Consider the following 57,671-nt stretch of genomic DNA (forward strand, 5'->3'; position numbering starts at 1 on the left):
GAATTTTTGCAGTCCCCAAAAAGGCACTTTTCGCGCTGGTTTTGAGGCAAATGGGACAAAAAAACACGTTTTTTGAAAAACGAACCGGAGAGGTTGTTGAAAACAAAGGAAAATTGCCAAAAAACGAACCGGAAACGAACCTAAAACGAAGCGGAGAAGTTGTTGAAAACACGTAGCTGTGGAAAAAACAAACCGGAACGAACCTAAAAACAAAGCTACCGATCTCATTGAAAACATTAGAGAGTCAAAAAAACGAGCCTGACGCAAACCGGCGCACACATCTGCTAATTTTTAGCGCGGTTTCTCTGCGCGGCGCCGGGCGCTCTCCCGCACGCCCTCGATCAAGCGGCTGACTTCATCGCTGGTGGTGTAACAGGCGCAACCAGCACGAACGACACCCTGGCCGGCGCAGCCCAAACCTTCCACCGCCGTGGCGGCATAAAAGTTTCCATGCGAGACAAAGACGCCACGTTTCGCCAGATGTGCGGAAACGTCGGCGGAGGGAACGCCTTGGACGATGAACGACACGGTGGGCGTCCGGCGTTCCGCGGGTGTAGGTGCGAACGGCTTAACGCCGGGGATGTCCGAGAGGCCGTCCCACATTTGCGCCACCAGCGCGTGACCTCGTGCCTCGAGCCCGGCAAGCGCTGCATTCAGCTTCGCTCGTCTGGACGGTCCCGTTGCCAACGAGGCAAGGAAATCCACGGCAGCGGCGGCGCCTGCAATGCCTTCGTGGTTCTGGGTGCCAGTTTCGGCCCTTTCCGGGGCTGTGTCAGGCGCCGGCAGGAGCTTGGGGAAGTCGATTGATTGCAGGAGGTCCTCTCGACCGTAGAGAGCGCCCATGTGCGGACCGTAGAATTTGTAAGCCGAACAGGAAAGAAAATCGCAGCCCCATGCCTTCACGTCGGTAGGAACATGCGGAGTTGAATGCACGCCATCGGCGAAAAGAATCGCGCCGACGCTGTGCGCGATTTCAGCAGCGCGGCGAACGTCATTGATGGTGCCCAGAGCGTTTGAAGCCACTCCGATGGCCAGCACCTTAGTCCGCCGGTTCACCTTGGCTTCCAGGTCCCGCCAGTCGAGCTGGCCGGTCTCTCGCAGCATCTTCACCGAGCGGACCGTTACGCCGCGCTCCTTTGTCAGGGCCTGCCAGGGGTCGATGTTTGCATGGTGGTCCAGCTCGGTCACCACAATTTCATCGCCGGGACCGTAGGCGCGGCCAAGCGCGCGGGAAAAGTGAAACGTCAAGGTGGTCATGTTTGGGCCAAAAACAATTTCCGAGGGGCTGGCATTCAGCAGGTCTGCCATTGCCGCCCGTCCCTTGCGGATGATGGCATCGGTTTCATTGCTGGTGGCGTAGCCCCAGTGGGTGTTGGAGTTGTGATGATAGAGATAGTTGCTGATGGCCTCGACCACGGGGCGGGGGACCTGCGTACCCCCGGGCCCGTCAAAGTAGGCGACGGGGCAGCCGCGTTCGCGGCGCTCGAGCGCGGGAAATTGGGCGCGAATGCTTTCGACGGTTCCAATGTCGGTCTGGTTGGCTGCAGTGCTCATAGTGGCTCCATAGGGTCCGTGCGCAGGAGTGATTTGTCGAGCGCCACATTGCAGCGCCAAGGCTGCGGGGCGAGGCCCGTCAGCCGCTGCCAATCTCACACCTCCGGTTAAATTGTACCGGTCCGCGCCCGAGATCATCGCGCACCAGAAAGTAACGGGCTGAGGCTGCTGTTTTCGATCATGCCGCGCAATCGAGCTTCCTGCGTATTGGTAAGGTTTTCGCGCGGCGCCAGACACGGTCCGCAGTCGAAGCCTTGCCACTTGAGCATGGTCTTCACGGCCGAGAGCATGGGGAATTCGAGCGTGGTCCGGATGAGTTCATTCACCTGGTCCTGGGCGCGGCGGGCTTCGTCCCACTTGCCGCCGAGCGCGCTCTGGTAGATCTGGAGAAAGAGTTCAGGAACGAGATTATAGAATGTTCCGATTCCTCCGCCGGCGCCCATCAGCAGTCCGGCTGCAAACACTTCATCACGGCCGTTGAAAATCACTTTGCCGGACTGGCTGATCTGGTGCAGCTTGTAGAGATCGAAGTCCGTGAACTTCAATCCAATTACGTTGGGAATCTGGCAGAGGTCGAGAAGGTGATCGAGAGTTACTGTCAGCCGGCTTGCTTCCGGATAGTAGTAGACCAGAAGCGGCAGTCTGCTGGCTTGCGCCAATTGCTCGTAGTAGCCGCGCAGTTCGTCGAAGCTGTAGTTTCCGGCCGGGGGCAGACTGCTCACCGCGCCGGCGCCGATGTGCTCCGCCTGACGCGCGAGTTCACTGGCGTCCGCGAGGCGCGCTGCGCCAACATGCACGATAACGGTCCGGCCGCCTGGCGTGCACCGCACAGCCGCTTCCGCCACTTGCCGTCGCATGCTGACGGGCTGCAGGCCGCCTTCGCCGGTCTGGCCGCACACGTAGACGCCGTGGACTCCGGCCTCATACAGCCGCGCCAGAAGCCGTTCAAAGGTTTCAACTGCAAATTCTCCGTTTGCGTTAAACGGAGTGACAACCGCGGGAAAAACTCCGCGGAAACGATGCTTCCACTCTTCACCGGGCGGCATGATGATTTAGTCTTCCAGAGGTCAGGGGTAGTTGATTCATGCTAATTCAGTTGAAATGGTCGGCGCCGTGCGCAAGCCACGTCAGGTTGAAACGTGCAAACTCAATCTCCTCATTGGCGTTTGCTGCGCCCCTTTCGTACAGCAGGCCGATCGTCCCATCGTGCAACACCGCGAGTGATGAATACGCGGAAGGCCCTGCGTAAATCATCCGGGCCACCGGCCACGTTTTCCCTTCGTCGTAGCTCAGGCGGACGGTCATGCGATCGCGCCGGGCGGTATCGGCCGGGTTTGAAAAGAGCAGGCGGTTTCTGCCCGCTTCAGTAGCAAGCGTGTACCGAATCATGCTGGCCTGGCAAATGGGCTCAATCAATGCCAGGTCAAGCCGTACGGGAGACCACGTGAGTCCGCCGTCGTGGCTCAGCGCAATGGCCCGATGCTGCTTGCCCGCATAACTGCGCATGTTCAGCAGCAGGGAGCCATCAGCCAACTGGACCACAGCCGACTCGTTGGTTTCGGGCCCCGCGCTGCCGCCGATCTTCCAGGTTTCGCCATGATCGTCGCTGTAAATCACGTGCGAGTAGAGAGCGCCCGTTCCCGCCAGCTTGTGATCGCAGGGAACCACCAGTCGCCCGTTCTCAAGCTGAATGCCGTTGCCGGGACCCGTGGCATACCAGGTCCAGTTGGATTTCTTCGTCGAGGAGGTGATATCTTGCAGGGCGGCCCAATGCACTCCGTCGTCGCTGCTGTGCGTAATCCACACGGTGCGCGCCCCTTTGGGCGGGCGCTCGTCGATCTCTTTCTCCGTCACGCCCGCGGGGCTCGCCGTCAGCAGCAGCCAGATGACGCCGGTAGTGCGGTCCCTGACCGGCGTGGGATTTCCAACCGTGAAGCCCGGAAAGCGCGCCACCACCTGCGCCTGCATCCAGGCCTTCCCGCCGTACACGCTCCGCCTGAGCACGACAGCGGTGGGCGCGGAATCGCTGGCAGACCCAGAACGTGCCTCGCAGAAAGCCAGAAGAGTACCTTTGCTGGTGACGAGCAACGCAGGAATGCGATGGGCAGCGTAGCCGCCGTCGTTCGCGTGGTAGACGGCAGTCTGCTGGATGAACCGGCGCGCGGCGTCAGCGCGGCCCGGCGTGAACAACCAGGCCGCGGAAACTAAAACCGCGATCGCAATGTTTTGCACAATTGATCGCTGATCGAGACTCGTTCGTTTCCATTTACGGAAGGACGTTCGAGTTCGCAAACCCAAATGCATACAATACCTGCGGAGTCAGGTTCCGTAATACACACACGCTCTGCGCCAGCATGGCAAAAATTCAAGCATCGCATTTTACCACTGCCGGCGCTCAGAATCTGAATCCTGCGGTCGAGGCCGTGCCGGCATGCGGGTGAAAACCGCCCATCGAGGGCCAACGACAAACTTCCGCCCCTTCGTTACGGCGGTCGCGGTGGGCGGCTCTCGTGAGCAAAAAACGCTCCAGCAGAAGTTCGAAAAGCTCCGCCGATTTGCAGGATCCGCGCGCGGCGGATAAAAGTTTTTAGGGCAGCCGACGCCGCTGGCGGTCCAAGGGTCCTGTCGTCCAGACGGAATATTCCTGTTACTCCGGCGCGGTCACGGCGAGCCCGATAGTGAGCGGCTGAGGAGCGTCAGTCGCCCGGTTGTTGTGAAGGCGGGCGTCTGCGGCCGCCGGGTTGATCGGGAGATGAAAGAGTGGGCGCAACCCTGGCATTTCAGAGGCGCTTGGATTGCCGGAGCCGCCTTTCTTACCCCCGCTGAGCCCTACCAGCACCAGACCAGCGACCACCAGGCAAGTAGCAGCACACTTGGAAATAAGCTGCCATTTGTGGAAGTCCTCCTTTAACCACTGTGGCCTGAACTTGGTCAAGAGCAGTGCGCCGAAGAAAATGATCACGTACCGCACGCCAGAGATCGCGTCAACGATAGCGGGATGGGTCAGGCTGACGGCATAATAGATCAGAAGTGATCCCACCCCTGAGATGATCCGGTTCACAAAATACCAGAACCGGCTGCGCGGTCGGCTGTCTCCAGATTCTCTGAAGATTTGTTTCCGCCAGGAAGGCGGAACCAATAATGAGACGGAACCGGCAAACGTGCCCAGAGTGAACCAGACGTACCCGCTGACGAAGTTCGAGTGATTGTAGACTATCTTCTCCAATACATTGACCAGACCCAACGTCCCGGCCGCAAGCGCGACGGGTATCAGCATTTTCTTCAGCGGGTGTTTTTCAGACGCGAACATCATGAACCCACCGGCGCTCATTAAAATGAACCCAAAGAGTTGCCAGCCCGTCATCTGGCTGCTCAACAACGCCAGGGCGATGAGAGCGGTTGCGACAGGCGAAAAGCCTCCGACGATGGCCAGTGCCTCAGAAGCTTCGCCCCGCTTCAGCGCGACGTAGTAAAAGAACACACCGATCAGGTGCAAAATTCCGGCGGTGAATGCGATCCCAATGATCGCAAGCGGAGGAGACTTGTATCCGAATGGAATGAGGGCAAGGCCGAAGACGCTCAAGGACCCCAGCCAGAAGACGTAACTAAAAAGGTTCTTGGTGCCGCGCTTCTTCAGAAGCACCTTGTCCCAGAGTAGAGACACGCCGATCAGAGCGTGCGCCAAAACGGCGATCAAGGCACCGTTTTTAAGCAAATGCAGCAAGAAGTTCTCTCAAGAGGAAAACAGCGTGGTTCCGACTCAAAACCGGCGCTGAGTCAGCTACGGCGCAACGGCATTCGTTGGTTCCTCGAGACGTAGAGGAACATCAGTTGCTACCTTTCTTCCCGGCCTTTTTCTTGTGACTTGCGCTTCTTGTATCGCTCCTTCTTGCGGCGCCACACATAATAACCTGCTCCAACAACGACCGCCATAAGGGCCATGACACCCTTTCGAGGTATTCCAACAATCTGTCAGGGGTGTTCGCAAACAGAAACCCCGCCATGGACATCATAACCCGTGTCGCTACACCGAGAGGGTTGTGAAGGGCAAAGCTTCTCCATTCCCAGCATGCCGGCCCGCGGACCCGCCAACGTGCGCAAGCCGAAAATGTACCGGGCCCGAAAAACGCCGGCCCCACCAGGGCGCACCACTTGTGGGTCGATCCTGCTCGAATGCTACGAGGGGGGACTCCGTGCGCGATTGCCAGTGCGGCGGCGATCGGGGCGGCACATTCGAGACGGTTACTCCGTACGATGAGTTTGTCGTCTTCGTGACGGCGGAAAACTCACCCCAGCCCGCTGCTCCCAGCGGCGAAAAGGTCCTGACAGCAAATGTGTCGAGTTGAATGTGAGTCGATCGAGGACGGTACGCCAACGAGCCGTCTTCGGATGGAATCTTACCGGCCGGGCAAAATGGTACGCCTGGAGGGATTCGAACCCCCGACCTGTTGCTCCGGAGGCAACCGCTCTATCCATCTGAGCTACAGGCGCACTTAAACAGAGTGTAATGTCTTGGCCAGAAGCGGTCAAGGCTTGCGAGGTCTGCTTCGTCAGTCAGCATTGAAGCTTGAACCGCTTAAACCGCTGGCAGACCGTTGCGGATCCAGACAATACGCCACCAGCGTTTCCGGCCAGAAGGTCACGCGAACTTTCTCAATGCGACCCGTCGGAAATAGTTTTCGCAGTCCGCTTGCCGAAAGAAGTCCGAGCTCCTGCGTTTGACCTTTGGGGATGTGGCTGCCTAGCAGGCTGTTGTAGCCGCGCTGCAGGCCTTCCGGCATGAACTGGATGAACGGCAGATGGTAGTGGCTCTCAAACGGATACCAATAGTTTGGCGTTGTGATAAACCAGCTCCTGCCCACCCGCATCACTTCCTGTGCGAACTGCTCTTGCCGGCCCGGTCCCAGGATGTGCTCGACGACGGCATTTGAAAATACGATGTCGAAACTCTTGTCGGGAAAGGGCAGGGAACACCCGTCAAATACCACGTAGGTGGACAGGGGGTAGGCCTGGCGCGCGCTTCTCACTTCGCCAAGGTCGTAGCCGCCGGCAACGATCCGCGACGGGTAGGGATAAACGTCCTCAAAAGTGTATCGGAGGAAAACCTTGCCGCTTGCGCCAATGTCCAGCACGCGCTCTTCCGGACGCGGTTGGAACAGGGTTTCGAAGAGCTGGAACTTCTTCGTCCTGGACTTGTGGCTGAAACTCCTCAGGACCGATTTGAAGTAGGAACTTTCCATGTGCGAATATGCCCGCAGTTTTCGTCGCGCGGGATGGCCTGAAGCGAATCAATCGCGATCAACTATCTTGCAGCAAATTCCGCCACAGCGCAGTATTTTGTTAGGATCCTCCCGCGCTGACAGGCAGGGGAAAATCGCTGGGGAACTTCTTGTCTTGCGGTGATTGGTCCGAAAGCCCTAAAATCACTGGAGCCACAAACTTGCCGGAACGGCCTGCTGGCAATCCTCAAGCAAGTTTGCATTACGGTCTCGACACGGAGAGGTGTCCGAGTGGCTGAAGGAGCACGCTTGGAAAGCGTGTTCACGAGCAATCGTGACGTGGGTTCGAATCCCACCCTCTCCGCCACGTACCGTACGGTACGCGGCTCAACCAAGCGATTGGCGCTGATCGACAAGGAGCCTTCCAGAGTCAGATCCAAATTCAGCCGGCTTTGGGACACAATTATGGGCAGGCGTCTGGGGCGTTTGCCGCGACATATGTCTTCCTTGCCGGAAATTATTGGGAATTGAGATCAATCGGAACGCAGAGGTAGCGCAACCGGCCCTAGGCCTCGAATTTGGATACTTCCGACGACATCAGCGGGCCTTCCCCCAGGCGCTCAAAGACACGCTGCACCATCCTATCGCAGCGAGCACCCATGAAAGGAAACGCATCCGCACGCGCCGCGCCTGCGCGATTATAAAGCTCCCGGCGCAGGAGCACGCGGGCGCGATGCAGTCGGACCTTCACGTTCTCTTCGGTGAGGTTGAGGGCGCTGGCGGTTTCCGCGGTGCTCATTTCCTCGACGTCCCGCAGCATGAGCACCGTGCGGTAGGCTTCAGGCAGAGAGAGGACCGCCGCCTCGAGGAGCCTGCTCATCTCCGCCGTGGAAGCTTGCTGCTCGGGGCTCGCCAAGCGGCTTGTCAATTCGCGACTAGCCTCGCCTTTCAGCATAACCATCTCCTCCAAACCTTCCAACTGTCTTCGCCTCCCGGCCCGGGCTAATGCCTCGTGCACCGCAATTCGGGTCAGCCAGGTTGAAAACGCCGAACGGCCCGCGAACTGGTTCAGGTGCTGATAGGCGCGGACGTATGCGTCCTGCGTAACGTCTTCCGCTTCCGCCTCGTCGCGCAAAATTGCAAGTGCCACCCGAAATAGCCTTTGGTTGTAGCGCCGCATGATGATTTCAAAAAGCGCTGTTTCGCCCTGGAGGACGCGCGCCACAACTTCTTCGTCAGGCCACTTCTCAGCTTTGGCCCTTTCAACTGCTTCTGCCGCCTGCATAATTAGCTCCTCATATCATAGAGCGGCGGGATGGCATTTGGTTACAAAAACAAAGTGCTTTTGGGCTCCACGGAAGAAAAATTCTCCCACGCTGTAACCTCTTGCCGATCGCTCACTCATTACGGTTGGAGGCAAATGATGCGAAAAGGTGCAAAACAGCTAGATCTGGCGTGGCTGGCATTGAGGATCGGGCTGGGGCTTTGTCCGATCATCGCCGGCATCGATAAATATTTCAATCGGCTCGCGGATTGGAGCATGTATCTGAGCCCGCTGGCGACGAAGGTGATACCGGTAACGCCGTCCACATTCATGCACGTTGTAGGCGCGGTCGAAATCGTGGCCGGCTTCCTCGTTCTTAGCCGGTGGACGAAACTCGGCGCCTACCTGGTGATGTTCTGGTTGCTTGGAATTGCTGTGAACCTTCTCACCACCGGCATGTTCTACGATATTGCGGTCCGCGATGTCGAGCTTGCCCTGAGCGCTTTTGTGCTGGCGCAGATGACGAGCGCCCGGGAAGCGGGCGTCTGGGCAGGGACGGCTGCGGCACACGCCCGGCCCGCAGGGAACACGACGAATGTTTGAATAACAAAAACAGGAGGAAAAAAGTGAAGCAGAAAATGTTTGTGATGTTGTTTTTGTCGGTCTTTGCGATTTCCGCAGCGGCATGGGCCGAGCGGTTCAACAACGTGCCTCTGGTGGATGCGAATTGTGCCGTTAAAGTGAAGGCAAACCCTGACGCTCACACTCGCGCCTGTGAACTTCAATGCCAGAAAGCCGGGCTCGGAATCATCACAGCGGACGGGAAGTTTCTGAAATTCGATGCGAAGGGCAATGCCGAAGCTATTCAGCTCCTGAGCAAATCGACTAAAGCCGACCACCTTCGCGTCAACGTCACGGGCAAAGCTGCGGACGGAACTCTCGCGGTCCAGTCGATCAGCATGAAGTAAGGGCAGCTCCTCGCGGGCCGGCGGCAATTCCAGTCTTTGGGTCGGAGGCCGCCGGTTTATTCCATCGGAAACGGTGATCTGCGAGTCGTGACGGGTCCGGATGGTGCGGGTTCATCGGGCGAACGGGGGCCGAAAGTGGCCGGTCTTCATCCATCAGGAGTCGCCCGGACTCGAGCAGGTCAACGTCCCGAACCCAAGGATCTATTCCATGCTGGTCCTTAAACAGTCGACGCGACAGGCTGCTGTAATTCGGGCATTCGAAAGAGTTCCTGCAAAGCGAGCAGTTGTTGAGATTGGCGCTACGCGTGCGCCAGAAGGTTTATGATGCCTTCCAGCGGGATGCGCAACCAGGACGGCCGGTTAGCGAGCTCATAACGGGCCTCGTAAAGAACCCTTTCAAGGATGAAAAGATCAAGCATCCGCCGAAAGGCATCTGGATTGGCAGGATAGGACGGACAGCCCTCGGCGGCTTTTCTGTACCCTTGCATCATCGCCTTCGAGGATGCCTGTAACCAACGGCGCGCGGACTTTTCGAGCTTCGCGAGCTGGTCGGTTTGCCCTGCGTCATATTCAAATAATGCTGACCACGCGGCATAATTGAGGGAGCGCAGCATGCCTGCTACGTCCTTCAGAGGGCTTTGTTTGGCGCGCCGCTGCGCAAAGGAACGTCCGGGTTCGCCTTCAAAATCGATGATGTAAAAATCATCTCCAGTCACCAGGACCTGCCCCAGATGGAGGTCGCCGTGGAAGCGGGTCTTCAACAGGCTTGAATCGGGCTCCGGGTTGAATGACGAAATCAGATCAAAAATGCGATCGCGTTGGGTAAGCAATGCTGACACGCGGCCTTGCAGTTGAGGACTAAGCATTGCGCCGGAGTTCGCGAGCAGTGCGAAAGTGCTTTCAGCCTCGGACCGGATTTCCTGTTTCCGCACCTGAATGTCCGAGGCGCTGATGGGCTCAGGGCCAAACGCCGGATCACTAGTGTCTAATGCAAATGCTTGTTGAAGCTCCCCAATGCGGGTGCCGAGGCGTTCCATCAGCGCGACATATGAATCATTGCGCAACTCATCCGACGCGCTCCCGCCGACTTCTTCAAAGAAGTGCTTCAGGTGATTCAATGTAAAAGACCAGCCGTCCCCGTGGTTTTGAACATAACGCTGGATCACAACAAGGGCCGTCGGCTGCCCGGTGTCATCGAGTTCCTCAATCGAGCCCAGCAGCGGCGGGGTGTTGCGATAGTTGGCGACGTCGGTGAGATAACGCCCCATTTCGAGTTCGGGCTGAACTCCGCGCTCCAGCTTTCTGAAGGCCTTCAGCACCATTTTGTTCGCAACCAGAATGCTGGAGTTGCTTTGCTCAGCGCCGAGCTTCCTGATGTTCCACTCGTCTTCCTGCTCCAATGGGAAGTAGGCGTGGGTGTGGCTAAAACGCAGGCTGCCCCCGGCTCCGTCGATCCTGGGTTTATCTCCAACGGCCCGGACAAGGTCCGCTACGAAAGCGCTTTCTGCCAGCGCGTCACGCAGCGTCCCGTTTCGTGTACCGTCACGGATGCTGGCAAGGACTTCGGGTGACTCCGCGCCTGCTGGTGTGGACGATTGCGAATTCCACACGGCGGCCAGCGGAATGAAGTATTCTTCGGAGCGGCCATCAGCGAGATGGACCCGGAAAATCGTAAGCAGCCATTTGCCCGGACTTCCGGGGAGGGCGAATCTGCTGACTAATTCCACGCGATCAATGTTAGTGCCTTTGGAAGCGAACCATCGCTGCCGGGAAAGGTAGGCCGGCAACACGTGCTGCTCCATCTGCCGGCGCGTTGATCCGCGTTCAAGGCCCTGCCAGTCGTCCGGAAAGTCCAAGGTAAAGGATTCAGACATGTGTTCTGGCGGCGGCGAAAATCCTGCCGGCGCTCGGGCTGGATTTCGCTTTTAGCTGCCTCTTTTATGATTCAACAATTACCACGCGGTTGCAAACGGTTCGACCCGCGGTGGCGCCTGAATACCTGAGGTAAGAGGCTTGGTGATTGGCCGCTGGCTGCGCAAAGCCGGTGTTGTTTTCGGCCGGGCGGAGCGCCCAATGTGAGTGGTGGCGTTATGGCGCGGGCGTCACTTTGATCATGACGGCTCCGTGCTCCGCGACATCCGCCGAATAGCTGCCGTTGAAATTTCCAAGGTCCTTGCGCGCCCACAGGTCACGAACGGTGGCGCGGCCGCCAATGCCAATCTGGCTGAACCTGACAGTAATCTTAATGATCCATTGCTCGCGGTTGAACAGGCCAACCGCTTTGCTGCCGTCGGCCAGGGGTTTCATCCAAATCTCGAGCGGGCCTTCTTCCCACACTCGCTGGCCTTCTACGCCAAGAGGGTCCTGGTCAACGGCAATGACTTCGGGGTTGGTCAGCATGGCGAGCGTTTCCGGAGTCATCTGCGTTAGATCGTTACCGGTGATCAGCGGCGCCGCCAGCAGGCACCACAGACTCATGTGCATGCGGTACTCATCGGGCTTCATGCCGCCGTTGCCGATTTCAAGCATGTCCGGATCGTTCCAATGACCGGGCCCGGCAAACTGCGCAAGGCCTTCCTGTCCGAATCCGATAGCTACCATGCGATTGTAATCGTCCTTGATGTCGCCCGTGGTGCGCCAGAGGTTTGCGCCCGCGGATTGCGCCCAAGTCCACACTTTGCCACGGCCGTGGATGCTGTAAACGATGGGCCGGCCCGTTGCGAGCAGCGCCTGGTGCATCTTCTCAAACGCCGCGGGATATTGATCGGGCTGATAAACGAACCGCGCCGTACACCAGTCATATTTAAGGTAATCAACGCCCCACTGCGCATAGGTTGCGGCGTCCCGCTTCTCGTGCAGATAACTGCCCTCGTAACCGCCGCAAGTCTTGGGGCCGGGCGAAGAATAAATCCCGAGCTTGAGTCCCTTCGAGTGGACGTAGTCGGCAAGGGCCTTCATGTCCGGGAACTTCGAGTTCGGGTGGATCACTCCTTTCGCGTCGCGCTCGCCTTCCCAGCAGTCGTCGATGTTGACGTATTCATACCCAGCGGCTTTCATCCCGCTTGAGACCATCGCGTCCGCCTGGGCGCGCACGATAGCGTCACTCACTTTGCAGGCAAAATGGTTCCAGCTATTCCATCCCATTGGCGGTGTTGGAACGAGGCTTGACTGGGCAAAAACGGCCGGCTGAAAAAAGCTGGACGCCAGCAAGCCAATGAAAGCGAGTGTGATATTGCGGGCCAATCTCTTGCTCATTTTCCTCTCCGGCTGCTTGTTCAGTGGCGAAGGCCTTGGACAACCAGCCGCTAACGATTTGGCGCGGCGTTGTCTATTGATGCCTCACCGGCGCCAGCCCCGCCCGCAAGGTCTCCGCGCGCGGGTAGCGGGGAGAAGCGGCCCTGCCCTGATCCCGCACCATCAGCTTGCCCTCTTTCTCCCACGGTTTGCCGGGAGCCTTTTTCTTTTTTGTTGCACCACACATCGCGACGCCGCATATTATCACAAGGCGGGCCGGGAAGAGGAAAAGAGCAGTGGCTAGTGGATAGTGGATGGTGGCGAATTGGGGAGGGCGAAACAAAGAAAAGCCGCACACATCGCAAGAAACGCGACGTGTGCGCCACCCGCGATGACGCAGATGAAGCTGCTTCCCCCTGAAGACAAGACCCGCAGAGTTAGAGAACAACTCTGCGCCCCCAAACTGCGGCCCAAAGGGGGAATGACGAGCAGATGCTGGACACGATGACAACCGGTTGCTGCATTGTTGGCGGCGGTCCTGCGGGAGCGATGCTCGCTCTACTTCTCGCCCGGCGGGGAGTTCCGGTTACGCTCCTTGAAATGCACAAGGATTTCGACCGCGAGTTTCGTGGCGACACGCTCCATCCAGCAGTTCTTGAGATTCTTGACCAGATCGGTTTGGTCGAACGCATCCATCAGTTGCCGCACTCCAAGGCAACCGGGCCCACGGTGCAATTTCCCTCCGGCGCGTTCCGGCCTTTCGATCTTGCAAGGCTCAAAACGCGGTTTCCTTACATCCTGCTGGTCCCGCAAGTTCGATTTCTGGAGTTCATCACCAGCGAATCCGCAAAGTATCCCTCGTTTCGGCTGGTGATGCAGGCCAACGTTAAAAAGCTTATCGAAGAGGATGGGGTTGTCCTCGGCGTGCAATATCTTGCGCCTGACGGCTGGCATGAGGTACGCGCCCCGCTCACCGTGGGCGCAGACGGCAGATTTTCTCAGGTGCGCCACCTGGCAAAAATTGAGCCTGTCAAGACTTCGCCTCCCATGGACGTGCTCTGGTTCCGGCTTCCCAAGCTGCCACAGGACCTGGATGTTCCGGGCGGAGTGTATGGCGGCATCGGCCGCGGCCGGATTCTGATCGCGCTGGACCGCGCGGATTACTGGCAGGCAGGCCTGGTGTTTCCAAAAGGACAATATTCGCAAGTGCGCGATCATGGCGTGGAGGCGGTCCGAAAAACCATCACAGAAATCGAACCGCGATTAGCCCCGCATGTCGAAACGCTGCGAGACTGGCAGCAGTTTTCGCTGCTATCGGTCGAGGCCAGCCGCTGCCCACAATGGTACAAACCGGGCCTCCTGCTCATAGGCGATGCCGCGCACGTGATGTCTCCGGTGGGGGGCGTCGGCATCAACTACGCCATACAGGATGCAGTGGTGGCCGCAAACGTGTTATGCGGCCCGCTGAAGACGGGACGGGTTGAACCATCCAGTTTGGCGGAAGTGCAGCGCCAGCGCGAATGGCCCACCCGGGTCATCCAGGCCATGCAGGATTATTTTCAGAAGAATTTGATCGCCAACGTGCTCACCTCGCGGCAGCCTGCCCGTCCTCCGTGGCAACTGCGACTGCTGACCGCTATACCGCTCCTGCGAAACCTGCCGGCATATCTGGTTGCATTCGGCGCGCGCCGGGTGCGCCTTCTGGATAACAACGGGTAGCGCAAGAGCTGTTATGCAACTCTGCGGCCGTTGATCTTGAATAAAAGAACCGCATCCCGCAGCGCGGGACCGCACGGCGGGACAACTCTCCGCTACCCGGAGGGTGCCGCATACGTTCCTCTGTTTGGAATGTATGCGGGACCTCGGCCCATGTAGAGCCGGCCTTCAGGCCGGCACGCGTTCGTTGGAAAATTGCCGGGCTAAAGCCTCGGCGCTACAAAAACGCGCTAGGCTTTTGGGGCCTGGCTGAAGAGTCGGGTAGCGCATACGTTCCGCCTTTGGAATGTATGCGCCAGCAGGGGATTCCTGCGACATGATTTGCGATCGGAAAAGAAGGGTCGCATACATCGCAAAGAGCGCGACGTATGCGCCACCCGCGTAGATCGCGAGGATCGCGCCACCCCGCGAAAATCTGATGCGCCAGTGGCCCTCAGGGGTGTATTGATGGCGACGGATTTTCTTCCGGAAACGGCTCACCGGGCTTGGCGACGTGGATGAAATGGTCTGTAAAAACGGTGTGGCCGCCGGGCAATTCACCGCGCGGCATGTGGCACTGGACGCAGTTGCTGGTGCCGACCGGACAGGCTGCGCCGGGGTGTTCACGAGTGAGCGTGGACTCAGGCTGCTGAAGGTGGCATGCCAGGCACTTGGAATCGTAGTAGGAAAGGTCATCGGGGAGGTTCTGATGCGGGTCATGGCAGGCAAGGCAAGTGATTCGTGCATCGTTCGGGTTCCAGCAGCGGCTTAAAACCAGGCGGTAAGCCTGAAAGCGGATTGTCACCACACTCCGCAAGCCCAGGGCATGCACGTCCTGGATGGTACGATGGCAAGAGCCGCAAAATTTGACGGAATCTCCGGGCGAAAGGCGTGCCGGATTAGTAATGAAGAGCTGTCGAAGATCGCCCTTTTTCATTGCCGCCACATGCCGCTCTCCGGGACCATGACAATGTTCGCATGCAACCCCAGGTGTCATCTGTGGGACGTGAAGCTGGCCGTTGCTGACGGCTCCCGTGAAATGGCAGGAAAAGCAGGCCGACGCCCCCTCGGGAGTCATCTCGCGGCCCATGGCCTCTTCAACTGAATCGTGAGGGCCGTGTCGTTGACCTATGGTCAGGTCCAGGCCGTTTATGGAGGCATAGAAGCTGACCCGCGACTCCCAATACCCTCCATTCCGCTCAAAAACATAGGTCTGACCACCCACGCCATCACCCACGGCCAGCAGGAGCGGAACCGAAATCGTGTGATTGCCGTCGCTAACCGAGTAGGTAGCCCGCCCAGCTTGCAATTGGATACGGTAAAAATAAGGCCCGATTCGCACGGACATGTCCGGATTGATGCGAAGGACCTCTGAATCAGAGGCGAGCTTTCCCGCGTGCGCCATGGGAGTGCCCGCCTGTGTTGCGGCTTCAGGGGTATGGCACTCGGCGCAGACCTTTGCTCCTACAAAGCCAGTCGGCTGGTTTGGATGATGCGCCCTGCCGGCAGGCGCGGCCCCTTGCGTCGGGAGCGACATCCCTTGCAGGGACGCGAAGGCAAAGAATGTCGTGGCTTGAACAAGGAGGGCGGCCAGCCGAATCGCCAGGATTCGAAAGCTCGGGCCATGTGGCAACTTCGACATACACGATCTGGCCGCCATCCTTTCGGCTGAAGACATAGTTTCAGGTTGAGGCTGGGGCCAACAGCTCAAGGCCCCGGCCACGCTTAGACGGAACTTCTATTTGAATCCTCAGCCCCCAAATGATTTTACACCTCGCTGCACTGGCAGCCAATGCCACCGGGACAGTAATGGCCGCTGGTTTCTACGATTTCCAAGCGGGACTATTGTGAGGGCTAAGGCCCTCGCGTCGCAAAGCCGCAAACGCCCGCCGAGCACAGGTGGCGCATCCTACGTTCCACTGTTTGGAATCGATGCGTCTTCTCTGAAAACTTCTTGGGCTACCCATGCCGCCGCGTATTATCACAAGACGCGCAGGGCAGCGTTGCTGATTGACTCCGGTGGCTATTTTGGGGGAAGGGCCGTACTGGTGTTGATGCGTATACATCGCAAAGAACGCGACGTGTGCGCGGCCCGCCCGTGCTACATTCTCCGCGAAATCATCTTGCAAATAAATGCGGGACGTACCAACGCGCGTAGGTGGCGAATCCCAAAAGCAGGACCACCCACCAGGTCAGCAGCAAGCTTCGCATCCAGAGCTTGTAACGCGCGATTCTGAGTCTTTCGGGCAAAAGCTTCGCGCCCGCGGACAACAGGATGTACAAGCCAGCGCATTCAACGACGGTCCCGAGCGCCGCATGCGCTGTCGCCAGCGCGTAGTAGGCTTTGCCCAGCTTCAGTGGAATCCTTGGACTCACGTGGCCGCGAAAAGACGGGACCATTACCAGCGCAATGACGGCAGCGTTGAGCAGTACAATCAACGACTGGCACCACGCGTGGGCGCGAAACCTCCGCATGCGGGCGAGAAGCGCACCGGCGATCAGCCCCGCTCCCATGCCGAACTCGAGAAGCAGAACCACGTCGGCGTAGCGCGGAGCTGCGGTTCCAAGGAAGCTTGTGTTCATTGCATTTATCTCCGTGGGGCTGCCACCAGACGGATGCGTCTTCGCTATGTAGACACGTTTTCGGACAAATTTATTCCCGCGTCATAAAGGCTTCAGCCGGTAGCGGAGAGTTTCATGTCCCGGAAATTCTGCGGGGCTTGTCTTTCGGGCAGGCAAAAGCTGCGGAGTTCAAAAACAACCCCGCGCTACACAAACTCTTTTCTGTGGAGCGTACGAATTTCTTAGCCTACGGACATCCGGCGAGGCAATGAGCCCTCACCCGGTCGCCTTGCGCGACCACCTTCTCCCCAAGGGAGAGGGCAATCATTCTTCCCATTGGCGCGCTAAGCTTTTGGGGCCTGGCTGAAGATTTCAACGAGCCGGTCCGCGACGACTTCAGCCTCGCCCTCTTTAAGCTGCCAGACTGCAAAGCCGAAAATGTTCGGGTCGGCGTTTCGCCGGTGGTGCTCGCCGCCTGGGGACTCGCCGCCATTTTCCCAGGCGGTGGGTGCAGGGGTTATTGATTGCGATTGCGGATCCCACATCAGGTTGCCTTCCTGAACGTTGTGCTCGGTGTTGTCTTCCGGCCAGCGCCCGGACATGCCGCCCGCGCCGGCATGCGAGGCGCCGATGGCGAGCGGTCGAGTAGCAGCCAGTTGCTCCATCAGCTCCTGGCCGGTGATCTTGACCCTGGCCGGGTCAATTCGCCAGCTATAGTAAGGGGTGACATTCCCAAGGCCGTTGGGGTCAAATCGTCGCGGCAGTTCGGTTACTCCAAACTTCTTCAGCGCCCTGGTGATGAGCTGCGCGTCACGGTCGTAGCCGGCGATCGTCTTGTTGTAGTCCTGATTGACGAAAAGTTCCAGAGCTTTCAGGAAGGCGAAGATTTCCTCTTTGCCAACCTTGCAGGGACGCCCAATCGTGTCCTCATTGGGGCTCATGTTTAGCAGCGCATAGTGGATCAATTGTTCCTTGCCGATCAGCAGGCCGGTGGCCTGCGGTCCCTTGATGTCCTTGCCGCCGCTGAAGGCGACAAAGTCCCAGCCTTCCTGCGGCATGGTCCACAGCCGCTCGATGGGCGGCACGTCGGCAGCAGCGTCATTGAAGGCGTAAATGTTGCGCGCACGCGCAATTTCAAGGATTTCCTTACCGGAGACTTTTCCTCGGTCTTCATTGATGTGCAGGAAATGGATGGCCAATGTTTTCGGATTGATGGCGTTGATCATCTCGTCTTTGGTTTCCACTTCCACCAGTGTCGCTCCGGTTTGGCGGACCTGGTGGTCAAACGGATTGCGATGGGCTTTCTGAATGATCACCTGGGTCTTCGGAAACCCGGTCACGTTGGGACACTGCCTGATGCGCGGTGTCAAATCTTCCGTCATCATGCCGGCGTATGCCACCATGATGCCAGCGGCCGCGCCGCTGGTTACCAGGCCCGTATAGCCGGCGGGCCACTTGCAGAGCTTCGCCATCCACTTGCCGGCAGCCACTTCCAGGTCATTAATGCTGGTGCAGTGCTCGTTGCCCTGCCGGTAGAGCTCCATGGCCTCGGCGGGGATTACCGATCCGCCAATGACGGTGAGCGTGCCGTTGATGTTGACCAGCGGCGTTACGCCGAGCTCGCCCCAGACGTCACCGGTGGAACCGAGCCCGCTCTTGATGGGAACAACCGGATGACCGCTTGCGGATGACTTGGACTTGCCGAATGACATTCCCGACGGCGCAAGCAGCCCTCCGCTGGTGACGGCAAGCGCGGATAGAAATGAACGCCGGTTCGATTTCGACTTAAAGTTGATCACTGATTCCTCCCGTTTTGATGGCTTCCTTTGGACCTTCTAACTCGCTGACCGGCTGGCGCATACGTTCCGCCGCTAGGAATGTATGCCGCATGCCGGCATTTGCTTCTGTAGCGCCGGCCTTCAGGCGGGCGCCGTGTGGTTCAGAAGACTGCCGGGCTAAAGGTCGGCGCTACAACTGCGTGACCCAGACCCTGCTCACGTCATTTCGGTCCCGCAAAGCGGGAGAAGAATCTGCTTCTCTTCGGGCGTCGCAGCCTGCGCGGGAAATCCCTTGCACAACCCCTTGCGAGGCCGCATATTATCAGGATTAGTGGTGAGTGGATAGTGATTAGTGGACAGCGGGAGTGGTAGGGGGCAGAAACAAGAAGGGCCGCATACATCGCAAATGCCGCGGTCCCGCAGCGCGGGACGGCGCCCGGCACCAGCCTCGGGCAGGGAAGTCGCTGTAGTTAGATTGGCCAACAAACTTAGAAATTCGAAAGGAGAGCTATGAAGAGATTATCGGTTGCCTTCATGATGTTTGCGTTGTCGATGACATGCGGGGTCCTGGTTGCGCAGCAGGCCCCGGCTGGAGGGGCAGGAGGCAGGCATATGCGACACGCGATGACTCCGCCGGCGACAGGCCCAATGCTCAACCTTGCCAACCAACTTGCCGACGCGATTAACAAGCAGGACGCCGCCTCACTCGAAAAGTTGCTGGCGCCGAACGCTGTCTACCTCGACGAGGACGGACACGCTCCGCCGGCGCGCGCGTGGGTGCGCAAGCTAACAACGGGCACCGCTGCGAAGCACATCGAAATTTCAGAAACTCATGGCCAGACGTGGGACGACTCGGGATGGGTGTCGTTTAATTACACCCTCACCGAACAGTACCAGGGCCAACCCAAAACTCTGAAAGGTACGGCAAGCATCGTTGCCGAAAAGGCGGCATCCGGCGACTGGCAAATCAAACTGATTCACGGAGCCTTGGACCAAAAGGTCGCCGGCATTACGCAATAGGAGGAGGGTAACGCATGCGTTCCGCGGTTTGGAATGTATGCGCCAGCAGTGGATTCCTGCAGCATCATGCGCTGTCGGAAAAGAAGGGTCGCATACATCGCAAAGAGCGCGACGTATGCGCCACCCGCGCCATCATCAGCAACGCCGCATATTATCACAAGCCGGGCAGGGCAGAGATGGGCCGGACGTGAATCGCGCACGTGGCAACGACGGTGATGCATGCGCCTTCCACGGTCCATCTTCGGCGCTTGCTCTACTATGGAAGGCAGGAGGGTGCTAAATTAGAGAGAAGGCACGTGAGGGCGCAGCAATGGGTATCGATATACACGCACTATATTTTCTGCGGAGCGTCAAAAATAAAAAACCGTTGGGCGACACCATTACCATCGGTCGTCAAAGGCTCGACGTTGTCGAATCCACGGTCAGGAAACTGGTCGGCACAAAGCCGTCCTACAAAAATCAGCCCTACTGTGAAGATTTGCTCACAGAATATTTCGGCGCTACGAAAGTGGATTCACTTGACAACTCAACTTTTGAAAACGCGACCCACGTTCACGATATGAATGAGCCGTTGCCGAAGAGCCTTTATGAAAAATATGACACCGTGATTGACGGCGGCAGCCTGGAGCACGTTTACAACGTGCCGCAAGCGTTAAAGAACTGTTCGCACCTTTTAAAGCCGGGCGGCCAGATTATGCATTTTTCGCCGGCGAACAATTTCTGCGGGCACGGATTCTGGCAGGTCTCACCGGAGCTGTTTTTTTCGCTCTATTCGGCGAAAAACGGCTACCGCGAAACGGAAGTCCTGATCGCAGACTTATCCGATACAACAAGATGGTACAGGGTGAAAGAACCCAGGGACGGGAAGCGGGTGGTTGTCTATTCGCTGACTCGGCTGAATGTGCTGGTGCGGACCGTGCTGGACAGGGCGGATTTTTCGCATTCACAGGTTCAGCAGAGCGACTATGTCTATGAATGGGGAAATTCTTTGCCCACAGCATCAAAGCCGGATTTGGAATCACCCGGCTTGAAACAGAAACTGAAGAAAATACCGCTCCTATATCCCCTTTTGGCTCCAATCTATCATCATTACTTGTGCTCAAAAGCAAAGACCGGCTTGAACGGCAGAAATCCGGGGCTGACTGTGATTGACCTCAGGTGCTGCCTCTAATCATTTACTGAGGATTGCAAAATATCGTGACAACGCTCACTTGTAGCGCCGCCGTCCCGGCGTGCACTTCTCATGGCCGGCAAGATGCCGGCGCTACGGAAGTCCGTCACTCTATATGGGCGCCACGACTGCCGCCAGCCCGCGATTGGGGAGTCTATCGAAACGATGGAAACGATTGCAAGAACACGCCTGAAAGCTATTAAAGCGGCGTTGGTTGTCTTCGTGGCTGTCGCGGCCGTTGTGGGAATCGTGACGACCGCGGCGGCGCAGGATGTTCTGACCTGGCATAGCGACAATGCGCGGACGGGGCAGAATCTCAATGAAAAAATCCTGACCTTACAAAACGTCAACCCCAGGACCTTCGGCAAGCTGTTCGTAATTCATGTCGATGGCAAAGTGGATGCCGAACCGCTCTACGTCAGCGGAATCGAAATTCCTCAGCACGGAAAGCAGAACGTGCTCTACGTGGCCACCGAGCACGACAGCCTTTACGCATTCAACGCCGATACGGGAAACGCTCTCTGGCATGTCCGATTGCTCAAAGCTGGAGAATCGCCGTCAGACGATCGCAGTTGCGGTCAGGTGGTCCCGGAAATCGGCGTCACCTCGACGCCAGTGATCGACCTTCACCGCGGCCCTCACGGAACGATTTACGCGGTGGCGATGAGCAAGGACCAGCAGGGAAATTATTTTCAAAGGCTTCATGCGCTGGATCTCCAGAATGGCAGGGAAGAATTCGGCGGGCCGGTGGATATTCACGCGACGTTTCCGGGCAAGGGCGCCGTCAGCCATAACGGCACGGACGTTTTCGATCCGAAACAATATGAAGAGCGGGCGGCCCTGCTGCTTTCGGGTGGAGTGCTCTATACCAGTTGGGCGTCACATTGTGATATCGATCCTTACAACGGCTGGGTGATTGGCTACGACGCCCAAACATTGAAGCAGGAAGGCGCGCTCGATTTTACCCCAAACGGTGAAAAGGGTTCGGTGTGGCAGAGCGGCGCAGGGCCGGCTGCCGACCCGCAGGGCTACATCTACCTGCTGGCGGCGAATGGAAGTTTCGATACGACCCTCGACGCCAGAGGATTTCCGTCGCGAGGCGATTTCGGCAACTCTTTCTTGAAGATCGCGGCGAGCGGCGGCAGGCTTTCTGTGGCGGATTACTTCACCATGTACAACGTCGAGGCTGAAAACTCTCGCGACGATGACCTGGGTTCTGGCGGGCCGCTGGTGCTGCCTCCCATGAAGGATGCTTCCGGAAAAATCTGGCATCTGGTGGTGGGAGCGGGAAAAGACCTGAGCATTTACATCGCGAACCGCGACGACATGGGGAAATTTAATCCCAAGGGCAACCAGCAAATCTATCAGGAAGTGCCTCATGCCATGAAGCACGGCTTTTCGCGCCCCATTCCGGCGTATTTTGATGGCCGCCTCTACTACGCGTCAACCGATGACGCGCTCCGCGAATACCGGTTTCAGAAAGCCCGGCTGATCGCCAAACCCGTCTCTGAAACCAGCATGGCGTTTAACTACCCGGGTGCAGCGCCCAGCATCTCCGCGGATGGCGCGCGAAACGGCATCGTCTGGGCAACGGAAAATAAAGATCCCGCGGTGCTGCACGCGTTCGATGCCAACAACCTGGCGCGCGAATTGTACAGCAGCAACGCGGCCCCATCGGGAAGGGACCATTTTGGCGCTGGAAACAAGTTCATCACTCCCATGATCGCCAACGGAAAAGTCTATGTGGGAACGACTAACGGAGTGGGAGTCTTTGGCCTGCTGAAACGGGGGCAGTAAGCCGGAAGCGGAAAGCTCAGTGCTCGTGCCAGAGATGTGCCGCCGCAGCCTTCGCACACCTCGCAGGATCGCGATACAGGTATTCGGCATTGACGTGATTCGGAATGTAATTAGGCGCGCGTTGAATGGTTTTGGGTCCATGAGTTATATATAATTTGCTGGTGGGCAGACATCCCTCGGAGCACCAGACGCACCGCTGCAGTTTTTCGCCCGGCCGGCGTGATCCATATCTGCGCCTGAACACCGTCACGGTTTTCGTTCGAGACCAGGAGCAAAGTCTTCGATTCTATCTGGACCAGCTTGGATTCAGTCTGGCTTTCGATGTCCGGCTTCCGTCCGGCGACCGCTGGTTAACGGTGTCTCCGCCCGACGGCACGGGCATGATTTCGCTGGCGGCCCCGGCGCCTGACGGGGAGAACGACAAGCTGATCGGCCGCGCCACTCACATTTCTTTCTTCACAGATGATTTCTCCGCCAAATACGAGGAGTGGCTCGCGCGGGGCGTGCGCCTGCACGGCGCTTGCACTGGGCAGGATGACGGCGTAATCTCCGCGACCGTTGAGGATTTGGATGGCAACTCGTTTACGCTCCTTGCCTTTGACGCGATGAATAGGGAACTCGAATCGCAGCGTCGTGCGCACGATGAGCAGCAGGAAAGGGAACAACGGTCCGCCCTGGAATTGGAGATGGCCAGGCAGACACAGGCGAGGCTGTTGCCTCAAACCCCGCCAGCCCTCAGAACTCTCGACTGCCACGGCGGCTGCTTCCAGGCGCGCGAGGTCGGCGGCGACTACTACGATTTTCTCGAACTCGGCCGCGAGCGGACAGGGTTGGTGATCGGCGATGTGGCAGGGAAGGGAACGGCCGCCGCGCTGCTCATGGCCAATCTGCAAGCCCATCTGCGCAATCTTTCCTCGACGTACTGGTACCGTCCCTACACACCGATGGCGCTTGAGCAGCCAGGGCGCCTCCTGCAGGCGGTCAATCGGCTCATGTATGAAAATACGTCCGAGGGCGCGTACTCCACGCTCTTCTTTGCGGAATTTGACGACAGCACCCGGCGGGTGCGATATGCCAACTGCGGTCATCCGCCCGCGCTTGTGCTGCGAAGCGACAATCGCGTCGAGCGCCTCGATTCCACCAGCACCGTGCTGGGCCTGTTCAGGGGCTGGGATTGCGCCATTGGGGAGTGCCAGCTCCTCAAGGGTGACACGCTTGCGCTCTACACCGACGGCGTCACCGAATCGATGAATGATGCCGGAGAACAGTTTGGCACGCGGCGCCTGGCCGAAGCCTTGTGGCAAAATCGAGATCTGCCGCCGCCAGACTTGCTGTCCTCACTTGTGGATGAGGTTCGGCGCTTCAGCCCTCGAGAACAAAAAGACGACATCACAGTGATCGTCGCCAGATGTCGATGAACGCGGCGTCGCCCGGCAGTGGGGAACCCAGAGCTATCGAAGTATGCTTTCGGCCGTCGGGGCAGGGCAAATTGCAAAAATGATGAAGATGGTGACCTTTCCTCGATGTGTTTGTTTTGCTCTCCTCCTCGCATCATTCTGTGGCTGGGCGGTTGCCGACGATCACCCGGCAGTTACGTTCACCAAAATAAAGGTTAACGTCCCCGCCGAGAATGCGTACATCATCCGATTTCATGTGGACCAGCCGTCCCCCGCTTCCTCGTACGAAACCGGAAACCTCCACATCCTTTACAGTGACAAGACGGAGATCATCCAAACGCTGCTTCCGAAGGAGAAGAGCACCGAAAAGAACGTCATCTACAACCAGGAAGGTATCGACGAAGTCAAACTTGCGCCTGACAAGAGAACCATCGGGTGGGAAGAGACTTTTGACAATTGCTGCACCTCTTACTCCGTCCCGCTTGTCCTGGCCGTTTATCGCTCCGGCGGCGCCATCCTGCGTATCCAGCCAGGGCAGATGCTTTGGTACTGGACGTTCCGCGACGGTGGGAAGCGCGTCGCGGCGGTGTGGGGCGCAACGCACGGGCCTGAAGTTGGCGATTATCAGCTTTATGACGTCGAAACAGGCCACCTGGTTTCGGAGGTCTTTGGCGATCCGGCAACGCAGTCCCTCAGCGCCGATGCCCCGGAATGGGCAAAAGAGGTTGATCGCCAGAGGTAATCCCCTCCAGGAACCAAGCCCCCTTGGCAGCGTCCACGAGCTTGTCGTCGCGCACTCCGAATAACTCCTAAGGATATTGCTGAGTCTGTGCGCCAGGAGATCTCCAAGTCCATCAGAAAAACCCTGAGCGAGGGCAGCCGCATTTCTCAGGCTTTGGAGCTTTCAGGGATTTTGCCCCGTCTGTTTCAGGTGTTTCCCGCACTAGTTTGCGGATTCTTCTCGGATTGACCTGGCCACCGGATGGGTCCACACTGGCCATAAATCTTACAGTACGCCTCGGGGGCGGTTGGGGGTAGACCATGGCTACTTCGCGCATGGAAGTGCAGACGGAATTATTTACGGGGACAGTGGATGGTTTGACGAACGCCCACGTCAGAAGGCAAATCCAGCGGCTTCGGCGATTAAAGGGTTGGACACAACACGACCTGGAGCAGGCTGCGGGAATGTCCCCCAATTCGATCGACGGACTGGAGTCGGGGCTCCGGCGCATCAACGTGGACACCCTGCAACGGATCATGGAGGCCCTGGAGTCCGACATCACGGACGTGTGGCCCGCTGTTAATCGCGGAGACAGCGTACTCAGAAGCGGGCAGGCCAGTGACCCGCTCAGTTTCTCACGCTTGACTGAGATACACTCGCTTACCGGCGCCGAGGCTTCCTGCATGTTCTCGAGCGAGGACTACCTCGATATGGCCGGTGCAGCCGCCGAAGCGATGGCAGAACCCGCGCTTCGCACCCTTTGCGCAATCAATCTGTATGACGAGGAGAGAGAGCGTCTGTGCCGCGAGGTGCTTGGAGGGACCGACACGGACCCCTGGGTCACCTATCGTCACTCGGAGAACGGTTGCAGTTTATATTTGTGTCTCAAGAATCCCCACCTGGAGTTCTGGGCTGAAGGCTTTGTCGAACGCTGCCTTTCCGCCTGGCTCTCCACGCCTCCCATGTGAGCTACTTTTCCTCTGCGTTGCGGCGCCTTTGATGGAGTGCGTGACCAACCGGACTGAAGCCTGCCGTTTCTAATCAAAGCAAAGCGGGCCCGTAATCTCTTTAATGTACAACTGTAACTTCTGCATTGCATTGACACTCTCCAACAGTCCAACTACGCTTGAGAAGTTTCTAACGCTGCGTGCCACGAGGCGCATCGACATTAAATTCGTTGCACCACAACGAAGAGCGGAAACTCTTTATCTGCCGTAGCCGCTCGGTTAAGTCCACGCCGATTCGGCACAAGGCCCTGCGTCGGGTCAAGTCAACATGAAACCTTTTCGCGTAACGGGAAGGGCGAGTGTGCCCTGCCTGCTGTGGCAGGTCGAGACAGGCAAGGGAGGCTTTCGGATGATGCCCGGCAATGCATGGATATCGGAATTCTCCTCAGCGCCCATTCCGCGCAAGCAAAAAAGGAAGCATTTGGCCCTTCCACGGGGCCTTCGGTGGATGATCGTGGGTATTGTTTTCACTCTGCTGCCAGCGGCCAGCGCCCTTGCCCAGGCCAATTTTGCGTCCGTCAGCGGAGAAGTGTTCGACGTACAGAAAGCAGTCATTCCAGGCGCCAAGGTCACCCTGCAATCTTCCAGCACCGGTCTTAGCCGGAGCACGGTGTGCAATGGCGATGGCTTTTACGCTTTCACTGCCGTGAACCCGGGCGAGTATGTGCTGCGTGTCGATGCGCCGGGATTTCAAAGCCAGTTGCGCAGGTTCGTGCTTGCGGTCAATCAGGCGCTGCGGCTTGATGTCACCGCGCAAGTGGGAGGCGAAACGCAGCATGTGGTGGTGCAGGGGACGCCTGCCCCGTTGCGAACCACAGACGCGACGCTCGGCGAGGTGATTGACCCCACCCTCACCAGGCAGCTTCCCTTGAACGGCCGGCATGTGCTCGACCTGGCAGTTCTGGCTCCCGCTACCGCACCCAACATGAGTATGGGCGTTCAGGATGGGAATCAAAACCAGCTTTATTGGCGTCCCGGCCAGGGGACGGAATTCACGACTTCCGGAGGCCGCGCCAATTCAAATTACTATCTCCTCGATGGAACAACGGATTCAGATCCAACCTTCTGGACCCTGTCTCTAAGTCCTTCACCAGACGCCATCCAGGAATTCAAAGTCCAGACCGGCAGCTATTCAGCCGAGTTTGGCGGGGCGGGAGGGGCACAGGTCAACATGATCACCCGTTCTGGCACCAACCAATTGCACGGAACGGCCTATGAATACCTCCGCAACACGGCCCTCGATGCCCGCGTGTGGAACGCGACGAATGTTCCGCACCTCGTTCAGAACCAGTTTGGCGCTTCGCTCGGGGGGCCTATCCAAAAAAACAAGACCTTCTTTTTCGCAAACTATGAAGGCTTTCGATTCAGCAACCAGGTCTACCAGGTTGAGACTGTGCCTACCATGGCGGAGCGCATGGGGGACTTCAGCCAGAGCGGGCAAACGATCTATGACCCGACCAGCTCAGCCCCCAACCCTGACTACAACCCGTCGCTCCCGGTAAGCCCCGGCAATCCCAAAGTGATCCGCAGCCCGTTTTCAGGAAACGTCATTCCGCCCTCGATGATCAGTTCGGTGGCGTCGGGCGCGCTCCAGGCTATTCCGCTGCCGAACGTCCAGGCCGGAACGGGAATGGGCATGGGGATGGGTCCTATGGCGGCCGGCAGGGACTCGAACAATTACCTGGACGTGCGCACGGCCACCCAGCCGTCCGACCAGGGCACCTTCCGGATTGACCGCAATTTTGCCACGGGCGACACCTTATTTGCGCGGTATTCCATCGAGCACGAAAGCGGCTTTACCCCGGTGAACCTTCCTGGCTTTGGTTTGTTTGACGACAACCTCGCCCAACACGCCACGGTTTCCTACACGCATATCTTCTCGCCAACGATGATCAACAACATCTCCTTTGGCGTATCGCGGCTTTCGATGCACGAATTCTCTGAAAACAACTTTACGCACGACTACGTTTCTCAACTCGGGATCCAGGGAGTCTCCTGGGGAGGCAAGGGGTCCTGGGGCATGCCCTATTTCAACGTGCAGGGTTACACTCCCATGGGGGATTCATTCAGCGCCACACCGGTGCAGGATTGGGACACCTTTGTTCAACTGTCAGACACCCTGACCTGGCAGGCGGGCCGCCACGCGCTCAAGTTTGGCGGCGGCTATTTGCCGTTTTTCTGGCCCATGTGGGGCTTTTTCGAGACCCGCGGATATTATCAGTTCACAAATGGGTTCACCACGCGCACGGCCACGAACGACGGCACGGGAGCCGGCCTGGCCAGCTTCCTGCTGGGTCTGCCGGTCGTCAAGCAGCGCCAGGCTGGCGTGCCACAGATGAACCTGAGGCAGTGGTATGGAAATGGGTACATCGAGGACAATTGGCGGGTCACCAACGCCACCACGCTGGATATTGGATTGCGCTACGAATATATGAGCGCGTTATCCGACCTGGACCAGCCGGGAGCAAACCTGGTGTTCCAGAATGGCCAACTCGGCGCCTTTGTGGGCGGGCAGGCTGGAACGCCGCGGGGCTTGTGGTATCCCAATGCTCTGAACTTCGCTCCGCGTTTCGGCTTTGCGCACCAGGTGCGAAAGCTGGGAATCGTGCTCCGTGGCGGCTTCGGCATGTTCTTCACACCCGTGGACATGAACACATGGTGCAATCAGCGCCACAATCCGCCTTATGTCTTTGCGGAAACTCTTCAGAGTGATAATTACGTCCCCAGCCTTTCCGGCTTTGATTTCGCTCCTCCAGTTTTGGGTCAGACTGTCGTCAGCTTCAGTTCTCTCGATGCGCGCTCTCATCCGCAGTATATCGAACAGTGGAGTTTCACCGTGCAAAAAGCGCTTCCTGGAAATTTCGTGATGGAAGCAGGGTACCAGGGTTCGCGCGGCTACCACTTGCAGCGCGCGCACCTGATCAACAACGCCCCGCCAGGACCCGGGCCTATCGGCCCACGCCGGCCCTATCACACGATTACCTTCCTGCCCGGCACTTCATTTGAGGGCGACAACCCCGAAAACTTCGCCATCCAGAGCAACACGTTTCCTGTTTCGGCCATCAATTACCTCGAGAATACGGCCAATAGTTGGTATGACGCGGGCTGGATCGACGTTCGCCGGGAGTTCCATCACGGCTTGACCTTCCTTGCAAATTACACGTGGTCGAAGAGCCTCACCGACGCGCCGGACTTTCGCTCCGCCATGATGCAGGCCGTGATTCCCCAGAACAATTCGGACCTGGCGGCCGAGAAGGGACTGAACGGTATGAATGTTCCGCACCGGTTCGTGGCCAGTATGGTATACAACGTGCCAGGATGGCGCGGGCGGACGTTCCTCCGCCGCCTGACATCGAATTGGACCCTGGGCAGCATTTTTACGGCCCAGGCTGGCATGCCATTCACGGTTGGTGTTTTCGGCGATACCGCAAATGCCGGAACGCTGTTGGGGCAGAATCCCATTCGCGCCAACGTCACCGGACTCCCCCTGTTTCCCGCGGGTGCGCGCACAACGGCGCAATGGTTCAGTCCCGCCGCTTTTGCCGCGCCTGCTCCATACACCTTTGGCAATGCCGGCGTTAATACCGTCTCCGGGCCCGGATTTATGGGTCTCGACCAAGCGGTGCAACGGCAATTCGGTATCACTGAGCGCGTGCAGTTCACCCTGCGCGCGGAGGCATTCAACGCTCTAAACCACAGCAATTGGGGTTATCCCAATAACTATGTGAACACGCCCCAGTTTGGCTCAATCACCATGGCCGAGGGCACGGGGCGTGAAATCCAGTTGAGCGCGCGCTTCGAGTTCTGACGGCCCGCGGCACAATTTCAAAACTCCTGCTGGTAATCGCGGTTATCAATCCGCGTCCGCGCGAATTGCCAGGCGGGGTCCGCCTGCTGGCTGCTAGTCGTCCGGATATTCTTCGACGTAATGCTGCCGAGTGTGAAACCCACAGACTCTCGCTACCCACGAAAAAATGGTTTTATAGTATTCTATGGCCTCGGGGAAATATGCCATTTTCCCTTCACGACAAGGAGGTTCGATGAGACGTTTCGCGGCGATCCCGATCCTGTGCATTCTGGCTTTTTGCGTGGCGCTGAAAGCGCAGGACAAGTCAAAATCCAGCCCGCTGGTCGGCACGTGGAATTGCACGGCGCACGGCGGCGAAAACGGCGATGTGTCGTTTACCATTACTTTCGAGGAAACGGATAACGGACTGACCGGATCAGTGTCCGCCCCACAAGGCGATGCTGACCTCACCTCCGTATCCTTTAAAGACAACCAGCTTAAAGCTGAAATCAAAACGGACGAGAATGATTACGCGCTGACCGCAACTTACGCCGATGGCAAGCTGACCAGCGGCGTATGGTCGCGCGACGGGGAAAAACAGGGAACCTGGGAGGGCAAGAAATAGGACGCCGCGCCCGTCTTTTCCACCGCCACTCCAACCGCTGAGGGCTGCGCGGCCCGCCCTTTGTTTCGGGAGCAGCTCTCGGCGCCAGTGCAGTATCCCCAAAGCAAAGGAGCCTTGCCACTGCTATGCCACCGTCTCGCAATCAGGTATTTGACGCCCTCGTCGTCGGTTCGGGGGCGTCGGGTGGCTGGGCCTGCAAGCGGCTGGCGGAAGCCGGCATGAAGGTGGCACTGCTCGATGCGGGGCCTCCGCAAAAGGACAGCAATTTTACCGAGCACATGGCGCCGTTCCAGATGAAGTACCGCGACATGGCGCGAACCGTCATCCTGAAGACGAGGCCCATTCAGGGCCAATTCTACGAATGCTCTGAAACCAACTACGAATGGTTTGCAAACGACCTCGAAGAGCCTTTCACCACCTATCCCGGCAAACCGTTTATCTGGGGTGGCCGGCTGCGCATTGGCGGCGGCCGCACAAATGTCTGGGGGCGGCTGAGCCTGCGTTACAGCGATCTGGATTTCAAAGCGGCGTCGCACGACGGTTACGGAGTTGACTGGCCGCTCGGTTACAAGGATCTGGCTCCGTACTACGACATCGTCGAGCAGTACGTCGGCGTCGCCGGTCAGGCGGAAGGGAATTCGGTCATCCCGGACGGGGTTTTCCAACCCGCCATGCCGATGACCTGCGCAGAACTTCGCTTCCGCCAGCGCGTGAAGACAAAACTGGGCCGGATGGTGACGCCCGGCAGGACCGCCAACTTAACAAAACCCCTCAATGGGAGGCCAGCGTGCCACTACTGCGGACCCTGCGAACGCGGCTGCGCAACCCATTCTTACTTTAACTCCTCATTCACAACCGTTCCGGACGCGCTAAAGACGGGCAATTGCACCTACGTGCCGAACGCCATGGCGTTCAAGGTGCTGATGGATTCCGAGCGCAATCGCGCTAAAGGCATCCTCTATATCGATCGCAACACGCGCCAGCCTAACGAGGTGTTTGGCCGCACCGTGGTCCTTTGCGCTCAGAGCTATGAGTCGCTGAGGATCATGCTGAACTCAGCCGACCGGCACCACCCGAACGGCCTGGCCAATTCCAGCGGCGTCCTGGGCCATTATCTGATGGACCACATCGCCGGAGGAGGCGCCGAGGGCGAGCTTCCGGACCTGCCGGCCACGCCCAATATCAACGGGCCCAACCGGCCCTGCGGCATTTACGTGCCGAGATTTCGCAACCTGCCCAACGGCCCCCGAAGCAAAGAATTCCTCCGCGGTTACGGCTATGAAGGAAACGGCGGCGGCGGATTCAATCGAAACGCTGCGGGCTTCGGCGAACAATACAAGCAGCGCGTCCGTGAAGGCGTCACTTCGGTAACAATTGAAGTGTTTGGTGAGGTTTTGGGCCGTTGGGAGAATTTTGCCGATATCGATCCGGAGGTGGTGGACGCCTACGGCATTCCCGTGCTGCGCTTCCACATGACCCACGGGGAAAATGAAGCGGCCATGCTGCGGGACGCCGTCACCTCGGCGGCCGAGATGATGGAGGCCGCAGGCGCCAGGAACATCCGGCCATGGAGGCGAGCGCTGCCGCCGGGCCGCGTCCGGCACGAGGTCGGAATTGCCAGAATGGGAGATAATCCCAAGACATCAGCCCTGAACCAGTTTCAGCAGTCTCACGAGATCCCAAACCTGTTTGTCACAGATGCCTCCGGCTTTCCGTCCAATCCGTGCCAGAATCCCACCTTGACCATCATGGCGCTGTGCGTTCGCTCCTGCGATCACTTGATGGCCGAAATGAAGCGAGGAAACGTCTAGCAGTTTGCCGCATCAGGCCGCTCGCCGCCCTGACCCTGCGAAGCGGGAGAAGCATGGAGTGTTCCTTGCGTGCGGGAAGCAACAGCCCGCTGGACAATGCACGGATCGGCACATCGGCAGACTGGTCCATTTGTAAGTTAACATAACATACCTTATCAGACGTTATGAATAGCCAAAAACTGGCTGTTTTGCAGCCTTTCAGCCTTCTCCCAGGCCGATTCCCTTTCGGCTAAGCCACAGCCTCAATGGCCGATGGTTGATTGCATCTCAGGCCCGCGGGCTATAGTCAGCGCGTCGAGCGGTCGAGCGTTCTCAATCAGAAGTTGGGTTACAGATGATCGCGACCGCGTGAGGTCCTGGCCCAAATCCTCCGGGACAAACGCGCAATCGCCCGTTTGCGAGCCTTAGCGGCTTTGCGGCTTTGCGCGAGGAGGATTGTTTTTGAAAGATGTACTCCGCAGTTCGGTAGGCAAGAGCCTAATCACGCAAAGGCGCGAAGGCGCAAAGCGGACGACATCGCTTACTCTACGCTGACCTTCGCTGGCAAATGGCACTCTGGCTGTGGGTATAGTTGGCCGGACCGTTCACTGGGCGGAAGCCATGGAAACTGAGCTGTGAAGCTGATAAGCGGCGCAGGTGAACTTCCTGTGGCGAAGGGCCCGGCAGGCTTCAATGGCGGCTGCGGCGGTCATTTCTGAGAAACGCGCCAGATAGCGACCGCTGCTCAGCCTTACGACCAGCGGATTCCCGTCTCTTAAACCCTCCGGGTCGCTATGGAGGGCGCTTTTGAGGGCTCGTCGGGCGTGGGTTGGGCTGCGGAAGGCCCCCCCGAGCTGGACGAACCAGCCGGCATCAGGGCGTTCCGCTTCCTCCTGCTGCGTGTCGTCTACAGAAACTTTTTTGAACGTGGCAACCGGGGTCCGGGCAGCGGTGGATTCTTCAGCGCGATCCAGCGTGGCCTTGCGGATGTCTGAAAACCCCGTGTTGAGCAAACGGACCATATGGCGGTCTCGAGCGCGTGCCGTCTTGCCTCCCATCACCACCCCCAGCAGGCGATGATCATTGCGGACGGCCGAGGTCACGATGTTGAATCCGGAGGCGGACGTATAGCCGGTTTTCATGCCGTCAACGCCGGGATAGCGGGCCAGGAGATGGTCGTGGCCGTAGATGGTTCTGCCGCGGAATTCGAATCTCCGCGCCTTGAAGAAATTGTAGTACTCCGGGAAGTCCCCGATGATTGCCAGTGCCAGTTTTGACATGTCGCGCGCGGTGGTCACCTGGTCGGCATCCGGCAGCCCCGAAGCATTCCGGAAGGTTGTTCGGGTCAGCCCGAGCGCGCGGGCCCGTTGATTCATCATCTCGGCAAACCTGGACTCCGAGCCGCCGATGGCTTCCGCCAATACGACCGCCGCATCGTTAGCAGAGCGCGTGGTAATGGCCAGAATCGATGCCCGGACGGAAATCTGCTCGCCGGGCTTGAGGTAGAGTTTGGTCGGGGCCTGCGCCGCGGCGTGCTCGGAGACGGTCAATTCCTGCGTTAGCGTCATTTTGCCTGAGCTGAGCTGCTGGAAGGTCACGTACAGGGTCATCAGCTTGGTGAGTGATGCGGGATAGCACAGGCTGTCGGGATGATTGGCTTCAAGGATTTTCCCCGTCTCGGCATTCAGCAGGATCGACGCCTGCACGCGCGCGCCAGCCAGCGGCGCCCACACGCTTATCGTGAGCGCGGCCACAACCAGCCACGAACATACCGAGCATAGGCGATATCTTCTATGATGTGACGGTGTATTGCTGGAAACTGCACCTAGACCCGGCCGAACCCTCATCAAGCCCCCCTGCTCACTCGTCTAACTGGATTAAACCTGATTCAACTACGCGCTCAACCTGCTGCTTCCCGACTGCACCACTTTGACTGCTGGCTCACAGGCTCAGCAGTTTTCCGCTCAAAGAAGATGTGTCTTCCAACGCAATAAACTGAACAAATTGGCAGGGTGGAATGGGCCCTCAGACTCGAGAGCATTGATGCTGGTTGTCCCTCCCCACTCGAACGTCATACCCCGAAATCTCGATCTGCTTTCTTCACCGACATCCCGATGGCAAAATGAGCCGTGCCATCGGTCGGGGCCATTGTATCAAAACATCGCGCGCTTACAAAGAAAAAATGCAAGATTTCAGCCAGAAGTCTAGCTCACCGCTTTTGGGCCGTCCAGAGGGTGAATTCTCTAATGCTCTATCAGGTCCTGTCCCTATGGCTCCTTTGGGCCGGTTTTTGACAAGACGCGGTTTCAGCTCGCGGGTTTTCGGGTAAAATCATTGGCATGCAAACACGAATTGAGCATGATTCGCTTGGAGATGTTCATGTTCCAGCAGAGGCGTTTTACGGGGCACAGACGGCCCGCGCCGTTGAGAATTACCCCATCAGCGGCATTCGGGCGCACCGGGTGCTCATCAAGGCGTACGGCTTGCTGAAGCAGGTCTGCGCGGAGACCAACCTTCAACTGAAAATGATTCCCCGGCGAGTGGGCCAGGCGGTGGTGCGGGCTGCCGCAGACGTGGCAGCCAACCGGCTCGACGGGCAGTTTGTGGTGGACGTTTATCAGGCGGGTGCCGGCGTCAGCTTCCATATGAATGTTAATGAGGTGATTGCCAACCGCGCCATCTGGTATCTCACCGGCAAACGCACCAACAAACTCGGCAATTATTCCATCGTTCATCCCAATGACCACGTCAATTTCGGTCAGTCAACCAATGACACCTTTCCGACGGCCATGCGCCTCGCTTCCCTGCTGCTTCTGGAAGAGTTTTATCCGGCGCTCAAGGAGCTTGAAACGGCTTTCCGCAGGAAAGGCCGCGAGTTTGACAAGATTATCAAGAGTGGCCGAACGCATCTGCAGGACGCTGTGCCGGTGCGCCTGGGCCAGGAATTCGCTGCCTATGGCGTAACGCTTGGGCAGCTCCGCGAGCATATCCGGCAAAACGCCGGACCGCTTGCTGAGCTTGGCATCGGCGGCAGCGCCGTCGGAACGGGCTTGAACGCCCATCCACGCTATCCGCGCCTGGTGGTCAGGCGCCTTTCCGTGCTCACCGGATTGCGCCTCCGTCCGGCGGCTGACCTGCGCGCTGCCATGCAGTCGCAGTTTGCCTTGGCCTCGGTCTCCGGTGCTCTTCGCAACCTGGCGCTGGAGCTCATCCGCATTGCCAATGATCTGCGCCTGCTCACCAGCGGTCCGCTGACAGGCTTCAACGAGATTGTGCTGCCGGCGCTGCAGCCAGGCTCGAGCATCATGCCCGGCAAGGTGAATCCGGTGATGGGCGAACTGCTCGACATGGTGGCCTTCCAGGTAGTCGGGTGCGATACCGTGGTGGCGCTTGCCGTGCAGGCCGGGCAACTGGAATTGAACGTCATGATGCCGGCGATGATCTGGAACGTGCTCCACGCAACCGAAATCCTGAAGAACACCTGCCATGTGGTTGCCAGTCGCTGCATCGAGGGAATCCGCGCCAATCGCGAGGTCTGCGAGCGCTACGCCTACCTGTCTCCGTCGATTGCCACGGCGCTCAATCCGGTGATCGGCTATACCCGCGCCGCAGAAGTGGTGAAGAAGTCGCTGCGAACCGGCAAAACAATACCTGAAGTATGCCTTGAAGATAACGTCATGAGCGAAAAGGAACTGAAGGAGATCCTCGATCCTTACCGCATGACAGAACCGGGACTTCCGCCAGCCCGCCAAAAGTAGGCTGCGGCAGCGTGGCGCCGGTGCTCGGCATCCTGAGAAGGTGTATTCCTACAGCACGTCAATCTGAAGCCGGCTTGTGGCCGAAGAATCGGACTTGCTCTTCTCTGCGGCAGCAGGTTCCTCGTTGCCCTTCGGCCCCTCGGAATGGCGGGGAGTAGGGCTCGGAATGCGGATGAGCAGGCGCCAGCCGTCCAGCTCGCAGCTCAAAAGCAGATGCGGACTTATTGTCATGGCCGTTCATAATTGGTAAGTTGTGAAGTATACCCGTTGAGGTCGGGTTTTTGCGATGGTCGGTGACCGCACGGAACTTGGCTGTGCGCCAGGTGCGGGCCACGGGAGAGCCGGAGCAGATTTAACCAATTGCTCGACGGCCGCCGCCGCAACCGGCGCGACGAAATCAGGAGGGCGATCGATGGCAGCAACAGCAAATGAACCAACCCACGTGACAGTAAAACTCGTCGGCCGTGAAGAAGTGGCCGAGCGCACATCTTTATTTCGATTCGAAAAGCCGCCCGGCTGGACGTTCAAATCAGGCCAGACTGTTGACATCACGTTGCTCGACCCGCCGGAAACCGATGCAGAAGGTAACACGCGGACTTTCTCGATCGCCAGCGCGCCGGATGAACCCACGTTGATGATTGCGACACGGATGCGCGACTCGGCCTTTAAGCGCACGCTCGGGGCCATGCCGCTGGGAACGGCGGTGAAGATCGAGGGTCCATTTGGCAACTTCGTTCTTCACAACAATCCGGCGAAAACAGCCGTGCTGCTGGCGGGCGGCATCGGCGTCACGCCGTTTCGGAGCATGGCATTTCGGGCAGCGAAGGAGAAGCTGCCGCACCGGGTCTTCCTGTTCCTCTCAAACCGGCGGCCGGAGGACGCCGCATTCCTCAAAGAGCTTGAGGCGCTGGAAAGGCAAAATCCGAATTACAAGCTGATTGCCACCATGACCGGAATGGAGAATTCCAGCCGGCCGTGGAATGGAGAAACCGGATTCATCGACAAGGAAATGCTCTCCAGACATGTGAAGGACGCCCTTTCTCCGATCTATTACATTGCCGGCCCGCCGGGAATGGTGAACGGCCTGCGGGAAATGCTCCACCAGGCCGGAGTGGACGACGACGATATCCGGGCGGAAGACTTCCCTGGTTACTGAGCAGGTATGCGGCATAGTACAGACCTCCGTCGCCGCAGTCTGCGGCACTTGTTCATTGCGTCAGTGATGGAAGACGGGTTGTCCTCGGTGTCGTAATGTTACCCGCTCAAACTTTTGTAGCGTCAGTAATTTGCACCGGTCGGGATGAAGAAAGCCCTTGACGACTGACTGACCATTATCTATACCATTCAGAATGCTGACGTCTACATTTGGTCCCCTGCCAGCAAGACAAGGAGGCGTCTATGAAATCACTTCGAATGCTTTCACCCGCTGGCTTTCTGGTGCTCGTGATTTTGGGAGCCTGCTTCAGCGCCGGCATGGCGAGCGGTCAAGATTCCAAGGGACAATTGAGCGGTTGGGATAATCTCAAATCCCTGACGTCAGGTCAGGAAATTCTCGTCGTAATGAACAACGTCAAATCCCACCAGGGTAAGCTCCAGTCTCTCAGCGACAGCGGAATTACGCTTCGGCAGGCAAAGGGTGAGCTGACGCTGGCCCGCAAGGACATTCTTCGCGTATCCCAGAAGATAGGGCAAAACCACCAGACCCGAAACGCGTTGATTGGCATGGTCGTTGGAGCAACTGCGGGCCTTGTGATTGGACTAAGCCCTTATTACGGCCAAAGAAACTGTACATTAGGCCCCGACTTCGCTTGCGGTAATCCCCCCAATCCGCACCTCGCGGAGGCCCTTACGCCTGTAGGTGCTCTGGCCGGCGGCGCTGTCGGCGGACTATTGCCGACGGGCGGATGGCACGAAGTCTACCGCGCCCGCTGACGGCCCACAGCTGGCGTACACGCCCGACCTGTAGTGTCTGCAACCGCGGCAGACCGAATCGCAAATCACAATTGAATTTCAGAACCAGAAGTGCCACGCGGTATCCACCAGCGCATGGGTAAAGGCTGAGGCGGAGGTGCGTTTTCGGATGCGCCAGGCGTTGCCATAAAAAATTCCCGCCAGGGTGGCCATGATGGCGTAGCGCCAGTTGGGCACCGGCGCGTGGTGCAGGTGCGAAAGCCCGAAGATGACTGAAGCCACCAGCAGCCCGTTCCGCCCGTGATGCGGCGGCTTGAAAGTCTTTACCAGCAGGTTCTGCAGGATTCCCCGGAAAAGAAATTCCTCCGGAATGGCCACGGTGAGATAGATGCCCACGAAGTCCGCAGCGAAAGCAACCACGTTGAGGTGATGAGCGTGCGGGTGAATGAAATGGAGCACCAGGCCGAGTGGTATGGCCAGAATGATGAATGCGATGAAGTTCAGGCTTCCTTCGGTGAGGTCGCCGGCCTTAAAGAGCAATTTGTACCCGGCGTCTTTCAGGCCGCGGACGACGAGAAAGGCATAAGCGCCGACGCACACGCAAAATATGGGGCGGAAGATATAGATATCTTCCGGCCAGATCCAGATGCCGCTCAGCCATCCGGCGCTGACCGGCAACCCCAGGCTGAGCATGGCCGCGAAGTCCCGCCAGCTTGCGCTCTCGGCGTAGTGTTTGCGATTGGGGAGCAGCAGCAAAGTGGGCACGGCGATATAGGCGATGAGCTTTGCCAGCGCCGGATATGAAAATGTTCGAGTGCTGCAAGCCAGGATGAAATAAGGAATAAGAAGGGCAATCGGCATCAGGATGGCAAGCAACAGTGAATCATGCGTCCGCTTTCTGAGCCAGTGGATAAAGTCCGTCGAAGTGAAGGCGACGAAAACGCCCAGCAACAGCGCGAGGGACTCCATCAAAGCGGCCAGCCGCCAGGGATCCAGTTGAATTTGAAGTAGGAGAATGGCCTCCGCCAGTGCAGCCGCAAGTGAGAGGCCAACCACGCTGAAAAGCGCAATTTTCATCCGGCTATCTTTCGGGAGCGGGACGATCCGCCGTGGACTTCTGCGGCTCGGAGAACGCGCGACCCACGTCCGCAATAGGAATTACGCGCGCGGCGCCAAGCTTGTCGAGGTCCCCTTTGAAGGCGGCAACATTGCCGACCAGCACGATGATATCGTCATCCGGGTTGAGGTACTTCCGCGTGACGGCCAGCACCTCATCCGCGGTGAGCGCGCGGACCCGCTTTGGAAGCTCGGCCCAATATTCTGGCGGAAGATGATAGAGCATCGTCTCCAGCACCTGGTTGGCCACCTGGCTTGCAGACTCAAACTGCAGCGCCTCATGGCCCACCAGGTAATCACGCGCGTTCTGGATTTCCCATTGCTCGATCGGCCGGTTGCGCAGGCGCGAGATTTCATCCAGGACCATTTCGGTGGCTTTGATTGTTTCGGCAGAGCGCGTTGACGTCTTGGCCACCCACCCGCCCAGCGTGGAGTAGCAGTCAAGGTCGCTCGAAGCGCCATAGACCAGTCCGTGCCGCGTCCGCAGGGCGTAAAACAGCCTGTTGGCGGCAGGCCCGCCCAGCACCTGGTTGGCAATGGCCAGCGCGAAGTAATCGGGGCTCGAACGCGGAACGCCGAGGTTGGCCACCCGAATCTCGGTCTGCACCGCGTCGGGTTTGTTAATGACAACCACCTGCCGCTGCTGCGGCGAGCGCGGCTGATTGTCGGGCGGGAGAGTTGCGCCGGGGACATTCTTCCAATTACCGAGAAAGCGCTGTGCCAGAGTGATGCAGTCGGCTTCTGTAATGTCGCCCGCCACGGCAAGAATGGTGCGTGAAGGCACGTAATTTCGCTGGTGAAAATGGACGAGCTGCTTGCGGGTCACACGCACAATCGAGTCGCTGGTGCCGTCTTCCGAGTGCGCATAATCTGTTCCGGCAAAAAGCATCCGCCGCAAGACTGTATCGGCCACGTAGCCGGGATCCTGGTTGACGACATTCAGCGCGGAGAGTGTTTGCTTCCGAATACGCTCCACTTCATCCGGCGCAAATGCAGGATGGACCAGCAAATCGGACATTACATCGAAGGCGAGCTCCTTGTGGCTCGAAAGCACACTGACGTTGGCATAGGATTGGTCCCAGCCCGCGCCGGTGTCAATCGATCCTCCGGCCTGGTCAATGGCCTGGGCGATCTGATAGGCGGTCCTGTGCTTTGTGCCCTCGGGCAGGAGCCCGGCCACCATGCTGGCGGCCCCGGGAATGCCTGGCGGATCAGCCTCAGCGCCGGCCTCGACGATGGCGTAAAGCCGCACGATCGGCACATCGTGACGCTCAATCAGCACAATGCGAAGTCCGTTCGCCAGTTGATGCACTGCGGGCATGTGGAAGGTGATCTCCTCAGGCGGCGGAACAACCGGAGGCAGGTCCCGCGCGCGCAAGGGCAAAAATGCCAGGCAGGCCGCCAACACGGCGAGGCCGCAAAGTACCACCTTCCTCCTGATGTGCGTCTTCAAGATCAATGCCCACCTGCACTCAATTTTGGAGTGACCGGGCCGTTCCGGCCAGGATTCACTTCCAGAAGCGTCCTATTGCTATGTACGAAATATTTGCGGGCCACTGCCTGCACCTGCCCGGCGGTGACGGCCAGAAAACGTTCCGCCTCCGAATTGATCAGATCAGGATTATCGAGTACGGCGGAATCGTAGCCCAACTGGTCGGCCAGGTCCTTGGAGTTTTCACGATTGCTGGCAAGATCAAAAAGCACCTGGTTCTTTGCCTTGTCGAGTTCTGCTGGAGAAAGCGGATTGTCTTGTAGTCGCTCGAGAATTGCGTCAATGGCCGCCTCGCCCTCGGCTGGAGTGTGTCCATCGTTCATCACGGCAAAAACAAAAAACAGGTTTGGGTCTTCGCTGAACTCGGCTGAAGTTTGGGCTTCTACCGCAAGCTGCTGCTGGTAAACAAGCTGATGATAAATCATGCCGCTGTCGCCGGCAGAAAGAATTTTGGAAGCAATCTGGAGCGGGTAGGCGTCGGGCGTGCCATCGGCCGGAATGTGGTACGCCGCCACAAACGCCGGCAGGGCGACGTCTCTCGTCATGCTGACCACGCGGCCGGCGGTCTGCGGCGGCTCGATAGGAATATTGTTCGTGGCTGGCAATGTTCCCGCCGGTATGGGTCCGAAATACTTTCGGATGGATTGCTCGGCATCGCCAAGCGAAAATTTGCCGGCAATCACGATGGTCGCATTATTGGGTACGTAGTATGTGTTGTAAAAATTGCGGATCGCATCCACCGTCGCGTGGCTGACATCGTCGGTGGTGCCGATCGGCAGGTGGCGATAAGGGCCCACCGTAAAAGCGTTTTCGTAAAGTGTGGGGATAACGGCGCCGTAGGGAGGGTTTTCATAACGCCGCCGGTGCTCGTCTTCCACCACCGTCCTTTCGTTGTCAAGCGCGGCCTGGCTGATATCCAGGTTGCGCATCCGATCGGCTTCAAGCCACAACGCCACGGGAAGGTTTGAAGTTGGCATCGTCTCCCAATAGACGGTGGCGTCGGTGGTGGTGTAGGCGTTGTCGATCCCGCCCACTCTGACGATGTAATCGGAAAAGCGTCTGCCGATCGTCCGGGTGCCGTCGAACATCAGGTGCTCAAGAAGGTGGGCGAATCCCGTCTTCCCGGGCGCTTCATTGCGTGAGCCAACGTGATACCAGACCTCAACGGTGATCACCGGCGCATCGCCTCGATTCACCATTACGGCGCGAAGTCCGTTGGGCAAGCGGAGCGTGTGGACCTCAACCGGTGGGATCGCTGTCCCTGCAGTAGCCGCATGCGGCGCAATCAGGATGAGCAGGACAAGCACCGCGAGGGTGCGAGCACGCAACAAAATGGAAGGGCCTCTCAAGCTGCCTCGATCAGGAGGTCAAACGCTGACGCACAGGAGCCACGGAATGTCCGCGGATTCTGGTCCCGCGAAGCGAGATCAGCATGACATCAACGCCCCGAGATGATGCCGGCAATTTTAGTTGTTCGTCACGAACCGGTGAACCGCTGGGCAATCGGATAACGCCTGCCCATTCCAAAGGCCTTGGCCGTCACCTTGAGCGCGGGCGAGGCCTGCTGGCGCTTGTATTCAGCGCACATCACGCGCCGCATCACGTCCTGAACCAGCCCCAGGTCAACTTTGTACTTCGCCGCAATGTCCCTGGCGCACAACCGCTCCTCGATGATGCTCTTCAGGATAACGTCCAGCACCTCGTAAGGCGGCAGGGTGTCCTGGTCCGTTTGATTTGGCCTCAGCTCCGCGGAGGGCGGCTTGACGAGGCAGGAGCATGGAATGCGCTCTTTCTCGCGGTTCAGATAGCGCGCCAGCGTGTAGACCATCGTTTTGGGCAGGTCGGCGATCACCGAAAGTCCCCCGGCCATGTCGCCATACAGCGTGCAGTAACCGACGGCCAGTTCCGACTTGTTGCCCGTGCTCAGCACCATGGCGCCCAGCTTGTTCGACAGGGCCATCAGAATGTTTCCGCGAATGCGCGCCTGAAGGTTCTCTTCGGTCACGTCAGCGGCGAGCCCCTTGAAAGAGGGTTCCAGCGTCCCAAGATAGCCCTCATAAAGAGGTGTGATAGGGATGATGCGGAAATCAACGCCCAGCCGTTTCGATAGGTCTTCCGCATCCACCAGGCTGCCGCTTGAAGAATACGGCCCGGGCATGGCAATGGCATGAACGTTTTCGGGACCCAGCGCATCAACCGCCAGCGTCAAAACCACGGCTGAGTCAATTCCGCCGCTGACTCCGACAATAGCCTTCTTGAAGCCGCACTTCCGCATGTAATCGCGCGTGCCCAGCAGCAGCGCCTTGTAAACGGCCTCAATCTCGGAGGCTGGAGCATCGTGGATGTCGGCCTTCGCGCCGGCGGGGTCAAACACGATCAAATCCTCCTCGAAAGATCGGGCACGGGCAATCAGCGTGCCTCCGGCGCTGAAGGCCAGACTTGAGCCGTCGAGGATGAGCTGATCGTTGCCGCCCACGTGATTGACGTAAGCCACCGGGATCCGATGCTCCACCGCAATCGTCCGGAGCATGTCATGCCGCAATTTGATCTTTTCGGTGCTGTAGGGAGACGAGGCGATGTTGAGAAGCAGCTTGGCGCCTGCGCGCGATATCTCCTCCACGGGATCGCGGGGATAGAGCCGCTTGCGCCAGAAGTTCTTGTCATTCCAGATGTCTTCGCAGATCGTGACCCCGATCCGCATGCCCTCGAGGTCGTAAATCCCCAATGTATTTCCGGGCTCGAAGTAGCGGGATTCGTCAAAGACGTCGTAAAACGGCAGCAGAATTTTGACGTAGTCGAGAAGAATTTTCCCACGGTAGACGAGCGCCGCGGCATTCGACACCGTCTTGCCCAGTTGCACGCGCGAAGAGCGAACGTAGCCAATCAGGGCGGGGATTTCCGGCAGCAGATGGCTCAGACGCGAAAGCTCTGCCTCAGACCGCTCAATGAAATCCTGCCTTTCCACCATGTCGCGCGGCGGATAGCCGCAGACGGCCATTTCCGGAAAAACCACCAGGTCGGCCTTGCGCTCGACGGCCATCCTGGCGTAGTGCAGGATTTTTGCGACGTTTCCCTCAAAGTCTCCAACGGTGGTATTGATCTGAGCCAGCGCGATCTTCATAGTATGAATGCGAAAGCAGCAACCTCGCTGTTAAGGATAAAATTCCAAGTATACTGGAGCCGGCAAAAGGAATCAGCATTCCCCGCAGCGTCCTGGCTTGCGCGCCAGCAGCGAGGCAGTGCCTTGCCCAGCCCACACCTCCCGATAATAGATGATCTCCCAGTCTCCGAACGTCTCGATCAGTTCATGCCGTTCCAGCAGATGAGCAGGATCGAGTGGCTTGCGGCCAAACTGGCGGTGCTCCAGAGTGTAGGTTTCATAAACCAGCAATCCACCCGGACGGAGGGATGCGCGAATCGAGGGGTACAAGCCGGGATCGCGATACTTGAAGCAGATCACAACGGAAAAGGTATTGGCGGGAAGAGCGAACCGGGTAAGATCAGCCTGAGCAAGATAGACGTTCAGATTTGACCGCGCGGCGGCTTCCCTGCCCGATTTCAGGGCTTCCATCGAACGGTCCACACCGATCACGGCCAGTCCGTGCCGGGCCAGGTAGAGCGCGTTCCGCGGATACCCGCATGCGAGGTCAAGCGCCAGCCCTTTGCGCGGCAGAAGACCGGAAAAACGCACCAAGAGTGAGCTCGGCTCTGTGGACGCACACCTGCCACCCTCTGCTTCCTGGAAAACAGTTGCTGAGTTGGGAAATGACGACATGGGGAGCGAAGCCGCCTGCCGCTCAGGTTAAGCAGGCAGGCGTCCGCTGAAACTGCCAGCTACGTGCTAAAGGAGCTTCCGCAACCACAAGTTGTCTTGACGTTCGGGTTCTCGAATTTGAAACCGGAACCCTCCAGGCTTTCAACAAAGTCGATTTTGGTCCCGTTCAGGTACATCAGCGATGCCTGATCGATAAAAACTTTCAGCCCGTCAAACTCGTAAATCTTGTCAATCGCATTTGTCTGGGTCTCAAAGTTCATCTGGTACGAAAAGCCGGAGCAGCCTCCGCCCACCACGGACACGCGTAGCCCCGCAGGTGCGGGTGTCTGCTGCGCCAGAATCTCTTTGACCTTGTCGACCGCATGCACGGTTAGTTCAATAGCCATTCTTTACTCCTTTGGCTCGTCGAATGTGTAATGCCTCTACAACAGCCAGCTCCTTATTAAGTTAGCAAAGCGCACCGGAAAAATCAAATCTACCGTTGCGCCGAGGGCGGGCCGGAAAGCTCAAAGTGGACTGAATTTCGGATACCGGCGATAATAGAAATTCGACAGTGGCGGAGTCCGCTCCCAGGCTGCACGAGGCGCAAATCGGGCGGCTCTCGAACGGCTTAACTGGCTGATGAGACTGACCGTTGAGGTGAGAAGAAAGAAGCGAGATCGCGAAAGTCCATCCCGTTCTGCTTAACCTTCCTTTTCGCGGGGGTGCAGGTTGAAAGTTGTGCGGCAGGCATACTTAAGAACCATTTTGAGCATCGGTTTTCTGGTAGCAAGCGTCCTTTGCGCTTCCCCGCTCTTTGCACAATACGCCGGCGCGGACGCTTTGGCCAGCTTTCCTGCGGATACTCAGCAGATGGCTTATACCAACCTCGCCACGCTTCGCGCAGTGCCCCAGTATCCGCTGATCCAGGCCCACCTGATGAGTCCACAGCTTCGTAATCTGGAAACGCTGCTGCAAAGCGCCGGCGTCGATCCTGACACGCAGGTCAATGAGCTGGTCCTGGGCTGGCGCGGAGATGTGCAGGATGCCACTCGCTTCTTCGGCCTCGCCGAGGGCACCTTTGACCCTAATCAGATCCATGACTTTTTTGTGAACAATAAAATGCTGATCCAGCGGTATGGAGGCTACGACCTCTATGCTTTTGGCGCGGGCAGCGCGCGGACGGACATGTTCTTCACGTTTATCGACAGTTCGAAAGCGGAATTCGGCCGCCTTGGCGACATCAAGGCCCTGATTGATGTCCGCAACGCCAGCCGCCCCGCCCTGGATTCCAACGATGATTTCCGCCGCTGGGAAGGCGACCTGGATGGCGTAGCCCCGCAATGGGGAATTTCAACCGGACAGGCCGCCGCCAACCAGGCCATTCCCTGGCTGACGCAAGGCAAGAAAGTCCAGATCGATCCCAGCGCGCTTTTCGGCTCGGTCCGGGCGGTGCTTTACCGTGTGGACTGGGGCAGCCAGGTGATGGCCCACCTCTCCATCCTCTGCAAGACTGCCGAAGCGGCGAGCGGACTGAACCAGCTTCTTGGGCTGCTGCGGAGCGCCCAGCCGGCCGTCGCGCAGAACCTGTCTCCAGCCCTCTCGCAGATCCTGCAGAATTTGAACGTCCAGGTCGAGGGTTCCAAACTGAACCTGGAAGCCTCGGCGTCCATCAGCGATCTGGCGCAATTGCTGAACGCTCCGGTGTCCAACCAGGCCGGCCATTAGATTCGCACCTGCCTGACCAACACAGATGTCTCCAAAGGAAAAACCATGACCGTTAAAGTGACGCTGATTCCGGGAGACGGCATCGGCCCCGAAGTCACCAAAGCCACCCTGCGGTTGCTTGAAGCCGCCCGCGCCCAAATTGACTGGGTCGAAATGCCCGCAACTCCTGTCGTCGGACGCCGCAAGGGAGAGACCGAGTTGAATCCCATTGTGGAATCCATTCGCAAGACGCGCGTGGCGCTGAAAGGGCCCATCACGACGCCCGTCGGGACCGGCCATCGCAGCATCAACGTTGCACTGCGCAAGGCGCTCGATCTTTATGCCAATCTGCGACCGGTGAAGCGCCTTCCCGGAGTGAAAACGCCGTTTGACAATGTAGACCTGGTAATCGTCCGCGAGAATACTGAAGACCTTTACTCTGGGCTCGAGCACGAAGTCACGCCGGGGGTGGTTGAAAGCCTGAAAGTGATCACCGAGTTTGCCTCGAAGCGCATCGCGCACTTCGCGTTTGACTACGCGCGGCGAATGGGCCGCAAGAAAGTCACCGCCATCCACAAAGCCAACATCATGAAGCTTTCCGACGGTCTGTTCCTGCAATCCATCCGCGAAGTAGCCCGTGAGTATCCGGAAATTAAATTAGACGATTACATCATCGACAACTGCTGCATGCAGCTCGTAATGCGCCCCGAAAGGTTTGACGTGCTGCTGCTCGAAAACCTTTATGGCGACATCGTCTCCGACCTCTGCGCGGGACTGGTGGGCGGATTGGGACTGGTTCCTGGAGCCAATATCGGCGCCGAATGCTCGCTGTTTGAAGCGGTCCACGGCAGCGCCCCGGACATTGCCGGGAAGGGTCTGGCGAACCCCACGGCCATGATGCTTTCAGCAATCCTGATGCTGCGCCACATCAACCAGACTGAGGTCGCCGACCGCGCCGAGCGGGCCATCCACAAGGTCTACCGCGAGGGCAAAAACCTGACGCACGACGTGGGCGGCACCGCCACAACTGAAGAATTCACCACCGCCGTGGCGGGCGAGTTGGAGTGATCGCGAAGTGGACGTTGCGCATGCTCATGCTCGCTGGCCCACCTGCACTACGCTCAATGACCTTCGGGCGGAGGCAGCTTGAAGATCAGCAGCGTGTGAAAGTTTTCCATTACGGCCAGCAGCCTGCCGTCCGGAGCCAACGAGACGCCCGATGGAAGAGTTACCAGCCAAGGCGAATGGCCGGCCGGCGGCAAGCCTGGGACGCGAAAGACATGCAGATGTGCAGTTGGGCCATCAAAAACGTCGAGGTATTGTAGTACGTGATCTCGACTGAAAGCGGGAACTACGAACCTCGACACGTCCGGGGCGGATGCTGGCAATCCGAGAACACTGCCAATGAACCCGGGACTACGGCGTCGGATCACGTGCTTCTTTGCCAAATTTACGATTGAAATATCTCCAGGCCACCCGCGCACAAGAATCAAGCTATCCCCGACAAACTCAGGCGGCCCATAGCGGAGGTTTATGCCCCCGACTCTCCGCAGCATCTCACCGTTGAGCGCCTGAGCTGTCAGCGTACACGGTGGTCTTCCGCCAGGTGGGAGGCACCGGATGTAGGTGATGTATCTGTCGGAAACAGGACTGCCCTGCCCTCCAGGTTCGGGTGGAACGTTCCTCCAGATACGGAGGACGCGAAGCTGCGTTGCGTTGACCCACGCCCAGGTTGCTGGTTTGAGCCCGGCGTCTTGAATAAAGAGCGCATTTCTGCCGCTCGGTGAAGCTCTGCCCACCCAAACCTCTCTGTCGTTGCCAGGCAATTGAACTTGCTCTTGCAATTTCAGATTGTCACTGTAGAGCGCGACTCGGTTTCCGAGCAGCACAAGTAACCCCGAGTTTGTAGCCGCGACGATCCCCGAGTGACGAGGGAAATCCGTCGGCCAGTCGGCTTGTATCAGTGTCTGGCCGGAGTGCGCATTAAGAAGGGCCACATGAACGGAAAAAGCGGAGTTTTCGTCGAACTCCCCACGCCGAACCAACTTCGGCGGCCGTGGATTATGAACAACAAAGGCCACCGCAAGCGTGTCCTGATCAACAAACTCCACCAGACGGTTTAGCGGTGGCTCAACGACCTTGCCGAGAAAACTCAGATCGATTTGGCGCTCAGGGCTGAGAACGGGAACCTTGGATGAAAATCCGTTATCGGCGGTTAGCAGAAACAGGAATGCGCAGACTCGCGCTGCGATTCGAAGCAAGCCAGCTTGCAACAGACGCCGGAACATCCTCAGCACGCCCTACCCGTGGGTATCGAACACTTACACTGAATACTACGCCCACTGATAGGTCAGATCAAATTCAAGCCGAAGTCCCTATTAGCGACCGTCGTCAATCATAGATCCACTTGAGAGCAATCGGTGGGGTCAAGCTGACTGGATGCGTTGTTGTCCGGAACCGAGCCCGAGTAAATCCGCCGGGGTTCGCAGCCGTCGCGCACGGGGCCGTACCAGCGGGCGAGGTGTTCGGCGGGAACGCCTAATGAGTAGAGGGTTTGAATCCACACCCAACTGGAGAGTGTTCGAAAGAGCCCCTGCACGCGCCAGCGGCGGTCAGAAACCACGATGGGCGGATTCAGGCAAACCGTTCGTCCGGCGCGCTCGAGGCGCCGAATAAATTCATAATCGTCCATGATGGGGATGGGCTTGAAACCACCCAGCCGCGCAAAGACGCTACGCCGCACAAACACTCCAGAGTCACCGTAGTAAATCCCGAAAGGCCGCCGCACCCGGTAGCACCAGGTAAAGAAGCGTTCGACGAAAGTAACGCCCTGAAAAACAATTTGAAAATTGCCGCCGACCACGGAATTGTCACGCAAGCCGTGTTCGATTGACTCGACCGTTTCGGGTGGGGCCAGCATGTCTGCGTGGAGAAAAAGGAAAATGTCGCCAGACGCCTGGCGCGCCGCTTCATTCAACTGGATGGCGCGGCTGCGAACGCTTTCGACCAGGCGCAGCGGGCGCGGATGTGTCGCGGCAATCCCGCGCACAATTTCCCGCGTCCGGTCGGTGCTGCTGCCGTCGGCAACCAGCACTTCAAAATCGCCGCGGACGCGTGTCAAGCGGTCGAGCACGGTCAGGATGGAAGTCGCTTCATTGTAAGTCGGAATAATGATGCTGACCATACGCTGAATGGATGATCACTGACAATCAGGTGGTGGCTCGACACTGTGTGGCACGGCCATCCTTGCCGTGTCCTGTGACCTCAGCACAGGCGAGGACGCCCGTGCCACCGATCAACTTTCAGTGACAAAGGTGGCCAGGGTTCGCAGCCTTTCCGTGCGACGGCGAAGCAGTTCCTCCGGCGAAAGGCCCGTGAGTTCCGCCAGGGTTCGCTCGAGCGCAGTTCGAATGGTCGCTGCCGCAGCCTGCGGGTCGGCGTGCGCGCCCTCCGGCGGCTCAGGAACGATCTCGTCAATGATCTTGAGGGCGAGAAGGTCATCGGCGGTCAACTTAAGGATGCGCGCGGCCTCTTCTTTGTGCTCCCAGTCCCGCCACAGGATGACAGAGCAGCTTTCCGGAGCAATCACCGAGTAGACAGCGTTTTCCAGCATCAGCACGCGGTCGCCTATAGCGATAGCCAGCGCGCCGCCGCTGCCGCCTTCGCCGTGAATCACCGGCACAATCGGAACGCGCAACTTGGGAATTTCCTTCAGATTAAAGGCAATGGCTTCGGCCTGGCCGCGCTCTTCGGCCCCGATTCCGGGATACGCTCCCGGCGTATCCACAAAGGTGATGATGGGCAGGTTAAACTTGGCGGCAAGCTGCATCAGCCGCAGGGCCTTGCGGTAGCCTTCCGGATTGGTCATGCCGAAATTGCGGCGCAGCTTCTGTTTAGTGTCGCGCCCCTTCTGGTGGCCCGCCACCATCACGGCCTGGCCGTTAAATCGGGCAAAGCCGCCCACGATCGCGGCATCATCGCCGAAGCGGCGGTCGCCGTGAAGTTCAGTGAAGTCCGTGAAGAGCATCTGGATGTAGTCCAGGGTGAAGGGACGCTGCGGATGCCGCGCCAGCAAAACACGCGTCCAGGCATCCTTGTTCGCCGCATCGGCGCCACTTTGCAGCGAATCAAGCTGCTCCTGGAGGCGCGTCACCTCTTCGTGGGCTACAGAACCCGGCTGCAGCTTCAGCTCCGCAATCTGCTTTTCCAGGTCCTGCACAATGGCCTTTTGTCCACTTGGCTTCGTCATAGAGATGATTGTCTACTCAAACGGCTGTTGAGTGTCCTGACTCGAAGTTAAACTCCACCGGGAGTGCCGTTGCGCTTCTCCACGGCAACAGCCTCGTTGCCCAACAGTCCGCGCAGGCCGGCCAGCAGATCGTCGGTTGCGTCCACCACCTTCGGGTCTTGCGGTTTCAGCAGCACGCGAAAATCTCCCGGCCGCTCCACCACAAACAGTACGGGATGGTGCCCCGGATGGGCCCGCAACAGGGTCCCCAGTTCCTGCAGCACGCGGTCGGAAACTTCAGCCGGATTGATTCGGATGTGCAGCGCCGGCTTGTTGCCGTTGACGGCTGTGTCGAGCGGTTTTGCTTCGCTCACCACCACCTTGGCGCGCGCGTTTTCGTCATGCCGCACTTTGCCCTTGATCAGCAACACCGCGTCCTGCTTCAAAATTCCCTTAAGCTGCTCGAGCGCTTGCGGGAAGATCAACAGATCCACCGTGCCGCGCAAGTCCTCCAGAATTCCGGCGCCCCAAAGCGCTCCTTTCCTGCTGGGGCGGATGCGCAGGTTGGTCAAAATACCGCCCAGAGTAACGGGGGCGTCATTCTCCAGTTCATCGACAACCGAAGTGTTGGCCTGAGTCAATTCGCGCAACTGCGGCAGGTATTTTTCAAGCGGATGGCCCGTGACATAAAAGCCCAGCAATTCTTTTTCACCCGCCAGGCGTTCCGCTTCCGAAAATTCCTCGAGGTCAGGCAGATTGGCTGGCGCGGCAGAAGCAGGTTCCCCTCTGCCGCCGAAAAGGCCGTGCTGCCCGCTATCGGCGATGCGTTGATGGCGCTGGCCCCACTCCATAGCCCGGTCCAGCACCGCGAGAAGCTGCGAACGCCGGGCGCCCATGGAATCCGTCGCTCCTGCCTTGATGAGGCTTTCGATCACCCGCTTGTTCAGCAGGCGCAGGTCAACACGTTCGCAAAACTGAAACAGGTTGTCAAAACGGCCCAGCTTGTTACGGGAGTCCACCACGGAAACAATAGCGGCGTCGCCCACGTTCTTGATGGCCGTCAGGCCAAAACGGATCTGGCCGTCGCTGGGCGTAAACGTGCGCTCGCTGGAATTAATGTCCGGCGGAAGGATATTGATGCCCATATCGCGGCATTCGTTCAGGTAATGCGTCATCTTATCGGAGTTGCCGATTTCGGAGGTCAGCAGAGCGGCCATGAATTCAACCGAATAGTGCGTCTTCAGATAGGCCGTGTGATACGCCACCAGCGCGTAAGCAGCCGAATGCGATTTGTTAAAGCCGTAACCGGCAAACTGCGCCATCAGGTCAAAGAGTTTTTCCGCTTTGGCCGCCGGCACGTCCTTCGCTTTTGCGCCTGCCAGGAATTTCTCCTGCATGGCAACCATCACTTCGTGTTTCTTCTTGCCCATGGCGCGGCGCAGGACATCAGCTTCGCCCAGGCTGAACCCGGCAACGGCCGCGGCAATCTGCATCACCTGTTCCTGATAAACAATTACGCCGTATGTTTCATCCAGAATTTCTTCGAGCTGTGGCAGATCGTACGTGACGCGCTTCTTGCCGGTTTTTCGGGCGATGAAGTCGTCAATCATACCGCCCTGGATGGGACCCGGCCGGTAAAGCGCGTTCAAGGCTGTCAGGTCGGCCAGCCGGCTGGGCTTGACCCGCCGCAGAATCTCCGTCATGCCGCGGCTTTCAAATTGGAAGATGCCCGCCGTCAGCCCCTTGCCTAGCAGCTCATAAGTCTCGGCATCGTCCTTCGGCAGCGTATCAAGGTCGAGCCTTTCGCCGCGCGTGGCCTCGATCAGCTTCAGGCAATCGTCGAGCACCGTGAGGGTGGTCAGCCCCAGAAAATCCATCTTAAGCAGGCCAATCTTCTCAAGATCATCCATGGCGTACTGGGTGGTGATTTCATCCTTGCTGCTCTTATATAGAGGGACGATCTCCTGGAGCGGCTGCGGAGAGATCACCACGCCCGCAGCATGAGTGGAAGCGTGCCGCGCAAATCCTTCGAGGCGCCCGGCAATCTCCAACAGGTCGGACACGCGCTGGTCCTGTGCCTTAAGCTGGCGAAGCTCGGCAGACTGCTTCTGCGCGTCATCGAGAGTGATGTTCAGGACAGGAGGAACGAGCTTGGCGATCTTGTCCACTTCGGCAAAGGGCATATCCATCACCCGGCCGGCATCACGAATGACTGCTTTGGGTCCCATGGTGCCGAAGGTGATGATCTGGCTGACGTTTTCACGGCCGTACTTTTCCGTAACGTAGTTGATCACTTCACCGCGCCTGCGCATGCAGAAATCAATATCGATATCGGGAAAGGAGATCCGTTCGGGATTGAGGAAGCGCTCGAAAAGCAGGTCGTGCTGCAGGGGATCAACGTCCGTGATGTGCAGCGCGTAGGACACCAGGCTGCCGGCAGCCGATCCGCGCCCTGGACCGACAGGGATGCACTGCTCACGCGCGTAGCGGATGAAGTCCCACACGATCAGGAAATACCCCGAAAAGCGCATCTGTTTAATGAGGTCCAGTTCAAGTTCCAGGCGACCATTGTAGGCTTCGAGCGGATGCTTTAGCCTCCCTGCGGCGTGCAGTCGCTCAAGCCTTTCGAGCCGTTTTGAAAAGCCTTCCCGCGTCACCTTTTCAAAAAAACTGTCCAGGGATTCGCCGGGTGGTACTTCAAAGTGCGGAAAGACGTGCTCCTTCTGTTCGAGCTTAACGTTGCATCGCTCAGCAATCTCCAGCGTGCGGGTCACGGCATCGGGAACCTCGCTGAAGACCGCGGCCATTTCTTCATAGGTCTTGAAATAGAACTGGTCCGTCGGGAACTTCATCCGGTTCGGGTCGCTGAGGGTCTTTCCCGTCTGGATGCAGACCAAAACCTCCTGGGCGCGGGCGTCATCCCGTGTGAGGTAATGGCAGTCATTGGTGGCGATCAACGGAATACCGCTCTCGCGCGACAGGCGGACCAGGTGCGGGTTGATCTTGTGCTCCTCCGGCATACCCTGGTCCTGGATTTCCAGAAAGAAGTTCCCTTTGCCGAAAATCTCCTGCAAATCGTGGGCAGACTGGAGCGCTGAGTCATAGCGCTCGGCAGACAAAGCCACGGCAACCTCTCCCCGCAGGCACGCCGAAAGGGCGATCAGGCCTTCGGAATGGCGGGAGAGCAGGTCTTTATCAATCCGGGGCTTGTAGTAGTATCCTTCCGTGTAAGCAGCGGACACCAGTTTCACCAGGTTCTGGTAGCCGCGCTCGTTCTCGCAAAGCAGAACAAAATGATAGGGCCGGTCGGCATCAGGTGAGCGGTCAAAGCGATTAGTGGCCGCAACATAAACCTCGCAGCCGATGATAGGCTTGACTCCATGTTTGCGGGCCGCCTCGTAAAACTTCACGGCGCCAAACAGGTTGCCATGGTCGGTTATCGCTACCGCCGGCATCTTTCGTTCGGCGGCCAACTCCATCAGCCGGTCGATCCCGCAAGCGCCATCCAGCAGACTGTAGTCCGTGTGCAAATGTAAATGAACAAAGTTTTCGGAAGCCATTCCGAGCCATTCTATCAAAAATCGGTTCCGAGATGTGATGGGCGAAATCAAAATCCCGGATCGGAGCAGGAAGCGCACCGCCACCGGCGTCACAGGCGCGCAGCAAGCCTTTACATTGCACACGGTCTATTCTGAGGGAATAGGTAATCGAGCCGTACTACTTGTTCCCCCGGGAGGGTTTGGTTGTCGCCTTGGTCTGTTCTTGGGGTGGCGAAGGCATCTGGGGTGGGGCCGTGAGGGCCTGCTGCGCCGAGGGCGGAAGCTTGTCAGCATTCGCCAGCAACAAGCTGACGTTCCAGATCTGCTCATCCGTCAGCAGTCCTGTAAACCCGGGCATGCCCGACAGGCGGATGCCGTGCTTGACTTTCCAGTAGCTCTCGCCTACCGGATCGTCCGTCACCATATGGCCGGATACAAAGAGTTGGGGCGGACGGGGAAACATTCCCTTTGCGGCGTTGGAGGCCGGCTTTCCCGGCAGGCCATGGCAACCCGCACAGTTGTGCCGGTAGACCTCAATGCCCGCCAGGAGCTCTCCTTCTGCAGCGTGGGTGGATTTGGTCTTTGGAGCTTGGCGGTCGATGGTTGCGTGCAAGGCCGTTCTGGAGAAAAATCTCTCAAACGGCATCGGCGATTCCGCCGTCGCGACGGGCGCGAATCCAGACCGGCAATAAACGTAGAGTGCCGTCGGTATAAGGAGAATTCCGATGATGACGCCCAAAATAAATTTACCCATGATTACCGGTCACCTCCACTCACCAGCCACCATGATCTGGTCCACTAAGCTCAGAAAAGGCCGGCGCTCTTTCAGCCCCTTCCACGCCTCGGCTTCCGCCGGGTGGCACTAGCCATTTCGGCAACCCTGGCCGTCCGTTTGACGCCCGCGGGTTTACTTTCAGTGCCAGCCTTCGCATGCTTGGTCTTCGCTTTGGGAGTATTGGCAAGCTTAGCGGGCGTCGCTGCCGCGGCAGGCTTATTCTGTTTGGAAGCTTCAGCGATTTTTTCGATCGTGGTAGGTTTGGCGCTGCGGCCGCTCCTGGCAGGCTGTACGGGCGGCGCCGGAGGTTCTTTAATACCTGCCAGCGACCGAAGTTCCTGAACCAGTTGCTGGTGGGTCTTGATCTTCCCATCCAATTGGTCAAGAAAGATACGTTCCAGGATCTTGTCAAACTTCGGGCCGGGCTTCACGCCGAGCACCAGCAGCTCGGTTTCCGGCAGGTGCGCCCGAAGCTGCGGAGCTTTAACCAGATAGTTTTTGATTCGGCTTTGAATCTTGGCCTGGGGATAGTAGGCCAGCAGGTAAAGCAGCAACGGCCTGGGCTGCTGCGACAACAGCTTATAAGCCTGGCTCGGAATGCCGCACCTGGCACTGGACAGCAGGCGGGCCATTTTTTTGGCCTCACGGTCCAGGTTGAGAGCCAGTTTAATTAGCTTAGGATCAATCAGAACCTTCTTTGCCAGGCGCTGCCGCTGAGAAGTGTTCATTTTTGAGACAAGGCAATCAAAATTCAACAGGAACACGTCCTCGCCGGGAGATTTCCTGGACAGGACGATGATCTTGCGGAAACGGTCAAACGCGATTCGAGTAAGGTTGCGATCAAGGCCCAACAAGATGCCGCGGTCCTGGTACAACTTTAAGACTTTTTCCGGATAGTCCTCGCGAAGAACCGCCTCGATCTCACCTGCCTGCTTGCCCGCAGGAAGGTCTGACCATATCCGTTCCTCGAGCGCCGCCTCCAGCCACCGCTGGGTCTTCTCCTCAACCTTAAAGCCAAAACGCAGCCCGAAGCGAAACAGCCGATAAATGCGCACGGGATCGTCCCAGAAGCTTCGTGAATGCAGCGCACGGATCTCTTGTCTTTCAAGGTCCCCTGCCCCATTCTTCGGATCCAGAAGCAGTCCCCGAGAATTCGGATGCAGAGAGATGGCCATCGCATTAAATGCAAAATCCCTGCACTTCAGGTCCTCAAAAATCATGGCCGGCCTGATCTCAGGCGGGCGGCCCGGAGCGGAGGGAATTTCCTGGTGGCATTGGGTGATTTCCGCCCGGACCCCGCTCGTGAACCATAGCTCCGCTGAACCGCGACGGTCGTCAATTCTGGAACTGACTATCTCAACCTGGCCCGCAGCCCATGTCGAAGCCGTTGTGTGAAGTCCTTTGGGCTTGCCGGGTAGTAAATGCCGCAAGACTCTATGGATGTTTCCTTCGACGGCAAAGTCGAGGTCCCGGACCACCGCCTGGCCGAAGGTCATGTCGCGGACAGCACCGCCCACCAGGTAAAGGTTGATTCCCTCGCCATAAGCGGTCCGGCTGAGTTCATTGACGAGCTGGAACTGCGCGGGCGAAAGCCGGCTCTCCATCAGGAAGTTGTAATCGGTCATGTTTGCCTACACGCAAGCCATTCTCCGCGGCCTTCAGGCCCGCGGGTGATGAGTTTGATAAACCTGTCGCAACCGTTCCTTAATGACGTGGGTGTAAATCTGCGTAGTCGAGATATCACTGTGCCCCAGCATCGACTGAATAGACCTGAGGTCCGCACCCCGCTCAAGGAGGTGCGTGGCAAAAGAATGCCGCACCATGTGTGGGGTCAATGAGACGTGGATTCCGGCCCGGCGCCCATAAGCCGACAAGATCTTCCAGAACCCAACGCGCGAAAGCCGACCGCCTCGCTGGTTCAGAAACAAGTACGGAACGCCGGCCCGCTTCGCCAGAGGTCCCCGCCCGCTCCGAAGATAGGATTCGACAGCCCGCAAGGCGGACTTTCCGACAGGAACCAATCGTTCCTTGTTTCCCTTGCCGACACAACGGACGATACCCATGTTGGGCTCAAAATCCTCCCAGCGCACGTTCAGCAGCTCCGAAACGCGCATTCCCGTGGCATATAAGAGCTCCAACAGGGCACGATCGCGAAGACCCATCGGAGTGGCCGGGTCGGGCTGTGCAAGCAAGGACTCGACTTCCGTAAAACTAAGGTACTTGGGCAGAGAATGGGAAAGGTGGGGGGCCTCAATCTCATGGGCCGGATCGGCGGCAATCCTCCCTTCCTTTACCAGGAACTGAAAGAAATGGCGAAGCGCGGCTAACTGTCTTGCTCTAGACCGTGCACTCAAGCCTTGCCCGTGAAGCGTCTCAAGGAACTTGCGAATATGCTCGTGCCGGACCTCGCCGAGCCCCAGATCAGAACGATGGAGGAAAGAAGCGAACTTTTTCAGATCGCGCCCGTAGCTGGCGATGCTGTTAGGCGCCAGACCCCTCTCGACAGTGGCGTAATCCAGAAAGTCGGCAATTTCCGGCGAAATGTTGGCAAGTGGATCCGGCATTCGTGGGGCCCAATGCGCTTCTATTTCACCATTCCAGAGTCAGAATGATTGATGTCTTACACTAGGGCGTAGTGTCCATCAGACTGAAAATACTCGACTAACAAACCCAGATAGCATCCATTTGTGAAGAAGCCGATAGCCTTCGACCGCTATCTGATTCCAACTATAATTCTCTCGAAACAGCCTTGATTTTGTGAAACTCGCCCGGCTTTGTCAATAGCAAGTACAATTAGCTCAATAAAGTAGCCATGCTAAGAGAAATTCCAACCTAAGTCCGTCTGGTCCCGCCAGCGACAAAGCGAATCGCATCTTAGCACATACTGTTTCGTCAGACCAAGGTGGTTTTCGTTGGCGGTTTCGTTGGATGCGCCTGCTGAAGGGTTTCCCGTGGCCTTTCTCGCAGCAGGGACAAATTGGCCGGCTCCGGGGCAATCGCCGAGGTGCATTTCGAGAGCACAACACCTCGATCGAAAATTCGCTAAGCTTGGCTTGTTGAAGAGGTTACAGGAGGCAACTCAAGCTGGCGGTGAATGGCATACAACACAAGTTCAAGCCTGTCAGAAACGCCCACCTTGTCGTAAATCGACCTGAGATGGTTTTTGACCGTCTGCTCGGTAATGCGAAGGTGCGCGGCAATGTCTCGATTTCGCCAACCCTGTGTGAGGCAACTGATAATCGTCTTTTCTCTGGCGGTGAGGGTATCAACAGGTCTCTGGTGGTCAGCGTTGGGCGGATTAACAGGGACGGCTCCGCTGTCCGTCTGTGGCGGGTCGGTGACATCGCCGTCGAGGACCCTGCGCACGATTTCGACAAAGTATTCAGGTTGCGCGGATCTTGCGACGACTCCCGACACTCCATCGAGTAACAGCTTTTCCTTCTGCCTATCAGCGAGATGCGAGTAACTTACGAGGACTCTGCAATTGGGCGAGTCAAAGCGGAGCCGTTCAACAAAACGATCGAACCCGGTGAGGGCTATCTCTTCCTGGACAAGAATTAAGTCGGGCCGAAAAGACCTGTTCATCGCCACCATCTGAACGGAATTCTCAGCCTGAGCGACTACACGGAGATCGTCCTCGACGCTGAAAAGCTTCTTCAGGCCCAGCCTGAAGACGCCTTCGCCATCAGCAATCAGAATTTTGGCCCTGGCCTTGTAATTGTTCTGCTTCCTCTCTTGCATCATCGAATCTCTGTTTAATACAAAGCACCCCGATATGACCGCTTGTCGCTGGCGATAACGG

General features: G+C 58.2%; 45 protein-coding genes and 2 tRNA genes. 21 read left to right on the plus strand and 26 right to left on the minus strand.

Translation table 11 applies throughout. The features are described 5' to 3' along the window. Positions 1–291: 291 nt before the first annotated feature. The 4 genes from VFQ24_07255 to VFQ24_07270 form a co-directional block, all read right to left on the minus strand. Positions 292–1,554 (minus strand): cysteine desulfurase-like protein, encoded by a 1,263-nt coding sequence (locus VFQ24_07255; protein HET9178140.1) that lies wholly within the window; start codon positions 1,552–1,554, stop codon positions 292–294. A 134-nt stretch (positions 1,555–1,688) separates the two neighbouring features. After that, positions 1,689–2,600 (minus strand): dihydrodipicolinate synthase family protein, encoded by a 912-nt coding sequence (locus tag VFQ24_07260; protein ID HET9178141.1) that lies wholly within the window; start codon positions 2,598–2,600, stop codon positions 1,689–1,691. A gap of 46 nt (positions 2,601–2,646) precedes the next feature. Continuing rightward, a complete protein-coding gene (locus tag VFQ24_07265; protein ID HET9178142.1) occupies positions 2,647–3,786 on the minus strand; it encodes a sialidase family protein in 1,140 nt (379 codons plus the stop codon). Positions 3,787–4,201: 415 nt separating this feature from the next. Then, on the minus strand, positions 4,202–5,278 hold the full coding sequence (locus VFQ24_07270) for an EamA family transporter (protein ID HET9178143.1): 1,077 nt from the start codon (positions 5,276–5,278) through the stop codon (positions 4,202–4,204). Positions 5,279–5,747: 469 nt separating this feature from the next. On the opposite strand from VFQ24_07270, the gene VFQ24_07275 reads away from it, so the two are divergent. Continuing rightward, the gene (locus VFQ24_07275; GenBank protein ID HET9178144.1) at positions 5,748–5,900 is read left to right on the plus strand and encodes a hypothetical protein; all 153 of its coding nucleotides are present in this window, start codon (positions 5,748–5,750) and stop codon (positions 5,898–5,900) included. 68 nt (positions 5,901–5,968) lie between these two features. On the opposite strand, the gene VFQ24_07280 is transcribed toward VFQ24_07275, so the two are convergent. Further along, positions 5,969–6,045, minus strand: a tRNA-Arg gene (locus tag VFQ24_07280). Positions 6,046–6,104: 59 nt separating this feature from the next. Further along, positions 6,105–6,794 carry a class I SAM-dependent methyltransferase gene (locus tag VFQ24_07285; protein ID HET9178145.1) on the minus strand — a complete coding sequence of 230 codons (690 nt, stop codon included), beginning with the start codon at positions 6,792–6,794 and terminating at the stop codon, positions 6,105–6,107. A 256-nt stretch (positions 6,795–7,050) separates the two neighbouring features. On the opposite strand from VFQ24_07285, the gene VFQ24_07290 reads away from it, so the two are divergent. Beyond that, positions 7,051–7,140, plus strand: a tRNA-Ser gene (locus VFQ24_07290). Positions 7,141–7,338: 198 nt separating this feature from the next. Here VFQ24_07290 and VFQ24_07295 read toward each other — a convergent pair. After that, the gene (locus VFQ24_07295; protein ID HET9178146.1) at positions 7,339–8,058 is read right to left on the minus strand and encodes an RNA polymerase sigma factor; all 720 of its coding nucleotides are present in this window, start codon (positions 8,056–8,058) and stop codon (positions 7,339–7,341) included. Between the two features lie 135 nt (positions 8,059–8,193). Between VFQ24_07295 and VFQ24_07300 the strand changes: the two genes are divergently transcribed. Continuing rightward, the gene (locus VFQ24_07300) at positions 8,194–8,640 is read left to right on the plus strand and encodes a DoxX family protein (protein ID HET9178147.1); all 447 of its coding nucleotides are present in this window, start codon (positions 8,194–8,196) and stop codon (positions 8,638–8,640) included. 23 nt (positions 8,641–8,663) lie between these two features. Further along, the gene (locus VFQ24_07305) at positions 8,664–9,005 is read left to right on the plus strand and encodes a hypothetical protein (GenBank protein ID HET9178148.1); all 342 of its coding nucleotides are present in this window, start codon (positions 8,664–8,666) and stop codon (positions 9,003–9,005) included. A gap of 299 nt (positions 9,006–9,304) precedes the next feature. Here the strand turns inward: VFQ24_07305 and VFQ24_07310 are convergent, their stop codons facing one another. After that, positions 9,305–10,879 (minus strand): putative maltokinase, encoded by a 1,575-nt coding sequence (locus VFQ24_07310; GenBank protein ID HET9178149.1) that lies wholly within the window; start codon positions 10,877–10,879, stop codon positions 9,305–9,307. Between the two features lie 214 nt (positions 10,880–11,093). Next, on the minus strand, positions 11,094–12,260 hold the full coding sequence (locus VFQ24_07315; GenBank protein ID HET9178150.1) for a glycoside hydrolase family 27 protein: 1,167 nt from the start codon (positions 12,258–12,260) through the stop codon (positions 11,094–11,096). A gap of 471 nt (positions 12,261–12,731) precedes the next feature. Here VFQ24_07315 and VFQ24_07320 point away from each other — a divergent pair, with 471 nt between their 5' ends. After that, positions 12,732–13,958 carry an FAD-dependent oxidoreductase gene (locus VFQ24_07320; GenBank protein ID HET9178151.1) on the plus strand — a complete coding sequence of 409 codons (1,227 nt, stop codon included), beginning with the start codon at positions 12,732–12,734 and terminating at the stop codon, positions 13,956–13,958. Between the two features lie 430 nt (positions 13,959–14,388). Here the strand turns inward: VFQ24_07320 and VFQ24_07325 are convergent, their stop codons facing one another. From VFQ24_07325 to VFQ24_07335, 3 genes are all read right to left on the minus strand, one after another. Beyond that, entirely contained in the window at positions 14,389–15,576 is a 1,188-nt protein-coding gene (locus tag VFQ24_07325) for a multiheme c-type cytochrome (GenBank protein HET9178152.1), read from the minus strand. Positions 15,577–16,052: 476 nt separating this feature from the next. Continuing rightward, positions 16,053–16,517 (minus strand): hypothetical protein, encoded by a 465-nt coding sequence (locus VFQ24_07330; GenBank protein ID HET9178153.1) that lies wholly within the window; start codon positions 16,515–16,517, stop codon positions 16,053–16,055. Positions 16,518–16,840: 323 nt separating this feature from the next. Beyond that, positions 16,841–18,295: an aminotransferase class V-fold PLP-dependent enzyme gene (locus VFQ24_07335; protein ID HET9178154.1), complete on the minus strand. Its 1,455-nt coding sequence runs from the start codon at positions 18,293–18,295 to the stop codon at positions 16,841–16,843. Positions 18,296–18,784: 489 nt separating this feature from the next. On the opposite strand from VFQ24_07335, the gene VFQ24_07340 reads away from it, so the two are divergent. From VFQ24_07340 to VFQ24_07385, 10 genes are all read left to right on the plus strand, one after another. Beyond that, positions 18,785–19,294 (plus strand): nuclear transport factor 2 family protein, encoded by a 510-nt coding sequence (locus VFQ24_07340; GenBank protein ID HET9178155.1) that lies wholly within the window; start codon positions 18,785–18,787, stop codon positions 19,292–19,294. A gap of 14 nt (positions 19,295–19,308) precedes the next feature. Beyond that, complete coding sequence (locus tag VFQ24_07345) at positions 19,309–19,485, plus strand: hypothetical protein (GenBank protein ID HET9178156.1); 177 nt, start codon at positions 19,309–19,311, stop codon at positions 19,483–19,485. Between the two features lie 119 nt (positions 19,486–19,604). Next, positions 19,605–20,465, plus strand: a complete 861-nt coding sequence (locus VFQ24_07350) for a class I SAM-dependent methyltransferase (GenBank protein ID HET9178157.1) — start codon at positions 19,605–19,607, stop codon at positions 20,463–20,465. 165 nt (positions 20,466–20,630) lie between these two features. Further along, complete coding sequence (locus VFQ24_07355) at positions 20,631–22,262, plus strand: pyrrolo-quinoline quinone (GenBank protein ID HET9178158.1); 1,632 nt, start codon at positions 20,631–20,633, stop codon at positions 22,260–22,262. A 161-nt stretch (positions 22,263–22,423) separates the two neighbouring features. Beyond that, a complete protein-coding gene (locus tag VFQ24_07360; GenBank protein ID HET9178159.1) occupies positions 22,424–23,680 on the plus strand; it encodes a SpoIIE family protein phosphatase in 1,257 nt (418 codons plus the stop codon). Positions 23,681–23,759: 79 nt separating this feature from the next. Further along, positions 23,760–24,401, plus strand: a complete 642-nt coding sequence (locus tag VFQ24_07365) for a hypothetical protein (protein ID HET9178160.1) — start codon at positions 23,760–23,762, stop codon at positions 24,399–24,401. Positions 24,402–24,700: 299 nt separating this feature from the next. Next, complete coding sequence (locus tag VFQ24_07370; GenBank protein ID HET9178161.1) at positions 24,701–25,348, plus strand: helix-turn-helix transcriptional regulator; 648 nt, start codon at positions 24,701–24,703, stop codon at positions 25,346–25,348. A gap of 307 nt (positions 25,349–25,655) precedes the next feature. Further along, positions 25,656–29,195, plus strand: a complete 3,540-nt coding sequence (locus VFQ24_07375) for a carboxypeptidase regulatory-like domain-containing protein (protein ID HET9178162.1) — start codon at positions 25,656–25,658, stop codon at positions 29,193–29,195. A gap of 232 nt (positions 29,196–29,427) precedes the next feature. Next, entirely contained in the window at positions 29,428–29,799 is a 372-nt protein-coding gene (locus VFQ24_07380) for a hypothetical protein (protein ID HET9178163.1), read from the plus strand. Between the two features lie 125 nt (positions 29,800–29,924). Then, entirely contained in the window at positions 29,925–31,610 is a 1,686-nt protein-coding gene (locus VFQ24_07385) for a GMC family oxidoreductase (protein ID HET9178164.1), read from the plus strand. A 584-nt stretch (positions 31,611–32,194) separates the two neighbouring features. On the opposite strand, the gene VFQ24_07390 is transcribed toward VFQ24_07385, so the two are convergent. After that, the gene (locus tag VFQ24_07390) at positions 32,195–33,343 is read right to left on the minus strand and encodes a D-alanyl-D-alanine carboxypeptidase family protein (protein HET9178165.1); all 1,149 of its coding nucleotides are present in this window, start codon (positions 33,341–33,343) and stop codon (positions 32,195–32,197) included. 585 nt (positions 33,344–33,928) lie between these two features. Here VFQ24_07390 and VFQ24_07395 point away from each other — a divergent pair. From VFQ24_07395 to VFQ24_07405, 3 genes are all read left to right on the plus strand, one after another. Next, positions 33,929–35,347: an aspartate ammonia-lyase gene (locus tag VFQ24_07395; protein ID HET9178166.1), complete on the plus strand. Its 1,419-nt coding sequence runs from the start codon at positions 33,929–33,931 to the stop codon at positions 35,345–35,347. Positions 35,348–35,759: 412 nt separating this feature from the next. Then, positions 35,760–36,503: an FAD-dependent oxidoreductase gene (locus VFQ24_07400; protein HET9178167.1), complete on the plus strand. Its 744-nt coding sequence runs from the start codon at positions 35,760–35,762 to the stop codon at positions 36,501–36,503. Between the two features lie 242 nt (positions 36,504–36,745). After that, the gene (locus tag VFQ24_07405; protein ID HET9178168.1) at positions 36,746–37,279 is read left to right on the plus strand and encodes a hypothetical protein; all 534 of its coding nucleotides are present in this window, start codon (positions 36,746–36,748) and stop codon (positions 37,277–37,279) included. A 78-nt stretch (positions 37,280–37,357) separates the two neighbouring features. Here VFQ24_07405 and VFQ24_07410 read toward each other — a convergent pair whose 3' ends face one another. From VFQ24_07410 to VFQ24_07435, 6 genes are all read right to left on the minus strand, one after another. After that, positions 37,358–38,335: a CPBP family intramembrane glutamic endopeptidase gene (locus VFQ24_07410; GenBank protein HET9178169.1), complete on the minus strand. Its 978-nt coding sequence runs from the start codon at positions 38,333–38,335 to the stop codon at positions 37,358–37,360. Positions 38,336–38,339: 4 nt separating this feature from the next. Beyond that, positions 38,340–39,833, minus strand: a complete 1,494-nt coding sequence (locus VFQ24_07415; protein ID HET9178170.1) for a pitrilysin family protein — start codon at positions 39,831–39,833, stop codon at positions 38,340–38,342. Beyond that, positions 39,830–41,197, minus strand: coding sequence for a pitrilysin family protein (locus VFQ24_07420; GenBank protein HET9178171.1), 1,368 nt, complete (start codon positions 41,195–41,197; stop codon positions 39,830–39,832). Before VFQ24_07420 ends, VFQ24_07415 begins: the two co-directional genes overlap by 4 nt. Positions 41,198–41,343: 146 nt before the next feature. Further along, positions 41,344–42,987 (minus strand): NAD+ synthase, encoded by a 1,644-nt coding sequence (locus VFQ24_07425; protein HET9178172.1) that lies wholly within the window; start codon positions 42,985–42,987, stop codon positions 41,344–41,346. A gap of 72 nt (positions 42,988–43,059) precedes the next feature. Further along, a complete protein-coding gene (locus tag VFQ24_07430) occupies positions 43,060–43,641 on the minus strand; it encodes a class I SAM-dependent methyltransferase (GenBank protein HET9178173.1) in 582 nt (193 codons plus the stop codon). Between the two features lie 59 nt (positions 43,642–43,700). After that, complete coding sequence (locus VFQ24_07435; GenBank protein HET9178174.1) at positions 43,701–44,027, minus strand: iron-sulfur cluster assembly accessory protein; 327 nt, start codon at positions 44,025–44,027, stop codon at positions 43,701–43,703. 466 nt (positions 44,028–44,493) lie between these two features. Here VFQ24_07435 and VFQ24_07440 point away from each other — a divergent pair, with 466 nt between their 5' ends. From VFQ24_07440 to VFQ24_07450, 3 genes are all read left to right on the plus strand, one after another. Further along, positions 44,494–45,348, plus strand: coding sequence for a hypothetical protein (locus VFQ24_07440; protein ID HET9178175.1), 855 nt, complete (start codon positions 44,494–44,496; stop codon positions 45,346–45,348). A gap of 45 nt (positions 45,349–45,393) precedes the next feature. Next, positions 45,394–46,395 carry an isocitrate dehydrogenase (NAD(+)) gene (locus tag VFQ24_07445; GenBank protein HET9178176.1) on the plus strand — a complete coding sequence of 334 codons (1,002 nt, stop codon included), beginning with the start codon at positions 45,394–45,396 and terminating at the stop codon, positions 46,393–46,395. Positions 46,396–47,324: 929 nt separating this feature from the next. Then, positions 47,325–47,450 carry a hypothetical protein gene (locus tag VFQ24_07450; protein HET9178177.1) on the plus strand — a complete coding sequence of 42 codons (126 nt, stop codon included), beginning with the start codon at positions 47,325–47,327 and terminating at the stop codon, positions 47,448–47,450. 272 nt (positions 47,451–47,722) lie between these two features. Here the strand turns inward: VFQ24_07450 and VFQ24_07455 are convergent, their stop codons facing one another. The 7 genes from VFQ24_07455 to VFQ24_07485 all read right to left on the minus strand — a co-directional run bounded on the left by VFQ24_07455 (position 47,723) and on the right by VFQ24_07485 (position 57,613). Beyond that, positions 47,723–48,511, minus strand: coding sequence for a TIGR04283 family arsenosugar biosynthesis glycosyltransferase (locus VFQ24_07455; protein HET9178178.1), 789 nt, complete (start codon positions 48,509–48,511; stop codon positions 47,723–47,725). 111 nt (positions 48,512–48,622) lie between these two features. Continuing rightward, a complete protein-coding gene (locus VFQ24_07460) occupies positions 48,623–49,576 on the minus strand; it encodes an acetyl-CoA carboxylase carboxyltransferase subunit alpha (GenBank protein ID HET9178179.1) in 954 nt (317 codons plus the stop codon). Positions 49,577–49,623: 47 nt separating this feature from the next. Further along, positions 49,624–53,115 carry a DNA polymerase III subunit alpha gene (locus VFQ24_07465; GenBank protein ID HET9178180.1) on the minus strand — a complete coding sequence of 1,164 codons (3,492 nt, stop codon included), beginning with the start codon at positions 53,113–53,115 and terminating at the stop codon, positions 49,624–49,626. 157 nt (positions 53,116–53,272) lie between these two features. Beyond that, positions 53,273–53,848 (minus strand): cytochrome c, encoded by a 576-nt coding sequence (locus VFQ24_07470; GenBank protein HET9178181.1) that lies wholly within the window; start codon positions 53,846–53,848, stop codon positions 53,273–53,275. Positions 53,849–53,919: 71 nt separating this feature from the next. Then, positions 53,920–55,494, minus strand: coding sequence for a hypothetical protein (locus VFQ24_07475; GenBank protein ID HET9178182.1), 1,575 nt, complete (start codon positions 55,492–55,494; stop codon positions 53,920–53,922). A gap of 33 nt (positions 55,495–55,527) precedes the next feature. Continuing rightward, complete coding sequence (gene xerD / locus VFQ24_07480) at positions 55,528–56,412, minus strand: site-specific tyrosine recombinase XerD (GenBank protein ID HET9178183.1); 885 nt, start codon at positions 56,410–56,412, stop codon at positions 55,528–55,530. 499 nt (positions 56,413–56,911) lie between these two features. Further along, entirely contained in the window at positions 56,912–57,613 is a 702-nt protein-coding gene (locus VFQ24_07485) for a response regulator transcription factor (GenBank protein HET9178184.1), read from the minus strand. Positions 57,614–57,671 lie beyond the last annotated feature (58 nt).

This window comes from Terriglobia bacterium, assembly GCA_035712365.1.
Classification (GTDB): Bacteria; Acidobacteriota; Terriglobia; order UBA7540; family UBA7540; genus SCRD01.

Coding starts and splice junctions, on each gene's coding strand:
- VFQ24_07255 (HET9178140.1), bottom strand. CDS start 1,554: ATGAGCACTGCAGCCAACCAGACCGACATTGGAACCGTCGAAAGCATT.
- VFQ24_07260 (HET9178141.1), bottom strand. CDS start 2,600: ATGCCGCCCGGTGAAGAGTGGAAGCATCGTTTCCGCGGAGTTTTTCCC.
- VFQ24_07285 (HET9178145.1), bottom strand. CDS start 6,794: ATGGAAAGTTCCTACTTCAAATCGGTCCTGAGGAGTTTCAGCCACAAG.
- VFQ24_07295 (HET9178146.1), bottom strand. CDS start 8,058: ATGCAGGCGGCAGAAGCAGTTGAAAGGGCCAAAGCTGAGAAGTGGCCT.
- VFQ24_07300 (HET9178147.1), top strand. CDS start 8,194: ATGATGCGAAAAGGTGCAAAACAGCTAGATCTGGCGTGGCTGGCATTG.
- VFQ24_07310 (HET9178149.1), bottom strand. CDS start 10,879: ATGTCTGAATCCTTTACCTTGGACTTTCCGGACGACTGGCAGGGCCTT.
- VFQ24_07315 (HET9178150.1), bottom strand. CDS start 12,260: ATGAGCAAGAGATTGGCCCGCAATATCACACTCGCTTTCATTGGCTTG.
- VFQ24_07320 (HET9178151.1), top strand. CDS start 12,732: ATGCTGGACACGATGACAACCGGTTGCTGCATTGTTGGCGGCGGTCCT.
- VFQ24_07325 (HET9178152.1), bottom strand. CDS start 15,576: ATGTCGAAGTTGCCACATGGCCCGAGCTTTCGAATCCTGGCGATTCGG.
- VFQ24_07330 (HET9178153.1), bottom strand. CDS start 16,517: ATGAACACAAGCTTCCTTGGAACCGCAGCTCCGCGCTACGCCGACGTG.
- VFQ24_07340 (HET9178155.1), top strand. CDS start 18,785: ATGAAGAGATTATCGGTTGCCTTCATGATGTTTGCGTTGTCGATGACA.
- VFQ24_07345 (HET9178156.1), top strand. CDS start 19,309: ATGCGTTCCGCGGTTTGGAATGTATGCGCCAGCAGTGGATTCCTGCAG.
- VFQ24_07350 (HET9178157.1), top strand. CDS start 19,605: ATGGGTATCGATATACACGCACTATATTTTCTGCGGAGCGTCAAAAAT.
- VFQ24_07355 (HET9178158.1), top strand. CDS start 20,631: ATGGAAACGATTGCAAGAACACGCCTGAAAGCTATTAAAGCGGCGTTG.
- VFQ24_07365 (HET9178160.1), top strand. CDS start 23,760: ATGATGAAGATGGTGACCTTTCCTCGATGTGTTTGTTTTGCTCTCCTC.
- VFQ24_07370 (HET9178161.1), top strand. CDS start 24,701: ATGGCTACTTCGCGCATGGAAGTGCAGACGGAATTATTTACGGGGACA.
- VFQ24_07375 (HET9178162.1), top strand. CDS start 25,656: ATGAAACCTTTTCGCGTAACGGGAAGGGCGAGTGTGCCCTGCCTGCTG.
- VFQ24_07380 (HET9178163.1), top strand. CDS start 29,428: ATGAGACGTTTCGCGGCGATCCCGATCCTGTGCATTCTGGCTTTTTGC.
- VFQ24_07385 (HET9178164.1), top strand. CDS start 29,925: ATGCCACCGTCTCGCAATCAGGTATTTGACGCCCTCGTCGTCGGTTCG.
- VFQ24_07395 (HET9178166.1), top strand. CDS start 33,929: ATGCAAACACGAATTGAGCATGATTCGCTTGGAGATGTTCATGTTCCA.
- VFQ24_07400 (HET9178167.1), top strand. CDS start 35,760: ATGGCAGCAACAGCAAATGAACCAACCCACGTGACAGTAAAACTCGTC.
- VFQ24_07405 (HET9178168.1), top strand. CDS start 36,746: ATGAAATCACTTCGAATGCTTTCACCCGCTGGCTTTCTGGTGCTCGTG.
- VFQ24_07410 (HET9178169.1), bottom strand. CDS start 38,335: ATGAAAATTGCGCTTTTCAGCGTGGTTGGCCTCTCACTTGCGGCTGCA.
- VFQ24_07425 (HET9178172.1), bottom strand. CDS start 42,987: ATGAAGATCGCGCTGGCTCAGATCAATACCACCGTTGGAGACTTTGAG.
- VFQ24_07430 (HET9178173.1), bottom strand. CDS start 43,641: ATGTCGTCATTTCCCAACTCAGCAACTGTTTTCCAGGAAGCAGAGGGT.
- VFQ24_07435 (HET9178174.1), bottom strand. CDS start 44,027: ATGGCTATTGAACTAACCGTGCATGCGGTCGACAAGGTCAAAGAGATT.
- VFQ24_07440 (HET9178175.1), top strand. CDS start 44,494: ATGGCTTATACCAACCTCGCCACGCTTCGCGCAGTGCCCCAGTATCCG.
- VFQ24_07445 (HET9178176.1), top strand. CDS start 45,394: ATGACCGTTAAAGTGACGCTGATTCCGGGAGACGGCATCGGCCCCGAA.
- VFQ24_07450 (HET9178177.1), top strand. CDS start 47,325: ATGAACGGAAAAAGCGGAGTTTTCGTCGAACTCCCCACGCCGAACCAA.
- VFQ24_07455 (HET9178178.1), bottom strand. CDS start 48,511: ATGGTCAGCATCATTATTCCGACTTACAATGAAGCGACTTCCATCCTG.
- VFQ24_07460 (HET9178179.1), bottom strand. CDS start 49,576: ATGACGAAGCCAAGTGGACAAAAGGCCATTGTGCAGGACCTGGAAAAG.
- VFQ24_07465 (HET9178180.1), bottom strand. CDS start 53,115: ATGGCTTCCGAAAACTTTGTTCATTTACATTTGCACACGGACTACAGT.
- VFQ24_07470 (HET9178181.1), bottom strand. CDS start 53,848: ATGGGTAAATTTATTTTGGGCGTCATCATCGGAATTCTCCTTATACCG.
- VFQ24_07475 (HET9178182.1), bottom strand. CDS start 55,494: ATGACCGATTACAACTTCCTGATGGAGAGCCGGCTTTCGCCCGCGCAG.
- VFQ24_07485 (HET9178184.1), bottom strand. CDS start 57,613: ATGATGCAAGAGAGGAAGCAGAACAATTACAAGGCCAGGGCCAAAATT.